This is a genomic window from Inhella gelatinilytica (assembly GCF_016093295.1).
Taxonomy (GTDB): Bacteria; Pseudomonadota; Gammaproteobacteria; order Burkholderiales; family Burkholderiaceae_C; genus Inhella; species Inhella gelatinilytica.
Genome location: NZ_JAEDAL010000001.1, coordinates 56,278 through 112,072, shown reverse-complemented (window position 1 = coordinate 112,072; position 55,795 = coordinate 56,278). Strand labels below are relative to the sequence as shown.

Here is a 55,795-nt window from a genome sequence, read left to right as displayed (position 1 = left end):
TGCCGGGGATGGCGCGACGATGCGGGCGGCCCTGCGGGCCTGTCGTGACCACGGAGTGGCCGCGGGCGCACACCCCAGCTTCCCGGATCGGGCGAACTTCGGACGCCTGCCGTGGGTCCGCGAGGCACTGGCGGTCGAGGCCGACCTCATCGCGCAGATTGGCGGGCTGCAGGCCTTGGCGGCCCGCGAGGGGGTGGCGCTGCGCCATGTCAAACCGCATGGGGCGCTGTACAACCAGGCCGCGTTCGATCCCCACTTGGCGCAAGCACTGATCCAGGCCGTCCAGGTGTGCGACCCGCACCTGACACTGCTGGCGTTGGCCGGCAGTCCCCTGCTGGACTGGGCGCGTGCCGCGGGGCTGCGGGTGCGCGCCGAGGCGTTCGTTGACCGGGCCTACCAAGCGGATGGCCGGTTGGTGCCCCGCAGTGAACCCGGTGCGGTGCTGCACGACCCGGCCGTCGCCATCGCGCAAGGGCTCCGACTGGCTCAAAGCCAAACCGTCATGAGCCAAGTCGGGACGCCGATTGACGTGCGTGCCGAAAGCCTGTGCTTGCACGGCGACGGGGCGACCGCCTTGACTTTGGCTCAAACCCTGAGCGGGGCCCTGCGGGATGCGGGCATCGAGGTCCGTGCGGGATAAGGGGTGGCCTCACCCAATTCGTCCGGAATGACAGGCTGTCAGGCGCGCCGAGCGGTTGGTCGCAAACCGCTGGGCCCGGGGGAGGCGTCAGTCTTAGGCTGAAGGCCTCTTGAGCTTGGAGGCACACCATGCAGCATTCGAAATGGCCCCTGGCCGCACTGGCCCCGCTGGCGCTCGCAGGCCTGATGGTTGCCCCTGGCGCTGGGGCCCAAGGGACGGGCGCCGGCCTGCAAATCGAGGAAGCCGCCAGCGAGGCCCAGTTGGGTTTGCCCCGCTATCCCAAGGCCCAACCGATGCGGGACGGCAAGGACTCGGCTGGGGCCGGGGCCGGGGCCTTCAATCTGTCGCTCTGGGGCGGCAGTTTTGGTTTTCGGGTCGCGGTGGCGCAATTCCGCAGTGGAGACAGCGTCGGGGCGATTGCCGACTTCTACCGCAAGGCCATGTCGAGCTTCGGGCCGGTGGTGGCGTGCACCCCGGGGATGCCTCGCCCGGCTTCAGCGCCGCCGGAAGGGGCGCTGCAGTGCAAGGCGTCAGACGTTCCCGCGGGCGGCGTGGTGTTGAAAGTCGGCCGCGCCAAAAACCTGCGCGTGGTGGTCATTCAGCCCGAAGGCAAGGAGACTCAGTTTCAGTTGATGCGCATCGAGGCCCAGTGAAGCCCGCCCAGCGGCCGCAGCCGAAGGGCTCAGGCCGCGGCGCGTACCGGGGCGTCGCGCAATTGACAGAACAGTGCTTGCAGCACGCGGGCTTCGTTGTCGGGCAAGCGGGCGCTGCGCAGCACGGCCTCGCGCTCTAACTCCCGCAGTCGCCAGGCAAACTCGTCCAAAAGGGCCACCAGGTCGTGGTGCAAATCCGCCTCGCTGGCCCCCAGCACCGTGCTCAACACCATCTCGGGGGGCAGTGAGTCCAAACCGCTGCTGCTGAATCCGGCGAGCAGGCGACGCATGCGGCACAAGTTCAGATCAATCAGTGTTCGCAGGGTCGTGCTGGCCCGCTGCTGCTGCAAGGTGGCCTGTGGCAACATGGTCCGCGCTTGTTGCAAACATCGCGCAACGTGCTCAAAGCGCTCCAGAGAAACCGCACCGTCGATATGGCCAACAGTAGGCGCCGGACCACACTGAGCGGCTTGATGCACCCATCCCAGCAGCGCCGGGTGGAACTCTCCGGGGACCAAACGGGCGGCCGCACTGGCCCTTAGCAGCGCCCTGGGGCCCGCCTCCATCAGCGTCGCCAGCCATTCGGCGGCAGCCAAAATTTGCGAGGACAGCGCGAACGCCGTTTCGGCAATGCCGCGGGGGTACCCAAATCCGTCCAGACGCTCGTGGTGTTCCAACACCCGCGCGGCCACCTCGGGCCCCGTGCCTTCGAGGTGCAGCAAAACCTGGTGCCCCACCAAAGGATGGGTGGCGATGGGTCGCCAATGCCACGCATCCAGCTCCTGATCGGGGGCGTCGACCACCTCGGGGTCGAGGTAGAGCTCGCCCACGTCATGCAACAGACCTGCCAGCGTCAACGTGCGGTGCTCCTCCACCTGGCCCGGCAGCAGGCGCCGCGCTTGTGCCAGGCTCAACAGGGCCACCCGCACCGCATGGTCCAGTCGCTGCTGGTCGTCCAACAAGGTGATCAAGGCTTGGACGGGGCCGCTCAGCGGCAGTTTGCCCAGAGAGACGGCGAGGGGTTGACCGGCCCCCGCCGGGCACAAGTGCGCCAGGACCGGATCGTCGGCGAGCAGCCGTTCCGCCCGCGCACGGAGGGCGTCTGCGTCCACACAAGCCCCCATCGAGAGGCAGGTTTCCAACGGCTTGGCCAAGCGGTGTTGCAGCAAGCGAGCTTGGGTACTGGCGTCGATGCGCGCGCCTTTGGCCAGCAGCTTGACGCCGTTGCCGCACAGGATGTCTTCGCTGGCCTGCACATCGCGCTGGCTGGCGCTGTGCATCAGGTGTTGCAAATAATGAGGATTCACCTCGGCTGCGATTGGCTGCGTGTCCATCCCGCCTCCCTTGGCGTTTCTGGCCGATCCGGGAGGCGGATCTTGATCCTGGCAGGCGTCAGCGCCAACCCTCCTTATGGGGGCCTCCTTTGGAAGGAGAGGGGCTGCCTTCAGCGGGCATCCAGCTCCCGATGCCGCTTCAGCACCCGCCCATGGGCGGCAAAGTGCTGGGCCAGCGCCTCAACCAGGTAAACCGAGCGATGCTGCCCGCCCGTGCAGCCAATGGCAACCGTCAGGTAGCTGCGATGGTCGGCGACGAAAGCAGGCAACCATTGCTGCAAAAAAGCCTGCAGCTGATGTTTCATCGCCAAGACTTCGGGCTGGGCCTCGAGGTAGCGCTGCACGCCTTCGTCGCGCCCGGTTTGGGCGCGCAGCTCGGGGACGTAATAAGGGTTGGGCAGGACGCGAACGTCAAAAACATAATCGGCGTCGCGAGGAACGCCGGCTTTGAAAGCAAAGCTTTCGAACACCAGGGTCAGGTGGTCGCCCGGTGTTTGGACCCAATCGCGCACCCAGGTACGGAGCTGCGCGGGGCGCAGCAGGCTCGTGTCCAGAATGCTGCTTTCGACGCGCAATGCGCCCAAGCACTCCCGCTCCAAGCTCACGGCTTCCAGCAAGGCCAGCGCGCCGTCAGGTGCTGCGGCGTGAGCCGCCAGTGCACTGCGATCTTGCAGCGGATGCGGGCGTCGGGTCTCGCTGAAGCGCCGCAGCAGGGCGTCATCGCTCGCGTCCAGGAACAAGGAGCGAATGGCCTGACCTTCGGTGCGCAGCTGCTTGACGAGCGGGAGCAGGTGCGGCAAGGAGCCCTTGGAGCGAACGTCCACCGCGATGGCGACACGGCGCGGCTCCCGCTGCGCCTCAAGGTCCAAGAGCGGCGGCAGCAATTCGGGCGGCAGGTTGTCGATGCAAAAGAACCCCGCGTCCTCCAGCGCGTGCAAGGCGATGGATTTGCCCGCGCCACTCATGCCCGTCACCAGCACCAGTTCGCTTTTTAGGGCTGCGGCGTTCATGGGCGCGCGGCTTCCAAGAGCTCTTGGGCGTGTGCACGCCCTGCGTCGCTGTGCGCACTGCCGCCCAGCATGCGGGCAATCTCGGTGATGCGGGACTCTCCGTTGACCGTGACCACTTGGGAGTGCACGGCGTCCGGTTGGGCCGCTTTGCTCACCACCCAGTGCTGATGGGCGCAAGCCGCGACCTGGGGCAAGTGGGTGACGGCCAGCACCTGACGGGATTGCCCCAGTTGCTGCATCAACCGCCCCACGGTTTGCGCCACCGCGCCCCCCACACCGGCATCGATCTCGTCAAAGATCAGCGTGGGCGCCCCGTGCTGGTCCGCTTGGGCGGTGCACACCGCGATGGCCAAGGCGATGCGCGAAAGCTCGCCCCCCGATGCCACCTTGGCCAGGGGCCGGGCACTGGCGCCGGCGTGCCCCGCCACCCACAGTTCGGTGGACTCCAGCCCGTAGCTTTGGGGTCCGTCCTGTGCAATCAGGGCGATTTCAAGGCGCCCGCCGGCCATGCCCAAGGACTGAAGCGCCGCGGTGACTGTGTTGGCCAGCTCGGGCGCTTTGTGCTGTCGTTGGCGCTGGGCTTGCAGCGCAAGACGGTCGAAGGCTTGGCGGGCCTGATTTCGCACCGTCTCCAGCGCGGCCAAGTCGGCCTGCGCATCGAGTGCGGCCAGCTCCGACTGCCACTGCGTCTGCAGAGCGGGCAATTCCGCGGGAGGGCGGCGGTAGCGACGGGCCAGCTGCATCCAACTGGCCAGCCGGTCGTCCAACTCGGCCAGCCGCTGGGGATCTGGTTCCGCCGCATGCAGGTAGGCGCGCAGCGAATGGCCGGCATCCGCGATCAGTGACTGGGCTTGGGCCAGGGTGTCCAGCGCCGCTTGCAGTTGCGCGTCATGGTTCACGACGTTTTGCAGTGCGTTGTGGGCGTGCGCCAACTGGGACTCCGCACTGTCGTCAGCTTCGGCGGCGCGCTCCAACGCGAGCCGGCTGGCGTCAATCAGTGCTTGGGCGTGGCTGAGTCGTTCGTGCTCGGCATTGAGCTCCATCCACTCGTTCGCCCCCGGGTTCAACCGAGACACTTCGTCGAGTTGCCATTGCAGGCGCTCGCGCTCGCGCTGCAAGCCCTCCTGCTGACTTTGTGCGGTGTCCAGCGCCGCCTGGGCGGCACTCCAACGGGCATGGGCCTGCGCCAATTGAGCGCTGTCCACGCCGGCGTAATCGTCGAGCAGGGCTCGAACGCTGGCGGGGCGAGTGAGCTTCTGCCACGCATGTTGACCATGGATGTCGATCAGACCTTCGCCCAGCTCGCCGAGCTGGCTGACGGTGGCGGGGCTGCCGTTGATCCACGCGCGGCTCTTGCCTTGGGCATCGATGACCCGGCGCAGCAAAAGCTCTTCGGTGTCATAACCCGCGGCCTCCAGCCAAGAGCGTGCACCGGGCGGGACGTCAAAGGCCGCGCTCAGTTCAGCCTTGGCGCTGCCCTCGCGAACCACGCCCGCATCGCCCCGGGCCCCCAACAGCAGTTGCAGCGCGTCCAACAGGATGGATTTGCCGGCCCCGGTTTCCCCCGTTAATGCGGAAAACCCGCCGGAAAACTCCAGCTCCAAATGGGGGACGATGACGAAATCGCGCAGTGTGAGTCGGCGAAGCATCGCTTAGCCCTCGTACCAGCCGAGCTTGCGCCGCAGCGTGGCGTAGTACGACCAGCCCTTCGGGTGTAAGAACAGACTGCGATGTTGGCTGCGGGTGACGGTGACCCGGTCGCCATGGTGCAAATGGGTGAGCGACTGCATATCAAAGTTCACGCTGGCATCCCGTCCGGCCACGATCTCCAAACTCACAACGCCGGTGTCGGGCAACACGATGGGGCGGTTGGACAGCCCATGCGAGGCGATGGGAACCATCACCCACCCGCCGATGGAGGGGTGCAGCAGGGGGCCGCCCGCACTCATTGAATACGCGGTGGAGCCGGTGGGCGAGGCCACGATCACGCCGTCGGCCCGGATGTTGGCGACGAATTCCTCGCCCACGTGAATGCGTAACTCCACCATGCCGGCCGCGGCGCCCCGGCTGACCACGACATCGTTGAGGGCCAACCCAGAAAAAATGCAGGCCCGGTCTCGCCAGACCGCACCTTCCAGCATGGTGCGCTGTTCGGTTTCAAAGTCGCCCGCCAAGATGGGTTCCAGGGCCTCACGGAATTGGTCGGCCGGAATGTCCGTGATGAACCCCAGCCGGCCTTGGTTGATGCCCACCAGCGGCACACCAAACGGTGCAATCTCGCGGGCCAAGCCCAGCATCGTGCCGTCGCCCCCGGCCACGACCACGAGATCGCATAGCCGGCCAATTTCTTGGGTGTCCAGCACCGGGTAGCCCGCCAGCTGCGCCGATTCGGCACTTTGGCGTTCCAGGCTCACTTGCAAGCCTTGGCTTCGCAAGAACTGGCGAATCTGCTCGACCAAGGGGCCGCTGGTGGGGGCCTGATGCTTGGCCACGATGGCCACGTGGTTGAATCGGGTGCCGGGCATGGGTAAGGGCCAAGTCGATCGATGCGGTCGTGAAGGGAAATCCCGCTGCGGCGGAATTACAGCATGGGCACTCGGGGTTTCTAGAATGACCGCCATGCTCGATGAACGCGCCCGATCCCTGCTCAAGACCCTGGTGGAGCGATACATCGCCGACGGCCAACCGGTGGGCTCGCGCACGCTCTCGAAAGCCTCGGGCTTGGAGCTCAGCCCGGCCACCATCCGCAACGTGATGGCCGACCTCGAGGAGCTGGGCCTGATTGCGAGCCCGCACACCAGTGCCGGACGCATCCCCACGGCTCTGGGGTACCGGCTTTTCGTGGACACCATGATCACCGCGCGGCCCCATCTGCTGGCCCAAGAGGTCGATGCGCTGGAGGGGCAACTGCGGCCCGATCAACCGCAGCGCGTGATCGCCCATGCGGCCCATTTGCTGTCCAACCTGTCGAGTTTTGTTGGCGTCGTGACGGCGCCGCGCAAGCCCTCGGTGTTTCGGCACATTGAATTCCTGCGTCTCGGTGAACGGCGGGTCCTGGTGATTTTGGTGAGCCCCGACGGCGATGTGCAAAACCGCGTCGTCATGACGGCGCAGGACCACGACCAGTCCGAGTTGGCGGAAGCGGCGAACCGATTGAATGCGCAGTACACCGGCTTGACGCTGGAGGTCGTGCGGGAGCGCCTGCGCGCCGAAGTGGAGCAGTTGCGCGGCGAGATCGCCAGCCTGATGACCGCCGCGGTGCAGGTCAGCGGCGGCGAGGAATCGGCCGAGCAGGTGGTCATCAGTGGCGAGCGCAATCTGTTGGCGGTGCAGGACTTCGGACAAGACCTGAGCAGCTTGCGACGGCTCTTTGGCCTCTTTGAAGAAAAGGCCCAGTTGATGCGATTGTTGGACGGCAGCAGCCGGGCCGAAGGCGTGCGCATCTTCATTGGCGGCGAAAGCCATGTGGTGCCCTATGAGGAGCTGTCGGTGGTCAGCGCCCCCTACGAAGTCGACGGTCAAGTCGTGGGCACGCTGGGGGTCATTGGCCCCACGCGCATGGCCTATGACCGCATGATCCAAATCGTTGATGTGACGGCCCGGATGGTGAGTCAGGCTCTGTCGGTTCGCTGACGGGGGGTGGGGCGCTTGCCCCAGATCAAGCCGGTTTGGCGGGGCTCAGGTAGGCTGGCGCCATGGAGCACGACACGCAACCCGGTGACCTGGGTCCCCCAGTCCACTCACCCACCCTGACGCCGACGCTGTCACCCGTCCCCTGGCAGGGCAATCCGCAGCAACTGTGGGAGCGCCTGTTGGCGACGCCGGAGCCCCACGCCCACCTGGGCACCGCGCTGGTGCAAGCCGGGGTTCTCAGCAACAGCCAGGTGCGCCATGCGCTGAAGGTCCAAGGCGCGATGGCGCAGCACGTGCCCTTGGGGGAAGTGATGGTGCAGTTGGGGCTGCTCACGGCGCCCCAGCTCCGGGGCTTGCTGGCCTCTTGGATGGGGGTTCCTACCGTGGATTTGGGGGCCTTTGAGCCCGAGCCCGAGGCGCTGGCCACGGTGCCCTATGCCTTGGCCTTGCGCGAAACCCTCTTGCCGCTGCTGGTGCGGGACGACACCCTGGTTGTCGCCTTGGCGGACCCCTGGGACCAGCGCTTGTTGGAGATCTTGCGTTTCACGACCGAATTGCGCGTTCGCCCCGTGCTCGCGCAAGCCGGCACGCTGGCGCCGGCGGTGGCGCGCGCCTATCGGCAAACGCAAGCCCCGGCCAGTGGCCCCAAGCCCATCAATTTGCAGGATCTGGCACAGGAGTTGGCGCAAGGGGCCGATCTGCCCGCCGATACCGCAGCTGCCTTGGTGTCCGAGTCGGATAACACCCTGGTGCGGGTGGTCAATCGGCTGATCCAGGATGCGATCGACCTGCGCGCCTCGGACATCCACATTGAAACCTACGACCCCCCACGCCCGGTGCGGGTGCGTCTTCGCATTGATGGGGAACTCAAGCAGCACCTGGAGCTGCCCCCGCGCGTGCGCTACGCCATCGTTGCCCGGCTGAAGATCATGGCCGACCTGGATATTTCGGAGCACCGCCGGCCGCAAGACGGCAAACTGGACTTCGCCCGGTTTGGCGGCGCGCGCATGGAGTTGCGCATGGTGACCGTGCCCACCAGCGCGGGTTTGGAGGATGTGGTGTTGCGCTTGCTTGGCGGTATGAAGCCCATGCCGCTGGACGACATCGGCCTGGCGCCTGCCAATCTCCAGGCGCTGCGTCAGGTCATGGCCAAACCGTATGGTCTGCTGTTGATCTGTGGGCCCACCGGCTGCGGCAAGACCACCACCTTGCATTCGGTCATGCGCGAGCTCAACCAAGAAAGTCGCAAGATCTGGACGGCCGAGGATCCCATTGAAATCACCCAAGAAGGGCTGCGCCAGGTGCAGGTGAATGCCCGCATCGGCTGGACCTTTGCCGGGGCCATGCGCACCTTCTTGCGGGCCGATCCCGACATCATCATGATCGGCGAAATGCGGGACGAAGAGACTGCGCGGATCGCCATTGAAGCGTCCCTCACGGGCCACTTGGTGATGTCCACGTTGCACACCAATTCGGCCCCTGAGTCCGTCACGCGCCTGCTGGAAATCGGGCTCGATCCCTTCATGTTCTCGGACTCACTGCTGGCCGTGCTGGCGCAGCGCCTGGTGCGTCGGTTGTGCAAAAAATGTCGCCAGCTCGAAGCACTGGACGAGCGCACCGAGCGGTCATTGGCGCGGCTGTATTTGGGGGATCGTGCGGGCGCGGGTGATGAAGCGGCCTTGATCGAGCGCTGGCGCCAACGCTGGGGGCAAGCGGGGCGCTTGCACCAATACCGTCGTCAGGGCTGCGAAGCCTGTGGGCAAAGCGGCTACAAGGGCCGGCTGGGGATTCACGAGCTGCTGGTGGCCGACGACGCGCTGCGCGACCTGATCCGTCACCGGGCGCCCGCTTCGGAAATGTTTGCAGCCGCCAAACGCGCGGGCATGACCACGCTGCGCCAGGACGGTATCGAAAAGGTGTTGGAGGGCTTGACCGATCTGCCCGAAGTGCTGGCGGCGACCGGCGTGTGAGCCGCAGGGCGGGGCAACCGCCGGTCTGAGCGAGAATCCCGCCCCCAGCGGGCCGTTAGCTCAGTCGGTTAGAGCAGAGGACTCATAATCCTTTGGTCGCAGGTTCGAGCCCTGCACGGCCTACCACCGCTGGAAAAAACGCTGCCCTCGAGCAGCGTTTTTTTATGGGTGCCGATCCGGGAGGTCAGAAGGTTTCCCACTCGTCATCGCCGCCACCGCTCGTGGGGGCTGGGGCCGGACGCGGCGCGGGTTTGGGGGCCGCTGGTTTGGCGCTGGCTATGGGCGCCGGGGTGGCAGGCTTGGCCGGGCTGGGCGCGGGCTTGGCGACCGTGCCTGATTTGACCGAATGGGCGGTACTTGCGGCGGTGGCGGTCGTGGTCTTGGGGACCATCGGCTTGGCGGTCGATTTGCTACTCGGTGAGTAGAACGAGCTGCTGCTGCCCGAATAACTCGATCCCCCTTCGCGAAGCTTGAACACGGAGACCACTTCGGCCAGCTTGCCCGCCTGGTGCTTCAGGCTTTCCGCGGCAGCGGCCGATTCTTCGACCAGCGCGGCGTTCTGCTGGGTGACTTGATCGAGTTGGTTCACGGCTTCCGACACCTGGCTGATGCCCTTGGCCTGCTCGCCGCTGGCCGCATCGATCTCGCCAATCATGTCCGCGACCCGGCGCACTTGGGCCACGATTTCGCCCATGGTGCTGCCGGCCTCAGCCACCAGTTGGGTGCCACTGTCGACCTTTTCCACGCTTTGGCTGATGAGGTTCTTGATCTCCTTGGCCGCCTCGGCGCTGCGCTGGGCCAGCACACGCACCTCGCCGGCCACCACGGCAAAGCCCCGCCCCTGCTCACCCGCTCGTGCGGCTTCCACGGCAGCGTTCAGCGCCAGGATGTTGGTCTGGAAGGCGATGCCGTCGATGGTGCCAATGATGTCGACGATCTTGCGCGAGCTGGTCTGGATGTCCGTCATGGTCTCGACCACGCGCCCCACCACCTCGCCGCCCTTGGCCGCGACACCGCTGGCGGAGTGGGCGAGCTGGGTGGCGGTGCGCGCGATGTCGGCGTTCTGGTTCACCGTGGCGCTCATCTCTTCCATCGACGCGGCGGTTTCCTGAAGGTTCGAGGCCTGTTGCTCTGTGCGTTGCGATAAGTCTGCGTTGCCAGTGGCGATTTCTGACGAGCCGGTGGCAATCGAGTCCGAACTCTGTCGCACCTGGGACACGATGGACGCCAGGTTGTCGTTCATCTGCCCCAGGGCACGCAGGACCGCGGCGGCCTCGTCGTGTCCACGCACGTCCACAGCTTCGCGCAGATCGCCCGCCGCCACTTGCTCGGCCACCCGCATCGCGCGAGACAGGGGTTTGGCGATGGATTGGCCGATCCAATTGGCCAGGAACAGGCCGAGCCCCAAGGCCAGGACCGCCCCACCGATGACCCAATTCCGAATGCGGAAACGGGTGGCCGTGGCCTCGTCGTAGTGCGTTTTGGCCCCAGCAAGCTGCTGCTCCACCATCGTTCGAATGCTCTTGTCGACGGCAGGCGCCAACTTGGAAATACTGCCATAAGCGCTCTTGATGGCGGCTTCATCGCCGGAATCAATCGCCTGACGGGCAGGAATCAGCCCCTCCTGAACATAAGCCTTGCGGGCCGGCAGGAACTCATCCAACAACTTTTTCTCGGTGGCGTCCAGTGGGCGCGCCGCATACGCCTTGATCAGCCCATCGACCTTGCCGATGTTTTCTTCCAGCTCCTTTTTCCGCTTTTCAAGGTTGCTGGGTTCGTTATTCAGCATCATGTCCATCACCAGCACCCGATTGCGTTGCGTCAGGCGGGTGATCTCGGCCAGGTCGGCAAGTGGTTCCGTGTTCTCTCGGAATACCTCTTCCAGACCCTCATGGATGCGAGCTTGACCCAGCAAGCCAGCCCCTGCAGTCAGCAGCAACAACACCAACATCAAACCAAAAGCCCAGGCCAGGCGGGCGCGAATGCGAAGGTTCAGAAAAAAATCCATGGATCCCTCGGGGACAGTTGGCGTCAAACGGCCAACTGTAGGGAGGGAGCCGTCTTGCAAGCAAGCAAATGCTCAGCGGGGTTTCCCGGGGGTGGGGTCCGTCTGGGCCAGCCAGCCGGCCAGCTCGGCCGCGGAGCGCACCCCGAGTTTGCTGAATACCCGGGCGCGATGCACCTCAATGGTGCGGATGGAGACGTGCAGGCCATCGGCCATTTGCTTGTTGAGCTGGCCGCTGGCCACGCGCCGCATCACCTCATGCTCCCGGTCGGTCAGGCTGGCCAAGCGGGCCTGCCGCTCCTGAGATTGCGAATCCTGAACCTGCATGGCTTCAGCGACGCGCAGCGCCTGCTCGATGCGGTCGACCAGGGCGTTGTCGCTGTAGGGCTTTTCGAGGAAGTCAAACGCGCCGCGCTTGAGGGCCGCCACCACCATGGGAATGTCGCCGTGGCCGCTCAAGAAAATGACCGGGTTGCGTAGACCGCGGGCGAGCAGGGCCTCGTGAAGGCGCGGACCGGGCATGGGCTCCATGCGCACATCCAACACGAACACCCCGCTGGGTGGGGCGGGCAGGGTTTGAAGGTGGTCAAGCAGGGCGGGGCCACTCTCAAATGGGGCCACGTGCAGCCCGCGAGAGGCCAGCAAAAAGCCCAGCGCGTCGCGCACGGCGGCTTCGTCATCCACCAAAAAGACTTGAGTCGGGGCCATCGTCGGCACGGGGCAAGCTGAAGGAAAACCGCAGCCCACCCCAAGGCGAGGGCTCGGCGCTGAGAACACCATGATGCGCTTCGACGATGGAGCGGCAAATCGCCAAGCCCATCCCCATGCCTTCGGGCTTGGTGCTGTAGAACGGGGCGAACAGGGTGTCGGGGGTCCGCCCGGCCAAACCGGGCCCGTTGTCGTCCACCTCCACGCGCACAAAACGCCCCGCACTGTGGGCCTGCAGGCGGATGCACCGGGGTTCAGGCTGGGACGCCAGGGCATCGGCGGCATTGCGCACGAGGTTGATGACCACCTGCTCGATCAATACCGCATCGGCGCGGACGGTGGGCAGGTTCGAGTCAAACGCGGTCTCCAATTGAACCTGCTTCTTCTGCAAGTCCTTGTCCATCAGGTGCAGGGCTGACGCGAGCACGGGCGCCAGCAGGCAGGGCTCGATTTGCGGTTCGTGGCGGGTCAGAAATTGGCGGATCCGGTGCACCACGCGGCCGGCTTGGGCCGCTTGATCGGCTTGACGCTGGAGTGCGCCCCGCACCACGGCATCGGTGACCCCCAGGCGCTCCAGCGAGTTGACCAGACCGGCGTTGTAGCTGGCGATGGCGGTGAGCGGCTGGTTCAACTCGTGAGCGAGTGTGGAGGCCACTTCGCCCAGCATGGTCAGGCGTGCCGCATGGGCTTCACGCTCGGCGCGTCGGGCCTCGTTTTCGGCCAGACGTTTGCGTTCGGTGATGTCCAGGATGGTGCCCAGCCACCCCACCTGCTGGCCCTGTGCATCCACCAGCGGGGACTCGAACACGAGCACGTCGATATCGCGCCCGCTGCGGTGACGCCAGCAGGCTTCGTAGCCCTCACGCGGGGCCTTGCCGGCGAGGTTGCGATCGCTGCGCGACTGCACCTCGGGCAGGGCGTCCGGCGGCCAATAGGGCATGGGCGGGGCGCGGCCCACCAGGTCTTCGGCGGGCCAGCCCACCAGCTCGCAAAAGGTGCGGTTGACCGACAGCAGCTTGCCTTGAGCATCGCGGGCCCGCAGACCCACCAAGGTGCTGTCTTCAACGGCAGCCCGCCAGCCCGCTTCCGCTCGCCAGCGCGCCTCGGCCTCCAGGGCCCGGCGCACCTGCCGGCGGAGTAGCCCGCTGGCGACGGCGCTGAGGGGCACGAATCCCGCAATCAGCACGCCCACCAAGGGCTTGAGACCGCTGGCCGTGGGCTCGCGCAGCACCAATTCCAATTGGGTGCCAGGCGCCGCTTCGTCCAGCGGTACGCGGTAGTGCGGGCGAAGGTCGTTGCGCTCCGGCCGTGGGGTGTGGGTCAAGGCGGCGAGAACCTGCTCGTCGCCATCGATCAATTGCACGTCGTAACGCCGGGCCAGCCACCAGGGCGTGGCCTGCTTGAGTAAAAGGGTGGGGCTGTAACGAAGAACCAGGCGACCGCCCGGTGGATCGTGGGGCAGGGCTTGCTCCAGGTGCAGCGCAAACCCTTCCGCACGTCGACTCGGCGCAAACACTTCTTGGCGCACGCGATGTTCGGTATCCAGCCACACCAAGCCGGTCCAAATCCCTTGCAGCCCGGCTTCGACGTCGGCGCGGTCCGCCAGGTGGGCCGGGGCCTCAAGGGGGGCGGTGCGCCCCGACGCCTGAGTGGGCGGCTGAGTCGGCGGTTGAGCCAACTGCTGCGCCACACTTTGCAAGGCGCTGCGCTCTCGTGCCAATTGGCTGCGCAGGGCATCTGCGGCGCTCAGCGCGTCGGCAATCATCACCTGACGCTGCGCTTCTTGCTCCCGCGCTTCGTCGAACACGGCCCAACTCAGCACGGCGCCCACAAACAGCAAAGACAGCAAGAAGGGCAGGGCCCACAGCCACCGGCGGCTGTGCTTGAGTCCGGCCCGAAGCAACATGTGCATGGCGCCACTCTAGCCAGCGCGGGGGGTTTGGGGCTGGCGATGGCGCAGAAATGTGGGAACCCACAATATCGGCCCGGGCCTTGGTTTTTTCAGAATGGCGCATCCCCCAACTTTTCTGGAGATGCCCATGTTCGCTTGGACCCGTCGCCTCACGGTCATTGCCGCCACTGCCTTGCTCGCCTCCGGGGCCGCGCTGGCGCAGGCTCCCATCGTGATCAAGTTCAGCCATGTGGTGGCCAATGACACACCCAAGGGCAAGGCTGCCGACTTTTTCGCCAAACGCGCCGGCGAGCTCACCGGGGGCAAGGTCAAGGTGGAGGTGTACGCCAACTCCACGCTGTACAAGGACAAAGAAGAGATGGAGGCCTTGCAACTGGGCGCCGTCCAGATGCTGGCGCCCTCGTTGGCCAAATTTGGCCCGCTGGGCGTCAAGGAGTTTGAGGTTTTCGACCTGCCTTTCATCTTTGACAACTACGACGAGTTGCACAAGGTGACGCAGGGGGCGGTGGGCAAGCAACTGCTGGGCAAGCTGGAGGGGCGGGGCCTCAAGGGTCTCGCGTTCTGGGACAACGGGTTCAAGTCGTTCAGCGCCAACAAGCCGCTCAAGACGCTGGATGATTTCAAGGGACAAAAGCTCCGCATTCAGTCGAGCAAGGTGCTGGAGGCGCAAATGCGTGCCCTCGGGGCTTTGCCCCAAGTGATGGCGTTTTCAGAGGTTTATCAAGCGCTGCAAACGGGCGTGGTGGATGGCACCGAGAACCCCCACAGCAACCTCTTCACGCAAAAGATGCATGAAGTGCAAAAGCACGTGACGCTCAGCGACCACGGCTACTTGGGCTATGCCGTGATCACCAACAAGAAGTTCTGGGACGGCTTGCCCGCTGATGTGCGGGCGCAGGTGGAGCAGGCCATGGCGGAGAGCACGGCCTACGCCAACCGGATTGCGAAAGAGGAAAACCAGCAGGCGCTGGAGAAGGTCAAGGCCAGCGGCAAGTCGCAAATCAACGCGCTCAGCGTGGCAGAGCGGCAGGCCATGAAGCGGGCCATGGTCAAGGTCCACCAGGACATGGCGTCGCGCATCGGACAAGACGTCATCAACGCGGTTTACAAGGAAACCGGCTTCGATCCGGCCAATCCGTAAACGCCCACGGGCCGCGCCACGCGCGGCCCCGTGACCGCCCTGTGTGGGTTTGCCTGGAGGCCGTATGCGCGTCTTGGACCATTTGGAAGAAGGCCTGATCGCCTTTCTGATCGGCGCCGCCACGCTGATCATCTTTGCGGCGGTGCTGCACCGCTACCTGTCGGGGCTGGCCATTCCGGGGGTGCAAACCTGGCTGCTGAGTCTGAATTTCGGCTGGTCGCAAGAGCTGTGCATCATCATGTTTGTGTGGATGGCCAAGTTCGGCGCCGCCTATGGCGTGCGCACCGGCATCCATGTGGGCGTGGACGTGCTCATCAACCGCCTCAGCAGCGCGGTGCGCAACAAGTTCATCGTGCTGGGCTTGCTCTCCGGCGCCCTGTTCACGGGCGTCATCGCCACGTTGGGCGGTGCCTTTGTGTGGGAGAACGGAGCCCACTACGCGATCTACAAGGCCGTGGGCTTGTCGATTGACGGGATGTTTGAGGGGCCCACGACGCCCGACTTGGAGTGGCCCACCTGGATCGTGTATTCGGCCATTCCGTTGGGTTCGTCGCTGATGTGCTTTCGCTTCCTGCAGGTGACGGTCAGCTTCCTGCGCACCGGCGACCTGCCGCACCACGACCACGGACATGTGGATGGCCTGGATGCCGAAGACCCGGCCGTGCCGGGGCAACTGGATCAGGTCTTCCGCATGGACGATGACCTGCACCCCAAGGTCGATGACACCGCCCCCGGCCGCAAGGAGACGCGCTGATGAACACCTTGATCATCTTCGGCCTGTTGGTCGTCTTGATGCTGACGGGCATGCCCATCAGCATTTCACTCGGTCTGACGGTGTTGGGCTTTCTGTTCGCCTTCACCCAGGTGCCCATCGAGTCGGTGGCGCTCAAGCTGTTCACGGGCATCGAGAAGTTCGAGATCATGGCGATCCCCTTCTTCATCCTGGCCGGTAACTTTTTGACCCACGGCGGGGTGGCCAAACGCATGATTCGTTTTGCCACCTCCATGGTCGGCCATTGGCATGGGGGCTTGGGGCTGGCAGGGGTGTTGGCGTGCGCGCTCTTTGCCGCGGTTTCGGGCTCCAGCCCGGCCACGGTGGTGGCCATTGGCTCCATCTTGCTGCCCGCGATGGTGAAGGCGGGCTTCCCGAACCGCTTTGGCGCGGGCGTCATCACCACCTCGGGGGCGCTGGGCATCTTGATTCCGCCCTCCATCGTGATGGTGATGTACTCGGTGTCCACCAACACCTCGGTGGGGGCGCTCTTCATGGCGGGCGTGGTGCCGGGTCTGCTGCTGGCCTTCATGTTGGGTTTCACCACCTGGTGGCGGGCGCGCAAGTTCAACTACCCGCGCCAACCCAAAGCCACCTGGGCCGAGCGGGGCAAGGCGCTGCGTGAGTCGTTCTGGGGCCTGCTCTTGATCGTCATCGTCATGGGCGGCATTTACAGCGGCGTGTTCACGCCCACGGAAGCCGCTGCGATGAGCGCGGTGTGGGCGTTCATTACGGCGGTGTTCATCTACAAGGACATGGGCCTCAAGGATGTGCCGAAGGTGTTGCTGTCCAGCGCCAACATGAGTGCCATGCTGCTGTACATCATCACGAATGCGGTGCTGTTCAGCTTCCTGATGACCCACGAAAACATTCCGCAGGCCATGGCCGACGCCATGATTGGCACCGGCGTGGGCGTCATCGGCTTCTTGCTGATCGCCAACGTGCTGCTGCTGGCCGCAGGAAACTTCATGGAGCCCAGCTCCATCGTCTTGATCCTGGCCCCCATCCTGTTCCCCATCGCCATGAAGCTGGGCATCGACCCGGTGCACTTCGGCATCATCATGGTGGTGAACATGGAGGTGGGCATGTGCCACCCCCCCGTGGGCTTAAACCTCTACGTGGCCTCCGGCATCACCAAGATGGGCATCACCGAACTGACCATCGCCACCTGGCCCTGGTTGCTCACCATGCTGGTGTTCTTGGTCGGGGTGACGTACTGGCCGGCCCTGTCGCTGGCGCTGCCCCGGGCTTTGGGCATGGTGATGTAAAACCGTTCAGAACGTTTCCCACTCATCGTCGGCTGCGGCGGGTGCTGGAGCGGGGGGACGGGGGGCGACTTTGGGGGCGGGAGCGGGATTGGGCTTGGGCGACCGGGCGGGCGCCGGCCCGGTGGCTTGGACCGAGGTGGGTTTGAGCGCGGCAGCCCCGGGCTTTGTCGCCGGTGGGGCCACGGCGGCGATAGCCGGCTTGGTGGGGGTGCGGGCGGACGTGGGCTGCGCGGGTTTGGTGCTCCGAGCCGGGGCGCTCCCTCCGCTGCTCGGGGCCACGCGATATTTGCTGACCAAGGTGGCGAGCTTGACGGATTGGTCCTTCAAGCTTTCGGCAGCTGCGGCCCCTTCTTCCACAAGGGCGGCATTGGACTGGGACATTTGATCCAGTTCGTTCATGGACGAGGCGATGCCGCTCAAATGCTGACTCTGCTCGGCGCTCGAGGCGGAGATTTCGCCAATCACATCGCTGACGCGGCTGACGCTGGCGACGATTTCTTGCATGGTGCTGCCGGCCTCTTGGACGAGGCGGCCGCCATGTTCCACACTCTCCACGCTGGCGCTGATCAGGGACTTGATCTCCTTGGCCGCCTCCGCGGATCGCCCCGCCAGGGAGCGCACTTCCGAGGCCACGACGGCAAAGCCGCGGCCTTGTTCGCCTGCGCGGGCGGCCTCCACGGCGGCATTGAGCGCCAAGATGTTGGTCTGAAAGGCAATTCCATCGATGACGCCGATGATGTCGGCGATCTTGCGGCTGCTTCCGCTGATCTTGTCCATGGTCTCAACCACTTGCCCGACCACGGCGCCACCTTGATGGGCCACGCCGGCAGCGCTGCGCGCCAACTGGTTGGCGGTGGCGGCCCCTTCGGCCGTGTGGCGAACCGCGCCGCCCAGTTCGTTGATGGCGTGGCTGGTTTGCTGCACATGGGCCGCTGCCCGCTCGGTGCGTTGGCTCAGATCCATGTTGCCGTTGGCGATTTCCGTTGATGCCGTGCGGACGCTGTCGGCTCCCTCCCGGGCTTGGGTGACCATCTCGGCCAGCTCGCCCCGCATGTCCTCGATGGCCTGCTGCAGCTTGCCGAGCTCATCACCGCGGTTGACCGTCACCGATTGACTCAGGTCGCCTTCGGCAATGTGCTCGGCCAGGCGGATCAGGGCGCGGACAGGATCGATGATCTTGCGCATCAGGTACAGCGTTGAAACGATCAGTCCCAGGGCAATCAGCGGGACCAGCGCCACCACCGCCCAGACCGTTTTCATGCGCGCTTCGCTGATCTGGTCCTGCAGTTGGCGGGCTTCACTCTTTTGGCTGGCAACAAAGCGGTCCAGCCCTTGCAGGAGGGTGGCGCTGGCCGCACCCGCCTGGCCGCTCCAGGCGGCGGCATCCCCCCCTTTGATGGCCGCGTCGGCGGCACTCACGTAGGCCTGAAGCGGGCCCCCCAAGGCTTGCACCTGAGACTTGTCGGCGTCGGACTTCAGGGCGGCCGCCAAGGACTTGGGCATGTCCTGCAGGCGCTGGCTGGTTTCACTGTGGGCAGACTGCTGTCCTTGCGCGCCCTGCAAAACCAGCTGGCTGAGCGCGGCATGGCGGGCGGCCAACTCGCGCCACAGCAGCGCCCCCTCCAGCCGTTCGATCTGCGCGGCTTGCTGAATCTTGGATTCATCGATCAAACGGACCGTGCGGCTGACCGTGGCAATGGCCATGACCGTCAGTAGGGCCACGATGACGAGAACGGGCAACCACATGCGCTGGACCAAGGAAAGTTCGGTGCGTTGGGACATGGTGACAACAACTCCAACTTGGGGGGTTGTCAGATATTAGGGTGGGCGCAGGGGCTGCTAGGCTTGGGGCTGTCCCGACCTCACTCGTCCGCATGACTTTTTTGGCCATTGACATCGGCAACACGCGCCTGAAGTGGGCGTTGTTTGAACGGGCCCAGCCGGGTGCGGCGCTGCTGCAGCAAGGGGCTGTGTTTTTGGAACACATCGACAACTTGGCGGAGTTGGAATGGGCCCGATTGGCACCGCCGACCCAGCTGCTGGGGACCAACGTCGCGGGGGATGCCGTTCGCCGTCGGGTGGAGGCCCAGTTGGAATGCTGGGACTTGCCGCCGCGCTGGGTCGTGCCTGGCTTGCAGGTGGCCGGGGTGCGCAATGGCTATGACCATCCCACTCGCTTGGGCGCCGATCGCTGGGTGGCGCTGGTCGGGGCGCGTAGCCACGTCGTGCGTCGCGGGGCGCCGCGCCCGGCCTTGGTCGTGATGGTGGGCACGGCGGTGACGGTGGATGCCCTGGATGCCGAAGGGCAGTTTCTGGGCGGCTTGATCTTGCCCGGCCACGGCATCATGCTGCGCGCTTTGGAGGCCGGCACAGCGGGCTTGCGCGTGCCCACAGGCGAGGTGCGGGAGTTCCCCACCAACACTTCCGACGCCTTGACCAGCGGCGGCAATTTCGCCATTACCGGCGCCATCGAACGCATGCACCGCCACCTGGAGCGGCACTGCGGTCAACCGCCCTTGACGCTGATGACGGGCGGGGCGGGCTGGAAGGTGTCCCCGGCTCTGGATATCGAGCATGAGCTCATTGACAGCCTGATCTTCGATGGCCTGCTGGCGCTACAGCAGGCATCGGACGCGGGCCGGCCAACGGTTTGACAGCGGGCGAGCGCTCAGGGTTTTCGATCGGCGCGCAGCTGCTCGATCTCGGCCCTTAGGGCTTTCACCTCGCGGTGCAACTCGTTCAGGATGTCACGTTCCACCTGACGCTCGGTGGTTTCCACCCACATGGCGGCGATGGCGGCGGTGACCAGGGACAACGCCGCATAGCCCAACAGCACGACGAACACTGAAAAGATCTTGGATGCGGTGGTGGTGGGCACGATGTCGCCATAGCCCACCGTGGCTGCGGTCGTGAAGGCGAGCCACAGACCATCCGCCAGTGAGACTGCCTTGGGCTCCAGCAACCAAAAGCCGATGCCACAGGCCCCCAGCACCACAACCGCCAGCGCCAACAAGTGCCGCAAGCTGCCTCGCGTGATCCAGGGGCGAATGAGACCCACCATGCGCACCAAACTCAGGCCAGCGACGGTGAAGCGAAGCGCCAACGGCCAACCCAGTTCGGAGGCGGCCGGCAGAACGGCGCTGGCGAACAGGCCGGCGATGAGGAGGGCGTCGTGCGACTGGCGTCGCAGGTAGGCCAAGGGCAGGGCGTGCAGTCGAGCCAGTTGGATCTGCCCGACCGCCAGAGTCACAGCGGCCAGAAGGTAAACCGTGCGGCCCACCCAATGCGGGGACGCCTCCAGGATCTCAATGTAGAACGCCGGGATGGTGGCCACCAATGCCCCTAGCACCGCCCAGCGCCATCGAACCTGCAGCGTGAGGGCGGAGTGGGGCGAGGTGACCATGCCGCGCACGTTAGGCGGTTTTGCTTTGGGGGAGTTTGAGCCGGGTCAGAGAATGAAACGGCTCAGGTCTTCATTCTGAGCCAATTCGCCCAGGCGGTTGTTCACCAGGGCGGCATCCAGCGCCAGGGTTTGACCACCTCGATTGGGGGCGTCGAAGCTGGCCTCCTCCAGTAGGCGCTCCATGACTGTCGCCAGGCGACGGGCACCAATGTTTTCGGTGCGTTCGTTCACTTCGTGGGCAATCTGGGCGATGCGACGGATGGCTTCGGGGGCGAAGTCCAGGGTGAGGCCTTCGGTGGCCATCAGGGCTTGGTACTGCTTGATCAAGCTGGCATGGGTGCTGGTGAGAATCGCCTCGAAATCTGCCACGCTGAGCGACTGCAATTCGACACGAATCGGGAAGCGGCCCTGCAACTCGGGAATCAAGTCACTGGGTTTGGCCAGATGAAAGGCCCCGCTGGCGATGAACAGGATGTGGTCGGTCTTGACCATGCCGTACTTGGTGCTGACCGTGGTCCCTTCGACCAAGGGCAGCAAATCCCGCTGCACGCCCTGCCGACTGACGTCGGCGCCCCCATGCTCCGCGCGGGATGCGACCTTGTCGATTTCGTCGATGAAAACAATGCCGTTTTGCTCCGTCTTGGTGAGGGCGGCGTGTTTGATCTCGTCCTCGTTGACGAGCTTGGCCGCCTCCTCCTCAATCAAAGCGGCCAAAGCCTCTTTGATCTTGAGCTTGCGCGAGGTCTTGCGGCCCGCGGCCATCTGCCCGAACAGGCCCTTGAGCTGCTCGGCCACCTCTTCCATTCCCTGTGGCCCGACGATTTCCATGCTGGGTGGGCGCTCGTTCAGGTCCAACTCGATTTCTTTGTCGTCCAGCGCGCCTTCACGCAATCGCTTGCGCATCACCTGTCGGGCCGTGTTGTCGGCCTTGGCGGGCTCTTCGCCGAAACCCAGGCTGCTGGAGCGCGGCGGGGGAACCAGAACGTCCAAGATGCGGTCTTCCGCCGCATCCTCGGCTTGCATGCGGTGGCGCTTGATCTGGGCCTCGCGCTCCTGCTTGACGGCCAAGTCCATCAGGTCGCGAATGATGCTGTCGACGTCTTTGCCCACATAGCCCACCTCGGTGAACTTGGTGGCCTCGACCTTGATGAAGGGGGCATCTGCCAACTTGGCCAGGCGGCGGGCGATTTCGGTCTTGCCCACACCCGTGGGGCCGATCATCAAGATGTTTTTCGGGGCAATTTCATTGCGCAGGGCGCCGTCGACTTGCTGGCGCCGCCAGCGGTTGCGCAGGGCAATGGCCACGGCACGCTTGGCTTGGGATTGACCGACCACGTGGCGGTCCAATTCGGAAACAATTTCCTGCGGCGTCATGCTGCTCACGAGAGCACCTCAATCGTGTGGCTTTGGTTGGTGTAGATGCACAGATCACCGGCGATGGTGAGTGCGCTCTTGACGATGTCTTGCGCCCCAAGTTCGGAGTGCCGCAACAGGGCCAAGGCCGCGCTTTGCGCATAGGCCCCGCCCGAGCCAATGGCGACGACCCCCTCTTCAGGCTCCAAGACATCCCCATTGCCGGTGATGATGAGGCTGTGCTCGCGGTCGGCGACGGCGAGCATGGCTTCCAAGCGGCGCAGCACGCGGTCGGTGCGCCAGTCCTTGGTCAGCTCCACGGCAGCGCGGATCAGGTGCCCCTGGTGCTTTTCTAGTTTGGACTCAAAACGCTCAAAGAGCGTGAAGGCATCGGCCGTGGCGCCCGCAAAACCGGCCAACACTTGATCGCGGTACAGCTTGCGCACCTTGCGCGCGCTGCCTTTGACCACGATGTTGCCCAGCGTCACCTGGCCATCGCCGCCCAGCGCGACCACACCCTGGCGGCGCACCGAAAGAATCGTCGTTCCGTGGAAGACAGGGGAATCGCTCATGGGATTGGAGGGGTAGAGAGTGTCAGACAGAGCTTAGCGCGGGGCGACCGCCCGTAGGGCCGCCCTAAGGGGGCGCGGGTCCTTTGAGAGGTGGAGGAGGCTGCGGGCGGTCCAGGCCTCGCAGCGGGAGACTGGGGGCTTTTAGACCGCCCGAATCTTGATGCGCGAGTGCTCGTTGATGCCCATGGCGCCGAAGAACAAGGCCACCAGGCGGTGGGCATCGACAAACACCACGGTCCGATTTTCACTGCGCTGGTTCAGCACCCAGTTGAGCAAATCACCCGCGGCGATGAAGTCCAGTCGCAGCAGCTTGGGGCAGGCCACTTGCACTTGAACGGCGCCGCCGATTTGGGCCGTCATGCTGCGCAGCATCTCGGTGATGTCGCCCACCAGTTGCCCGGACATTTCCAGGTGGGCAACCTGGCCGCCGTCCCCCTCATCCATCGTCGTGGAATCCAGGAACGCCAGACCGCCATCGCCCGAGGCCTGACTGGGTGGGCCCAACGTGGAATGGCCGCCGCTGCCCCCGCGCACCTTGCAGCGCGCCATGTCCCAAGACGGCGGCGAGACTTCGTAGGTGACGCAATAGTCAATCGCCGCTTCATCGAATTGATCCGGGCGATTCAGGACACGCAGGGTTTCGAGCCGCAGCATCCACCAGCCCGTGTCCACATCACGCTCGCCCACCGGTGTGGCCTCATTCAGGAGACTGAGCAACCGGTCGGCCTGTAGCCAGCGCATCTCAATCGGCTGCTTGGCCCACGCACGCATCAAGTCGGTGAGCGGTTCACGGGCCTCGGCCTCAATGCGCTCAACCGCACTCCAGTCAAACACCCAGGGCAGCGGGGCGGAGTCGCAGCGTTTCTTCAGCAGGGCCTGGGCGTCGAGGTCGAATACGGCCGGTGAGGTCCAGGTCGTGCTGGCGGTGGCCGATGCGGCGGGCGCCGGGCGCTCCTGCAGGCGCCGGCTGTCCGCAATCATCTTCGGAATGGAGAACCACTGCGGCGCGGACAAGCCAAAGAGGTGGACGTAGTCGAGCGCCAGGGCCTCAAAAGGCTGATGCTGTCCCGTGGCGCGGTAGAAGTCGAACCGCACCATCCAGGTGTCGGCATGGCCGTGGCGCGCACCGCCTTGCTGCGTCAACACCGTCAGGCTGTGCTCGCACGTCTCGTTGTCGCCATTGGCGAAGGCAATGACGGCTTCGTCCAATTCGGGGTCATGTTCGAGTTCTTGTTGCTCAGAGGGTGGTGAGGCATCCAGCACCAACTCGAAATCGGGCTCCACCGCGGTGGGCTGAGCCTGGGAGAGTTCGGGCAAGTTGAGGCCCAACTCCAGCGGCGGCAGCGTGAGCAAATTGCTGGGATCCGCATCGGCAGCTGGACTGGTGGGGGCCCCGCCCTCCAGATTGGCGGCCGGCTGGGTTGGGGCGAAATGCGCGGCGTTCGTGGTCGTCGCACCGAAGTCCGGAACATCGCTCGCCTGCTTGGGGCGCGGGGCCGACGAGGGGCGGAAGCCCTCTTTGGCCATCTCCTGCTCGATCAGGTTGATCTTGTCGCGAACGGCCCCCTGTTCGTCCTTGCTCATTTCGCTGCTGGGCCGCTCGCCCTCGCCCATGACCGAGTTGGCTTGGGCACCGGCGGCCGCCAACTGCTCGGGGGTGAGGCCTTCGCGCCGCAAGCGACGCAGCATGTCGAACTCGCGCTTGCGGACGAAGTCGTTGCGCCGCTTGCGCTCAATCATGGCCTTGAGTTCAGCCCGCGCCAGTTCGCTTTCCGGGTCATCCTGGCGAGAGTTGATTTCCTTCCAATCCGTGGTGGGATTGGCGACAAAGCGCGCAACCTTTCGCAGGAAGCTTTCCGATTGTTTCGGGTCGTCGGACATGCGCGCCTTTGGTCAATGGAGCGAAATCAATCGCCAAACATTTTTTGCTTCATCTCACGCCGTTGCTGGGCTTCCAGCGACAGTGTGGCCGTTGGACGGGCGATCAGTCGGCCCAGTCCGATCGGCTCCCCGGTTTCGTCGCAATAGCCGTAATCGCCCGAGTCAATGCGGGCGATGGACTGCATGATCTTCTTCAAAAGCTTGCGCTCGCGGTCGCGGGTTCGCAACTCCAGCGCGTGCTCTTCTTCAATCGTGGCGCGGTCGGCGGGGTCCGGAACGATGGTCGTGTCTTCGCGCAGATGCTCGGTCGTCTCGCCCGCGTTGGACAGGATGCTTTCACGCAGTGCCTCCAGCTTGGCGCGGAAGAACACCATCTGCTGGTCGCTCATGTACTCGCTCTCGGGCATGCCGAGCACTTCGGCGTCGGTCAGCTCTTGCCCGGGCTTGTTGCGCCAAGCCTCGTTGCCGCCCGCCTTGGCCGCCTTGGCCGGAGCCTTGGCGGCTGGGCTCGCTGCGGGTTTGGGGGTCAGGGTCTTGCTCACCGTGTGGTCTCCTTGGGCGGTCGTGCACGAATGGGGTTATACGACGTCTGAGGTCGATTCGGGGGCGGGATTGTAGTCAGCACCCACCCCCATGATTACCCTCAAACCAGGCAGCCGTCTAGGCCTTGTTCGAGGACTTCGCGCGGCAGTTCGATGCCGATGAACACCATTTTGCTGCCGCGTTTTTCACCGGGGGCCCACTTGGGGCCGAGATCGGAACCCATCAGCTGATGGACGCCTTGGAAGATGACCTTGCGATCCGTGCCTTTCATGTTCAACACGCCTTTGTACCGCAACATCTTGGGCCCGTAGACCTGCACGATGGCACCCAAGAAATCCTCCAGTTTGGCGGGGTTGAAGGCGCGATCCGAGCGGTAGACAAAACTCTTGACGTCGTCGTCGTGGTGATGGTGGTGCGGGTGGTTGCAGGAGTCACCGTGGGCATGGTGGTGGTGTCCGTGGTCATGCCCATGGGCGCAGTGCTCGCCATGGACGTGATCGTGCCCGCAGTCCGGGCCGTGAGCGGGGCTGGAGTCCTCGGCTTTCAAAAAGTCTGGGTCAATGTCAAGCTTGGCATTCAGATTGAAGCCCCGCAAGTCCAGCACATCGCCGAGCGGCACGTCGCCAAAGTGCACCTTGCGCTGTGGCGCCCGCGGGTTCATGTGCTTGATGCGGTGTGCCAGGGCGTCGACGTCGGCGGCGTCGCACAACTCACTCTTGCTGATGAAGATCTGGTCGGCAAAGCCCACCTGACGGCGGGCCTCTTGGCGGGTGTCAAGCTGGGATTGCGCGTGCTTGGCATCGACCAAGGTCAGGATGGCGTCCAGGACATAGCTTTCGGCAATTTCATCGTCAATGAAGAAGGTCTGGGCGACGGGACCGGGATCGGCCACCCCGGTGGTTTCGATGATGACGCGATCAAACGCGATGTCCCCCCGGCGCCGCTTGGCCGCCAAGTCGGAAAGGGTCGAGCGCAAATCTTCGCGAATGGTGCAGCAGATGCAGCCGTTGCTCATCTGAATGATTTGCTCTTCGGTGTCGGCGACCAAAATGTCGTTGTCGATGTTTTCCTCGCCAAACTCGTTCTCGATCACGGCAATCCTTTGCCCGTGGGCTTCGGACAACACGCGTTTCAGCAAGGTGGTTTTGCCGGCCCCCAAAAAACCCGTAAGGATGGTGGCGGGGATGAGGGGCGTGGTGGCTTCGGACATGGTGAGCAGGTTGGGGTGCGGGAAAACGGTCTATTTTGGGGCGTAAGCAGCAAACACAAGGGTTGGGATGCCGTTCCGCTATCCTTACCGCCCTTTTTGGCTGATGCGGGGCCCTGCCGTCCCGTGCGCTATGTCTGAACCCGCTTCGGGTCGAACCTCACGACCAGGCTCCCCGAAAGAGCCTCGAACCCTGCTGGAACGTCTGTTGGAGTTCTTGCACCCAGGGCCGGACTCCAAGTCCGAGCTGATGGAAACCTTGGCGGAAGCCGAAAACCGCGAATTGATCGAACCGGAGTCGCGGCAGATGCTGGAAGGCGTCCTGCGCATGGCCGAGTTGTCGGCGGGCGACGTGATGGTCGCGGCCCCGCGCATCGATTGGCTGGACATCGAGGCGTCGTACGAATCGTTGCTCGCGACGGTCATTGACACCGGGCACTCGCGGTTTCCCGTGTTTGAAGGCAGTCGAGACCAGATCTTGGGCATCTTGTTGGCCAAGGATCTACTCAAAGTTCAACGCGCACCGGAATTGAATTTGCGGGCGCTGTTGCGGCCCGCGGTGTTTGTGCCGGAAAGCAAGGGCCTGAATGAATTGCTGCGGGATTTCCGCACCAACCGAAACCACTTGGCGCTGGTGATCGACGAGTTCGGCAACACGGCCGGTTTGCTGACCATCGAAGATGTGCTTGAAGAAATCGTTGGCGAAATCGAAGACGAGTTTGACGAGCGCGATGCCGACGGTGGCGTCTATACCCTGGCCGACGGCAGCCAGCGGGTGGCGGGCGATGCGCAGGTTGATGCTGTGAACGAAGCCTTTGGTCTGACCCTCCCGGTCGAAGACTTCGACACCATTGGGGGCTTGATCGCCCACGAGCATGGCCGCGTGCCGCGTCGCGGGGAGACCGTGGTGTTTCAGGGGCTGCGCTTCACCGTGATGCTGACCCGCGGTGGCGCGGTTCGCTGGTTCAAGGTCACCCGCGACGCCGCAGAGCCCACGCCGTGAGGCCCGGGTGGTGGCGTCCCCTTGTGGCTTTGATCGCCGGGGGGGGACAAGTCCTGGCGTTTGCGCCGTGGGGTTGGTGGTTTGTCCAGCCGGCGGCCCTGCTGGCCTTGTTGTTGAGCCTGCCGCCAAAGGCGAGCGCCGACGGGCGACCGATTCGAACGGCGGCTTGGCAGGGGTTCTGGTTTGGCCTGGGCTGGTTTGGTTCGGGCCTGTGGTGGCTGTACATCTCGCTGCATGACTTTGGTGGGCTGCCGCCGCCGTTGGCCGGCCTGGCTCTCTTGGGGCTGTTTGCCTTTTTGGCGCTGTACCCGGCCGGGGCGCTGGCCCTTTGGGTGGGGCTGCGCCCGCGGCTGAAGCCGAGATGGGCGGCCATCAGTTTTGCGTCGTGCTGGCTGTTGGGCGAATTGGCCCGTGCAACGTGGTGGACTGGATTCCCCTGGATCGCGACGGGGTATGCGCACACGGCGGGACTCTGGTCGGTATGGGCGCCGTGGATTGGGGTGTACGGGATTGGTTTCCTCGCCGCGTGGATGGCCGCTGCGGGGTTGGACGTTCGCGACCGAAGGTGGGGCCTTGCGCTGTGGCCGCTCGCTGTTGCGGTGGGGGGCTGGGGCTTGCCTCAGGAGTTCACAGAGAGCCAGGGCACGGTGTCGTTGACCTTGCTGCAGCCCAACGTGGCGCAGGCGCAAAAGTTCGATCCCGTCTGGATGGACCGGCAGTTCGATGCCCTCCTCTTGCAAATAGAGGCGGCCCCTACCGGTGTGGTGATCACGCCCGAATCGGTGCTGCCCGTTCCCTTGTCGTTGATGACGCCGGAGCAGCAAGACCGGGTGGCGCGAGCCAGTCAGGGGCGCGCCTTGCTGCTGGGGAGTTTCCGAGGTTCCTACGCTGAGGGGTGGGTCAACTCGCTGCTGGGGTTTCAGGAGGGGCAGGCGGTCTACGCCTATGGCAAGCGCCACTTGCTCCCCTTTGGTGAATTCATTCCACCGGGCTTTGGCTGGTTTGTGCGGGCGCTCAATATCCCCATGGACGACCAAGAAACGGGGCGGCATCAGCAGCCCTGGGTTGTCGGCGGGCAACGGCTGCGCCCGCTGATTTGCTACGAAGATTTGTTTGGAGAAGACGTCGTGGCCAGCGCGCTGGACGGGCCAGATGCCGCCACCATCTGGGTGAATGCCAGCAACCTGGCGTGGTTCGGCCCCCGAGTTATTCAAGATCAGCATCTGCAGTTCAGCCAAATGCGGGCGCTTGAGTTCCAGCGCCCCATTGTTCGCAGCACCAACACGGGGGCCACGGCGTGGGTGGATCACCGCGGTGTGATTCGGGCTCGCCTGCCGGCGGAGGTCTCGGGGCAGTTGTCGGTCACGCCCGAAGGCCGCCTAGGGGTGACCCCCTATGCGCGCTGGCTGGCGACCCTGGGCCTGGCGCCGCTCTGGGCTGTGGCTTTGTTGCCGCTGGGCGGCGTATGGCGCCGACGTGCGAAGAACCCACCCGGGCGGCCCGTTGCGCGGCCTTAGATCCCTAGAATTCGCCCCTCTCGGCTGTGCGCTCGTGTGCGGCCCCTCGACGGATTGGTTCCACCATGCTGAGCTTCCAGCAACTCATTCTTCGCCTACAGGATTACTGGGCCCGCCAGGGCTGCGCGCTCTTACAGCCCTATGACATGGAGGTGGGGGCCGGCACCAGCCACACCGCGACCTTCCTGCGCGCGCTCGGCCCCGAACCCTGGAACGCCGCGTACGTGCAGCCCAGCCGCCGCCCCAAGGACGGTCGCTACGGCGAGAACCCCAACCGCTTGCAGCATTACTACCAGTTCCAGGTGGTCTTGAAGCCGGCGCCGGCCAACATCCTGGAGCTGTACCTGGGCTCGCTCGAAGCCCTGGGCTTCGACCTGAAGAAGAACGACGTCCGCTTTGTCGAGGACGACTGGGAGAACCCCACGCTGGGCTGCTGGGGCCTGGGCTGGGAGGTCTGGCTCAATGGCATGGAGGTGACCCAGTTCACTTACTTCCAGCAGGTCGGCGGCATCGACTGCCGGCCCATTACGGGTGAGATCACCTACGGCCTGGAGCGCTTGGCCATGTACCTGCAAGGCGTGGAATCGGTCTACGACCTGGTCTATGTGGAAGCGCAGAACGGGCGCCCGGCGATCAAATACGGCGATGTGTTCCACCAGAACGAGGTCGAGCAGTCGACCTACAACTTCGAGCACAGCGACGTGGACTTCCTGCTGCAGGCCTTTGCCGCGCATGAAAAGCAGAGCAAGCACCTGATGGAGCAGCAGTTGGCCCTGCCGGCCTACGAGCAGCTGCTCAAGTGCGGTCACACCTTCAACCTGCTGGACGCGCGCGGCGCCATCAGCGTGACGGAGCGCGCGGCCTACATTGGCCGCATCCGAAACCTGGCGCGGGCGGTGGCCCAAAGCTACGTCGACAGCCGCGCCCGCCTCGGGTTCCCGATGGCGCCCAAAGCCTGGGCCGATGAAGTGGTCGCCCAGATCGAAGCCAAGAAACAAAAAGAACAGAAGGCGGCCTGATCGTGAGCACGACGCAAAACCTCCTCGTCGAACTGTTTGTCGAAGAGCTGCCGCCCAAGGCGCTGAAGAAATTGGGCGAGAGCTTCGCTCAGTTGATCGAAACGGCGCTGCGCGCTCAAGGCTTGGTGGCCGAAGGCGCGGTGGCGACTTCATTCGCCTCGCCGCGCCGCCTCGGCCTGCACCTGACCCAGGTGCTGGAGCAGGCACCTGAAAAGGCCTTGCGCATCAAGCTGATGCCTGTCGCCGTGGGCCTCGCGGCCGACGGTCAGCCCAGCCCGGCCCTGCTGAAAAAGCTGGCTGCCTCAGGTCTCGCCGCCGACACGCCGCTGGAGCGCGCGCTGGACGGCAAGGCCGAGGCTCTGTTCGCCAACACCGTGCAGCCCGGCGCCAGCTTGGCCCAAGGCTTGCAGCAGGCGCTGGACGAGATGCTCAAGGCACTGCCCATCCCCAAGGTGATGAGCTACCAGCTGGCGGATGGCTGGAGCAATGTGCACTTCGTGCGCCCGGCGCACAGCCTGATCGCCCTGCATGGCGACACGGTCGTTCCGGTCAGCCTGCTGGGCCTGCAATCCGGCCGCCACACGCAAGGCCACCGTTTCGAGGCCGCCGAGCCGCGCCTGGAAATCGAACACGCCGACCACTACGCCGAAGCGCTGAGGACCCGCGGCGCCGTGATCGCCAGCTTCGTCGAGCGCCGCGCCGAGTTGCAGCGTCAACTGCAGGCCGCGGGGGCCAAGCTGGGTCTCAAACCCATCGACGACGAGGCCCTGCTGGACGAGGTCACTGCCCTGGTTGAGCGCCCAAATGTGCTGCATTGCCAGTTCGAGAAGGAGTTCCTGGAGGTGCCGCAGGAATGCCTCATCCTGACGATGAAGGCCAACCAGAAGTACTTCCCGCTGTTGGACGTGTCCAAGGGCAATGAGGGCAAGCTGACCCAGCACTTCCTGGTGGTCAGCAACATCGCCCCCGCGGACGCCAGTGCGGTGATCCAGGGCAACGAGCGTGTGGTGCGCCCGCGCCTGGCCGATGCCAAGTTCTTCTACGACCAAGACCGCAAGAAGAAGCTGGCCGACCGCGTGCCCGGTCTGGCCAAGGTGGTCTACCACGGCAAGCTGGGCAGCCAGGGCGAACGTGCCGAGCGGGTGCGCGCCATTGCCCACGCCATCGTCAACCAGCTGCGCATGGCCACCGTGCCCTACACCGTCGAGGCGCGCGACGAATTCGAGGTGCTGGATAGCAAGGTGCAGCAGGCCGCCCAGCTGGCCAAGGCCGATCTGCTGACCGACATGGTGGGCGAGTTCCCCGAGCTTCAGGGCATCATGGGCGGCTACTACGCCCGTCACGAGGGCTTGCGCGACGGCGTGGCCATTGCGATCGAGGACCACTACAAGCCGCGCTTTGCCGGCGATGCGCTGCCGCGCAACCACACCGGCACCGTGCTGGCTCTGGCCGACAAGCTGGAGACCCTGGTGGGCCTCTTCGGCATCGGCCAGTTGCCCAGCGGCGACAAGGACCCGTTTGCGCTGCGCCGCCATGCGCTCGGCGTGATCCGCATCCTGATGGAAAAGAACCTACCGCTCAGCCTGCCCGCCCTGGTGCAAGCCGGGGTGGCCGCCTTCCCCGACGGCATGCTGACGCACGCCACGGTGCAGGACGATCTGCTGCACTTTGCCTACGAGCGCTTGACCGGTGCCCTGCGCGATCAGGGCTACTCGGCCCAAGAGGTGGATGCGGTGATCGCGTTGCGCCCGACGCAGTGGGGCGACATCCCCAAGCGCCTGGCCGCGGTGCGCGCTTTTGCGGCCCTGCCCGAGGCCCCGGCCCTGGCCGCGGCCAACAAGCGCGTGGGCAACATCCTGAAGAAGAGCGAAGAAGCCCCGGTGGCGCTGAATGCGGCGCTGCTGCAGGAGGCGGCGGAGCAGCAACTCGCCGCCGCGCTGCAGGCCGCGACGGCCCAGGCCGATCCGCTGTTTGAGCAGGGTGACTTCACCGGCTCGTTGCGCGCCTTGGCGGCCCTCAAGGCGCCCGTGGATGCGTTCTTTGATGCGGTCATGGTGAATGCGGAAGATCTGGCGGTCCGAGCAAATCGCTTGGCCCTGTTGCGGTCGTTGCAACAAGCCATGAACCGAGTGGCCGAGTTGGCCCGGTTGGCGCAGTAAGACCATGCACAGCCACCATCCTGCCCACCACCCGATGAAGCTGGTGATCCTCGGGCGGGATGGCACGCTCAATCGCTACCGCGATGACCACGTCAAGTCGCCCGCGGAATTGGAGCCCCTGCCCGGTGCGTTGGAGGCGGTGGCTCGGTTGAACCACGCGGGCTGGCACGTGGTGCTGGCCACCAACCAGCCAGGGATCGGCCGCGGACTGCTTGACATGAGCGCGCTCAATGCGGTGCATCTGCGGTTGAATGAGCTCCTGAAGGCCGAAGGGGGACGTTTGGATGCGGCGTTCTTTTGCCCCCACACGCCTGAAGAGGGCTGCGCCTGCCGCAAGCCCTTGCCGGGGTTGATTGAGCAAATTGGAGAGCGGTTCGGCGCCGATTTGGCCACCGTTCACATGGTCGGTGCCTCGTTAAGGGACCTGCAGACGGCGGCTGCGGCCGGCTGTGTGCCGCACCTGGTGCAAGGTGATCGGCTGGCGGGTATTGATGACGAACGGCTCCACGCCATGGTCAGCGAGGTGGTGGGCGCGCGACTGCACGCGGACTTGGCGGCCTTTGCGGAGTGGCTGCTGCACACGGATCGAAGTGGCAGTCTGGCGGCGGAGGAAGACGCGCAGAACCCGGGGTATGAAGGGGGCTGAGGCGTGTCCATGCTGATGCGCGCTGCACGATCGGCGCTCTTCGTCTTGTGGGGCCTCGTGACCCTGGCGCCTTGGGCCACTGCGGCGGTGTTGATCTCGCCGTGGGTGAGCTCGACGCGGTTGTACTGGTTCTGTTCGGCATGGGGCCGGGTATTGCTCTGGGGCTTGCACCGCATCGTCGGCGTGCGGGTCCAGCTTCGAGGCTGGGATCGTCTGCCTCAGGGGCGACGTGAGGCGGTCATCGTGTTGGCCAAGCACCAGAGCGCGCTGGAAACCTTGGCGCTGTTTGCTTACATGCCGCACCCGCTGGCCTTTGTGTTCAAGAAGGAATTGCTTTACATCCCCTTTTTCGGCTGGGCCTTGGGGCGCATGGACATGGTGCACATCGACCGCAGTCGCCGCACAGAAGCCTTTCAAAAGGTGGTGGTGCAAGGGCGACGACTGGCGGCGCAGGGAACCTGGGTCATCATGTTCCCGGAAGGCACGCGGGTGCCCCGCGGGGCCGTGGGAGCTTACAAGACGGGGGGGACGCGGTTGGCCTGTGAAACGGGCCTGCCCGTGCAGCCTGTGGCCTGTGCTACGGCCAGGGTATGGCCCCGGCGCAGTTTGCTGCTCCAACCGGGCGAGTACGTGCTCTCTGTGGGGCCGGCTTTGGCGCCCCAAGGGCATTCGCCAGACAGCCTGATGGCCGAAGTTCAGCGCTGGATTGAGTCGGAGATGCAGCGTTTGGACCCAGAGGCCTACACCTCCCGGAATGGGGTGGGACAGGCCCCCGCACCGCAGCCCAGCCATTGATGCAGGACCCCATGCCCAACTCCGAGGCGGCGCTCGGCGGGGTGCCCTGGGTCGTGCACCGCAGTCGGCGGCGGTCGATTGGCTTGCGGGTGGATGCCCAAGGCTTGCAAGTGCGAGCGCCCCATGCGGTGTCCCAGGCCTACTTGGAGTCCGTCCTGCGCGCTCGCTGGGCTTGGGTCGAGCACAAATGGCAGGAGGCCCGCCAGCGGGCCCATGCTTTGGAGTCGCTGCGGCTGAAAGGGGTTCCGGGGGAAACCCTGCTGTATCGCGGTGAGCCCGTCCTCCTGGTGCAGGGGGCTGGAAAAGTGCCGAGGTGGGTCGAGGGCGCTCCGTCGCAACTGCACCTGCCCGGCCCGCCAGGCGAGTCGTGGACGCGGATGGCGCGCAAGTGGTTGCAAGATCAAGCCCGGGCGGCCCTGCAGGCCTGCGTGCAAGATCACACCCAGCGCTTGGGATTGCCCGCGCCGGCCATTCGACTCAGCAATGCCAAAGGACGCTGGGGCAGTGCCAGCAGCCGGGGAACGCTGAGCTTGCACTGGCGTTTGATTCAACTTCGCCCCCACCTGCTGCGGCATGTTGTGGCCCACGAGGTGGCGCATTTGCGAGAGATGAACCACAGCCCCCGATTCTGGTCGTGGGTGGCGGTGCTGGATCCCGACTACCGGGCCTCCCGGGCCGAACTCAAACAGGTCCAGTTGCCGCCCTGGTGAGCCTCCTTCTTAAGAAGGTTCCCCCTTTTGGGGGGATTGGCGGGCAAGGCGCGGGTCGAGACACTCCCGCCCAGCGCTGTCATCCAAGGCAAAAGGGAGAGACGCCAGGGAGAAACAAAGCCGCCGCGGCCCGTGAGGGTTCGCGGCGGTTTTGTTTGGTGGGGGCTGGGGTCAACGGGCTTCGAAGCGAATGTGGCCGTGCGGGTCGACGAGTCGATGCGCTTGGCCTTGGTGCCACAGATGGTTGAGGTGGGCGATGGCCTCGCCCATGGCGAACGTGGTTTGGTGAAGGTCCAGCGGACGATTGAACAGTACCGGCAGCACCCCGGCCGCGTCCTGGGGGCCTTGACGCAAGGCCGTTCGCAAAACGTCCAACCGCTCGGCGTGATGGTCTTGCAGTTGGCGGATCCTGCGCTGCAGTCCGCGGAAGGGACGACCGTGGGCGGGCAGGACCAGACTGTCGTCCGGAAGGTCCGCCATCCGGCTCAAGGAGGCCAAATACAGGCGCAAGGGGTCGGCTTCGGGCTCGACATCCACCACGCTCACATTGGTGGAAATGCGCGGTAGCACCATGTCGCCGGCGATCAGCGTCTGCGTTTCAGCCTGCCAAAAACTCAAATGCTCGGGAGAGTGCCCCTGGCCGGCGCGGGCCGCCCACGATCGCGGGCCCACCTGCAGCGTTTCGGCATCCAGGATGCGGCGGTAGGTCAAAGGCACCTGGGGCACCATTCGCGGGTAATAGTCGGCGCGCGCGCGGATCTTGGCCTGTGCCTCGGGGTCCGTCAGTCCGTGTGCGGCAAAAAACAGGGCGGCTGCGTTGCCGCCCATGCCCACCGTCGACTGGCTGGCCAAGCGGGCAATTTGGTAGTCCGTGGCGCTCATCCACAGACGGCACCCCCAGTGCTCGCACAGCCAGGCAGCATTGCCCATGTGGTCGGGGTGGAAGTGCGTCACGAGCACGCGCACCACCGGCAGCCCCTCAAGGGCGGGGTGCGCAAACACACTTAACCATGCTGAACGGGTTGCTTCGTCCGCGATCCCGCAGTCCAGGATGGCCCAACCCGGCCCGTGCTCGGGGTGCGAGTCACGCAGCAAATAGAGGTTGATGTGGTCCAGCGCAAACGGCAGTTTCATTCGCACCCAGAGCAAGTCGGGCGACAGGGCCTGTACCTGGCCCGGTTCAGGAACCTGGTCCCCCAAGGGGTAGTCCAGGGCGGTTTCATGGGCGTTGGCCATGGCGTTTCAGGGGAATCCCGTAGGGTGTGGAAAGTAACAATCCGTAAACTCTGCCCCCCAAATGGGGGGCTATTCGGCGGGTGGATTGGAAGTCCGTCGAGTGTGCCCCAAGGCGCGCCCCGGCTGGCGTCGGATGCGCGAAGGACGGCGGCTTTTGCCCTGTGCGTCCTTCACGGCGGGCGCGTTTTTTTGCGCGGATTGACCTGGATCGCTTGCTCAATCCCGGGCCGCACCCTAATGTACTGGGTGCCGCGTTTTGGATGGCTGGATGGAAGGAATGGGCATGGGATTGAGTGTTTGGGGTCGGTTCACGGCGGTGGCTGCGGCCGCTTTGTTGGTGGTGGTGCCCGCGGTGGCGCAAGACTCGGGCAAGCTCAGTGACCAAGAGCGGGCCAAGCGGGACGCTGAAAAGGTGTTCCGCTTCATCAAATTCCAGACCGTTCGCAGCGCGAACAAGGATAAAGACGAAAAGAAGGACGAAAAGAAGGCCGCAGCCGCTGCGACTTCCTCACCTGCGGCAACTGCTCCCACTGCGTCGGCGGCCAAGCCCCAAGTGGTGGCCAAGACCGAGGAGGCGCCCCGGATGCGGGGTTTGGAGCCCCCGGCTGCGGGGCAACCGGCTGAGGCGAAGGCGGGTGCTGCGCCTGCCGTGGCCACCACCCTGCCACCGGTCGTCGAGCCTGTGACGCCCCCCGCGGCGACGGTGGCGGCCAATCCGACGCCGAGCAATCCGGCACCGGAACCCGAGCCTGATGAGCCGGATGAGGTGCCACTCAAGCTGATCAATTACGTGCCGCCAGAAATGAACCGCCATGTCATGGATGCCATGGGTGGGCGGGACCACTCGGTCCCTGTGCGGTTTACGGTGGAGCCCAATGGCACGGTGAGCCAAGCGGACCCGCGCCCCGGTGTGCAACGCAAACTGGGGCAGTCGGCTGCCGCCGCGATCAAGCAGTGGAAGTTCTCGCCGCTGCCCGAACGCCGGGTGGTGGATGTGGAGTTGATGTTCCGCGCCGCAGTGGACTGAGCACCTGGGGCGCCGTGCTCAGGCGCGGCGCAAGCGCAGGGCGTTGCCCAGCACAATCAAGCTGCTGGATGCCATCGCCGCGCTGGCCCACAGCGGGTTGAGCTGACCGGCCATGGCCAGTGGCAGCATCACGGCGTTGAAGCCAAACGCCCAAAACAAGTTTTGACGAATGGCGCGCAAGGTGCGCCGAGCGAGGGTGAGCCCCTCGGGGATGCGACGCAGGTCGTCGCTCAGCAGCGTGAGCGTGCTGGCCTGGGCGGCCACGTCCGTGCCCCGTCCTTGGGCCGTGATGGCGATGCCCACATCGGCTGCGGCCAGAGCCGGGGCATCGTTCAGTCCGTCGCCCACCATGGCCACGCGTTCTCCGCGTGCCCGCCAGGTGTGAATCGCCCCCAGCTTGTCTTGGGGCAGCAGTCCGCCATGCACTTCGTCCTGGGCACCAAATCCCAACTGCTGGGCCACGGCCCGCGCTGCTTCGGGGCGATCGCCTGACAGCAGGCTGCAGCGCAACCCCTGCTTGCGCAGGTCGGCCAGCGCGCGGGCGGCTTCTGCGCGGGGACGGTCGCCAAAGCTCAGTAAGCCCAGCAGTTGTGGCTCGGGCTGGCTGGCGGCCAACCAGCTCACGCTCAGGCCGCGAGCAGCTTGCTTTTGTGCGCTGGCCTCCCACGCTGCCGTCGACAGGCCCAATTCCAGCAGGTAACGGCTGGACCCCAGGTGCAAGCGCTGCTCGCCCACCTTGCCCATCAGCCCCAAGCCTGCCAGGGCACGGACCTCGGTGGCGGCTGCGGTGGGCAGGTCGCTTTGCGCTTCTCGGATGGCGCGCGCCAGGGGGTGCTCACTCCCTGCGGACAGCGCGGCCGCCAAGGCCTGCACTTGCAGGCGGTTGAGTTCGCCCAAGGGCTCGATGTGCAGCAATTCGGGCTCGCCCCGCGTCAGGGTGCCGGTTTTGTCGAACACGATTCGATCCAGACTGGCCATTTGCTCCAGCGCTGCGGCGTCGCGCACCAGCAGGCCGCGCCGGGCCGCGCGCCCGATGCCCACCACCACGGCCGTGGGCGTGGCCAGGCCCAGTGCGCAGGGGCAGGCGACCACGAGCACACTCACCGCGGCAATCAGGCCCTGACCCCATCGACCGGCCAAGGTCCAAGCGGCGAGGGTCGCCACCGCCAGGAGCAAAACCGCTGGCACAAAGCGGGCCGCCACACGGTCTGCCAGACGCTGAATGGGGGCCTTGCTGGCCTGAGCCGACTCCACCAGCCGCACCAACTGCGCCAGGCTGGAGGCGGCAGCGGTTTGACTGGCCCGCAGTTCGATGACCCCGTCCAGATTCAGGGCCCCGGCGCGGACGACATCGCCCACTTCCTTGGCCACCGGCAGGGGCTCCCCGCTGAGGTGGGCCTCGTCCACATGGGTGCGGCCTTCGGTGACACGACCGTCGCAGGGGATGCGACCCCCGGGTCGCACCCGCACCCGGTCGCTGGCTTTGAGCTCGCTGAGGGGCTCCAGGCGCCAGGCCTCATCCCGCCACAGTTCGGCCTGCGCCGGAGCCAGCTCTTGCAAGCCCCGCAATGCACTGCCCGTGGCGCGTTTGGCTCGACCTTCCAGGTAGCGGCCCAACAGCACGAAGCTCAGGATGGAGGCGCCTGACTCAAAAAACAGCTCCATGCTGCCCGCGCCTCGCCAAAGCAGCCACAGGCTCAGCCCCCAGGCTGAGGTGGAGCCCAGGGCTACCAGCACATCCATGCCGGGGCTGCGAGCGCGCAGCCCCGCCCAGGCGGCTTTGTAAAAGCGACGGCCGGGCCCGAGTTGCACCAGCGTGGCCAGGATGGCTTGCGCCGGGCCAGGGATCATCCAGTGAATGCCGCCGAGCATCAAGGCCATGGGGGCCAGCAGCGGCAAGGTCAGCGCCCAGGCTAGGAACAAGTCGCGGCGCAAGCGCGCTTGTTCTCGCTCCAATTGGGCGCCGGCATCGGTTTGTGTTTGCAGCGCAGCGCCAAAACCGGCCGCGCGGGCGGCCGCCAAGAGCGGTGCGCTCTGGGTGCTGGGCAGGGCCTGCAAGGCCACCGACGAAGCGCTGAGGTTGACTTGCACCAGGATCACCCCTGGCACTTTGGCCAAGGCTTCGTGCGCGCGCAGCGCATCGGCCTGGTCGTGCAAGCCGTCCAGGTGCAGGGTGGCTTGCGTGAGCGGCACGTCGTAGCCGGCCTTGCGCAGGGCGGCCATCAGGGTGATGGCGCTCCACCCGGGCTCGACCTTGAGCTGGGCGCGGTTTTCGGTCAGCAGCACGTCCGCTTGGACGACGCCGGGGGTGGCCGCCAGGGCTTTTTCGACACGGGCGACGCAGGCCGCACAGTGCATGCCGCTGATCGGTAACGAGAGTTCGGTGGATGCCATGACCCGAGTGTAGGAAGGGCAGCCGGCGCACAATCGCGCCATGAGCACCGAAACCACCTTTCAAGTTCCCAGTCTGAACTGCGGTCACTGTGTGGCCAGCGTCACCCGGGCGCTGTCTGCGCTGCATCCTCTGGTGGAGGTGCAGGCGGACCCGGCCAGCAAAACTGTGCGCGTTCAAGCACCGGCCAGCGTGGAGCGGGCGCGTTTGATTGCGGCCCTGACCGAAGCCGGTTACCCGCCCGCATGATTCGGGGCCGACCGCTCGGTCGGCAAGTCCTGTAACCGGGCGAAAATGGCGGATTCCCCAGCATTGACGGACTCTGCCGCCATGGCCCAACTTCGCAGCCAGCTCAATCCCCGTTCTGCCGACTTCCAGGCCTCCAGCGAGGCCATGCGCGCCTTGTTGGACGACTTGCGTGCCAAGTTGGCTCGCATCGCCGAAGGCGGCGGCGAGGCCGCACGGGCCAAGCACACGGCACGGGGCAAACTGCTGCCGCGCGATCGCGTGCAGATGCTGCTCGACCCGGACACCCCCTTTCTGGAAGTGGCGCCGCTCGCCGCGCTCAACGTCTACAAGGAAAAGGACGGCAGCGATTCCGCACCCTGCGCCGGCATCGTGGCCGGCATCGGCCGCGTGGGTGGGGTGGAGTGCATGATCGTCTGCAACGACGCCACGGTGAAGGGCGGCACCTACTACCCGCTCACCGTCAAGAAGCACCTGCGGGCGCAAGAGATTGCCGAGCAGAACTGCCTGCCTTGCATCTATCTCGTGGACAGCGGCGGGGCCAATCTGCCCAACCAGGATGAAGTCTTCCCGGACCGCGACCACTTCGGCCGCATCTTCTTCAACCAGGCCAACCTCTCGGCCGCGGGCATTCCGCAGATCGCGGTGGTGATGGGCTCGTGCACGGCCGGCGGCGCCTATGTGCCCGCCATGAGCGACGAGACCATCATCGTCAAGAACCAGGGCACCATCTTCCTGGGTGGCCCGCCGCTCGTGAAGGCGGCCACCGGCGAGGTGGTGACCGCCGAAGACCTGGGCGGTGGCGATGTGCACACGCGCCTCTCCGGCGTGGCGGACCACCTGGCCGAAAACGACACCCATGCGCTCGCCCTGGCGCGCCAAGTGGTGGGCAGCCTGAACTGGAGCAAGCGCCACGAATTGAAGCTGCAGACCCCTGAGGCCCCGGCCTACGACCCGTCGGAGTTGCACGGTGTCATCCCCACCGACACGCGCAAGCCTTTTGACGTGCGCGAGGTCATCGCCCGCGTGGTGGATGGCTCCAAGTTCGACGAGTTCAAGGCCCGTTACGGCACCACCTTGGTCTGTGGATTTGCCCACATCGAGGGCATGCCCGTGGGCATCGTGGCCAACAACGGCATCTTGTTTGCGGAGGCCGCCAACAAGGGGGCGCACTTCATTGAGCTGTGCTGCCAGCGCAAGGTGCCCTTGGTGTTCTTGCAGAACATCACCGGCTTCATGGTGGGCCGCAAATATGAAAACGAGGGCATTGCCCGCGCCGGCGCCAAGATGGTCACGGCCGTGGCCTGCGCCCAGGTGCCGAAGTTCACCGTGATCATCGGCGGCAGCTTCGGCGCTGGCAATTACGGCATGTGCGGCCGCGCCTATTCGCCGCGCTTCCTGTGGATGTGGCCCAACGCGCGCATCTCGGTGATGGGCGGCGAGCAGGCCGCCTCCGTGCTGGCCACCGTCAAGCGCGATGGCATCGAAGCCAAGGGCGGCGCCTGGAGCGCGGACGAGGAGGAAGCCTTCAAGGCCCCCATCCGCCAACAGTACGAAGAGCAAGGTCATCCCTATTACGCCAGCGCCCGCCTGTGGGACGACGGCGTGATCGACCCCGCCGACACGCGCCGCGTGCTGGCGCTGGGCTTGAGCGCTGCGCTGAATGCGCCCATTCCGGACACCAAGTTCGGCGTGTTCCGGATGTGATGACCACTCGGGCTTGCCATGAACTCCGTTGGATGCTGCTGACTTTTTGCGTCCTGCTGCTGGTCGGCAATGCTCAGGCCACCGACACGCAGCTGCTGCGGCCGGTCGATTGGCGCCCCGTTCTGATAAGGCTTCAGCGAGTGGCCGCGCCTTGGTGCGGTGAGCAGACGTTCCGTGATTCGGAGGGTCGGATGCGATGCCGGGTGCTGCTCGCCGTCCTCCCGCACTCAGTGCCGGCGGGCGCCATGGGGCCAGGCTTGCTGACCCTTGGTCAGGGTGCACTCGATTTGCTGCCGGAGGACGAATTGGCGCACGTTCTTGCCCATGAATTTGCCCATTTCGTCCTGGGTCACCCGCTCATCGCCTTGCGGCGGTTGCGGCCCGACCAATTGGCTCGAGCGGCCGAACGTGCGGGCAAGAACACGTCGGAGTTCTTGGACTGGATGGCGATGGGCATTCCACCTGTTCATGCCGAGACACCCACAGACCGGCATGAAATTGAGCGGGACGCGGATACGCTGGGGCTCTACCTCGCTGGTCTTGCGGGTTATCCAGTCGCCGCCCAAGCCTCCCTTTGGAAGCGCCTTGCCGAATACCCGGCTCTGAATGCTGCGGCCACTGCTACGCATCCCTCAATGCCCGATCGGAGTGCGCATCTGCATCGCGTGGCGCTGCGCTTTTGTGAGCAGTTGCTTGAGGGACATGCGTTGGTCCCTGATGCGGAACGCTTGCGCCCTTCTGTGGCGCCTGAGGAGGTCGCTAGCCTTCGCCTACTCAGGTCCGGTGTTTGCCCGCTATGAACTACGAGACAACTGTCTGCACTGTCGCGGAGACCTGGGCTCGCACGTTGCAGATGAACGCTGTTCCCTGAAATCTTTGGAGTATTGATGACTGCCACCCTCAAGATGGACGTGCAAGGCGCCGTTGCCCGCGTGACCCTGAACCGTCCCGACGTGCGCAACGCGTTCAACGACGCCGTCATCCACGAACTGACCCGGGCCTTCGAGGACCTGGGCAACCGCAGCGATTTGCGGGCCATCGTGCTGGCCGCCGAGGGCAAGGCCTTCTGCGCGGGGGCTGACCTGAATTGGATGCGCGCCATGGCGGATTACTCCTGGGAAGAAAACCACCAGGACGCCGGCCGCCTCGCGCAGATGCTGTGGACGATCTACCGCTGCCCCATCCCGGTGATCGCCCGCGTGCAGGGGGATGTCTACGCTGGCGGCGTGGGCCTGGTGGCGTGCGCCGACATCGTGGTCAGCACGGTCGCCGCGGGCTTTTGCCTGAGCGAGGCCAAGCTGGGCCTGCTGCCGGCCACCATCGGCCCCTATGTGGTCAAGGCTCTGGGGGAGCGCCAGGCGCGCCGCTACTTCACCACGGCCGAGCGCTTTGACGCCGCCACCGCCCACCGCCTGGGGCTGGTGCATGAGGTGGTGGCGGACGCGGAGGCCTTGGATGCCAAAGTGGCCGATTTGGCCGCGGCGCTCTGCGCCAACGGACCGGCGGCTGTGAAAGCCTGCAAGAAGCTGGCGCTGGACATGGGCGCGGCCCCTGAGCTCACCGAGGCGCTGCGCGACGACACGGCGTGCCGCATTGCCGACATCCGGGCCTCTGCGGAGGGCAAGTCTGGCGTGCAAAGCTTCCTGAATAAGCAACCCTTGCCGTGGCTGCTGAGCGAATGACCCCCCACGACCTGGCCGCCCGCAGCCGCGCCGCCATCTGGCACCCCTGCACCCAGATGGCGCGGCTGGATGCCGTGCCGCCCTTGCCCATCGCACGCGGTGAGGGGCCGTGGCTGTTTGACACCGAGGGCCGCCGTTACTTCGATGCCAACAGCTCCTGGTGGGTGAACCTCTTTGGCCATGCGGATGCCGGCCTGGCCGAGGCGATCGCTACCCAAGCCCGCACGCTGCCGCATGTGATGCTGGCCGGATGCACGCACGAGCCGGCCGTGGAACTGGCCGAGCGCCTGAGCGCCCGCACGGGCGGGGCCTTGGGCCATGCCTTCTATGGCAGCGACGGCGCCAGCGCCACCGAGATCGCGCTGAAGATGAGCGCTCACCACTGGCGCAATCTCGGTCAACCCGAGAAGTGCGAATTCATTGCCCTGGCCGGGGGCTACCACGGCGAGACCTTGGGTGCGCTCTCGGTCACTGACGTGGCGATCTTTCGTGACGCCTACGCGCCGCTCTTGCGTGCGACGCACCTGGCGCCGGCCCTGCACGAGTCGGGCGCGCTGGCCGCCATCGAGGCCAAGCTGGTCGAACTCCAAGGACGCTGCGCGGCGGTGATCGTCGAGCCCTTGATCCAAGGCGCCAGCGGCATGCGCATGCACGGCCCCGAGGTGCTGCGTGAGTTGCGCGCGTTGTGCACCCGCCAGGGCGCCCATTTGATTGCCGACGAGATCGCTGTGGGCTGCGGCCGCACCGGCAGCTTTTTTGCCTGGGAGCAGGTGAGGGCGCTCGGAGCGGAATGGCCGGACTTCATCCTGCTCAGCAAGGGCATCACCGGTGGCACGCTGCCGCTGTCCCTGGTGCTGACCACGGATGCGGTGTTCGAGGCCTTCTTGTCCGACGACGTGGCGCGCGGCTTCTTGCACTCCCACTCGTACACCGGCAACGCCATCGCCTGCGCCGCGGCCAACGAGGTGCTGCGCCGCATGGAGACGCTGCTGCCTACCTTGTCCGGTCAAGCCGCGGCCCTGCGCGAGGCGTTTGCGCCGCTGCTGCACGATGACGCCCGGATCGAGAACGGTCGTCAAACCGGGATGGTGCTGGCGTTCGACGTCAAGCCCGGTGTGGCGGGCGAGCGCTTTGCGGAACGCTTCCACCTGGCCGCGCGCCAGCATGAGTTGTTGATCCGCCCCATTGGCCGCACGGTCTACCTGATGCCCCCGTATGTGATCGACGCGTCAATTGCTCGCTGGTTGGTCGAGGTCGTTGCCCGCACGCTGAACGATGTCTGCTCTGTTTGATCGCTACGCCCAGCAGTTGGCCGAACGCGCCGCGCAGGACTTGATCCGTGTGCGCCGTGTGGCCGCCTCGCCCACCGCGCCCCGTCAAGTCATCGACGGCGTGGAGAAGCTGCTCTTTTGTTCGAACGACTACCTGGGCCTGGCGGACCATCCCGAGCTGATTGCGGCCTTGCAAGAGGGTGCGGCGCGCTGGGGCGTGGGCAGTGGGGCCTCGCACCTGATCAGCGGCCACAGCCAAGCGCACGAGGCGCTCGAGGCCCAGTTGGCCCGCTGGGCGCGCGACTGCATCCCCGATGCCCGCGCGCTGACCCTGTGCACCGGCTACATGGCCAACCTGGCCCTGCTGACGGGCCTGGGGGATAGGGAGGACGCGGAGCTGTTCTCGGAGCGGCTGAACCATGCCAGCCTGATCGATGGCGCCCGCCTGGCGCGGGCGCGCAAGAGCATCTACGCCGACCTGGACCAGTTGGAAGGCCAACTGCGCGCCTCCACCGCCCCCACCAAGCTCATCGTCACCGACGCCGTGTTCAGCATGGATGGCCATCTGGCGCCGCTGCGCGAACTGCTGGCCTTGGCGGAGCGCTTTGATGCCCTGCTGCTGGTGGACGACGCCCATGGCTTTGGCGTGCTGGGCCCGCACGGGCATGGCAGCCTGGCGCACAGCGGCCTGCGCAGCGAACGCCTGGTGTGGATGGGCACGTTGGGCAAGGCCGCCGGCGTGGCCGGCGCCTTCATCGCCGCCCACCCCACCTTGATCGAATGGCTGCTGCAGACCAGCCGCCCCACCATCTTCACCACCGCCAGCCCACCGGCACTGGCCCATGCGCTCGTGACCTCACTGGCCCTGATCGAGGGCGAGGAGGGCGAGCGCCGACGTGATCAGCTCGACCTGCTGCGCGCCCAGTTGGTCGATGGGCTCGCGCCCATCGCCGCGGCACGCGGCTGGCAGCTGCCGCGCAGCGACACCCCCATCCAGCCGCTGATCGTGGGCGAAAACGCCGCCGCGCTGGCGCTGTCAGCACGCTTGGATGCCCAGGGCCTCCGTGTGCCCGCCATCCGCCCGCCCACGGTGCCGGCAGGGACAGCGCGGCTGCGGATCACGTTGTGTGCGGATCATGAGGCGCAGGAGATCGATGATTTGTTGGCCGCCTTGGTGGCATCGACATAGCTACTTGGCGCGAGGACTTGAGCATGACGAATCTGTGGATGAAAACGGTTCTGATGCTGGCCCTGGCGGGCTGGAGCGGCGTGGGTTGGTGCGCATCCGAGGGGTGGCAGAGGTTTGCTGACCGTTCGACCAACGAGTGGCTGATCGGGGACAAACAATCCCAGCGCTTGATTCGGCGTCATGTACCCAAGGAACTGGTGTCGGACGTCTTGGCTGGGCTCTGGGGCCCGCCCAACCCTGTGGAGTGGAGGGAGGACCGTTACTTTTCGGTGTCGGCGTGCCAAGCGCACAACTGTGGGCACTTGGGGTTCTTTTGGCTGGATACCCAAAGCAGCCGGGGCTTGGGCGCCGAGCTGGATCATGGCTTTGACGGCCGGGCTGTGACCCTGCGATTGGGCTCACGCGATCTCGTGGGCCCGCAAATCCCGGAACCTGCCCTTGCCGCCATCCAGGCCTGGCTGGGCGAGGCCTTGCAACAACCGGAGGACGCGGGTCGGAGCCGGGCGGCCACCGTGGGGGCCGTCCGGTTTCTCAATCGAGAAGGACGTTGGTTGGACCTCCCGCCCGAGCGGTTTCAGCCCGAACCGGTTTTTGTGCCGCCGGCGGGTGGACCGAGCTTTGATTGTGCCCAATCGACGGGGTCCTTGGCCAAGCTCATCTGTGCAGACTCCGAGCTGGCGGCCTTGGATTTGAGGCTTTCGGCCGCGGCCCGCAGCATGCACTTGAGGGGGGCGGACAACGACTACCGCCGCCAGTTGAGCCGCCTGATCCTGAGCTTCGAGGAGGCCCGCCAATCGCGCTGTTCCTCTAGCGATGAACCCAAGGGCTGCCTGAGGCCGCTTTATTTGCAACACGAACTGCAGTTGCAGCACTGGACCCCATCCCGGCGATGAGCAGGCTGTTTTTCATCACCGGCACCGACACCGAAATCGGCAAAACGACCTGTACGGCGGCGCTCACGCACGCCGCCGCCCAGCGTGGCTGGCGCGCGGCGGGTTTGAAGCCCGTCGCTGCGGGGCAGGAACTGCGCGCGGGTCGTTGGATCAACGAGGACGTGGCGGTGCTGCACGCCGCACAAACCGTGGGGCTGACGGAGCAGGAGGTGGGGCCGATTCAACTGCGCACGCCCTGCGCGCCGCACTTGGCGGCCCGGTTGGAGGGGCGGCCCATTCGCCGTGCCGAGGTCATGGCGGCCCTACGGGCGCCGTTGCCCCGTTTGGATGTGGCCTTGGTCGAGGGGGTGGGCGGTTTCCGCGTGCCCCTGGACGAAGAGGCCGGCTGGGACAGTGCCGACTGGGCGCGCGATCTGGCGGCGCCGGTGATCTTGGTGGTGGGCCTGCGCTTGGGTTGCATCAACCATGCGTTGCTCACCGCCGAAGCCGTGCTGGGGCGGGGCCTGAAGCTCGCGGGATGGATCGCGAACACCGTGGATGGCCAGATGCTGCAACACAGCGAAAATGTCGCCACTTTGCGGGCCTTGCTGCCTGCGCCGTGTCTGGGCGCCGTGCCGCGCCTGGATGCACCCACCCCGGAGGCCGTGGCGGTCCACTTGGACGCCGCGGCTTTGGATTGCTTGTTGTTGAAGAAGGATCTCGCATGAACGCCCCCGTCCAAACCGTGCACTTGCACCGTCCCTTGAAGGCTCAGGAAGGGCAGTGGAGCGTGGCCGAGATCGAAGCCCTGTTTGCGCTGCCGTTTATGGAGCTGATCCATCGCGCGCAGTCGGTGCACCAAGCGCATCAACCCAAGAACCAGGTCCAACTCTCGACGCTGCTGTCCATCAAGACCGGTGGTTGCGAAGAGGACTGCGCGTATTGCCCGCAATCCAGCCACTACGACACCGGCCTCGAAGCCGAGAAGCTGTTGGACTTGAGCGAGGTGCGCTCCGCAGCCCAAGCCGCCAAGGCCAAGGGCGCCACGCGCTTTTGCATGGGCGCGGCCTGGCGCGCGCCCAAGGACCGTCACATGGAGCAGCTGATGGCCATGGTGCGTGAGGTCAAGGGCCTGGGGATGGAAACCTGCGTGACCGCCGGCATGTTGAAGGCCGAGCAGGCCCAACAGCTCAAAGAGGCCGGCCTGGACTACTACAACCACAATCTCGACACCTCGCCCGAGTTCTACGGCGAGATCATCACCACCCGCACCTACCAGGACCGTCTGGACACGCTGGAGGCCGTGCGCGCCACCGGCATGAAGGTGTGCAGCGGCGGCATCGTGGGCCTCGGCGAGAGCCGCACCCAGCGCGCCGGCCTGATCGCCCAGCTCGCCAACTTGAACCCGCCGCCCGAGTCCGTGCCCATCAACAACCTGGTCAAGGTCGAGGGCACGCCGCTGGCGAAGAACGAAGACCTGGACCCGTTCGAGTTCGTGCGCACCATCGCCGTGGCCCGCATCACCATGCCGGGCAGCATGGTGCGCCTCTCGGCCGGCCGCGAACAGATGGACGAAGCCCTGCAAGCCCTGTGCTTCCTGGCCGGCGCCAATTCCATCTTCTACGGCGAGAAGTTGCTGACCACCGGCAACCCACAAGCCGAAGCCGACCGCAAGCTCTTGGAGCGCCTGGACCTGAACGTGGCCGAGGTGCAGGAGACCGCCGCGGAAGACGCCGCGGGTTGTGGCTGCGGCTCCCCATCGCCTTGCGGTAGCTGAGCCGCGCCGCCCGATGCTGGAAGTCCTCTTCGAGCTGTTGGGGGAGTTCCTGCTGCAGGTGGTGGCGGAGCTCGGGTTTCGGGGGCTGGCCCAGCCCTTCGAGCGGCAGCCCTCGTTGTGGCTGGCTGCTCTCAGTTACGCCGTGCTGGGGGTCGTGCTGGGTGGATTGAGTTTGCTGGTGTTTCCGCACAGCTTGATCGCCCCGCAATGGCGGTTCGCGAACCTGATCGTGTCGCCTCTGCTGGCTGGATTGGCCATGCATGCGCTGGGCCGCTGGCGGGAGCGCCATGGCCGTGAGGTGTTGCGCATTGATCGCTTTGGCTGCGGCGTGGTGTTTGCGCTGGGCTTCGCGCTGGTCCGCTACCACTTCGCGAACTGAGGAGCGGCTGCATGGTGTGGTTGATCACGAAATACGCCCTCACGGCCGCCCTGGTGGTGGTCATTGGTGAGGCGGTGCGCCGCAGCGACAAGCTGGGTGGCCTGATCGGCGCACTGCCCTGGGTCACGGTGCTGGCCCTGATCTGGATGCACGTCGAAGGCCAGTCCACCGAGAAGCTCGCCCGCCACGCGGAGTACACGCTCTGGTACGTGCTGCCCACCTTGCCCATGTTTGTGGCCTTCCCTTGGTTGTTGCCGCGCTGGGGCTTTTGGCCCGCGCTCGCCGCCAGTGCCGCTGTGGGTCTGCTGGGATTTGTGCTGTTTGCGTTGGGTCTTCGGCGCTGGGGCATTGAGTTGTGGTGACGGGTTTGGCGAACTTCTTGTTGGGCGCCAAGCGCGCGACCTATGCCAGCGGCGATGGCTCTGCCCGCGTGACGGCGCTGCTGCCGGGCGCGCGCCAACTCGAGTGGCAGGATGGCGATTGGCTCTACCGGGATCACTATTTCGGCTTGCTGAACTTCGTGGGCCAGGAGGTGGTGTACCGCGCGGGGGTGCCCGTTTGGTCGATGGCTTATGCGGGCGGGCTGACCCTTGGCGTGGCGGGTGAGCAGGCCGAGCGCGTCTATCGAGCCCTGAGGGCGGCCCTGCAGGAGGCGCCCCAGGACTTGGCGTTGCGGGGGCCGGCTCAATTCGAGGCCGAAGGGCTGCACTATGGGCTTGCGGTCGAAGGTGACTTGGCGCGGTTTCACCTGCACGAGACGCTGAGCGAAGCAGGCCGGGTGCTTTACGAGCTGCGAGGCTCGGGGGGCGACCTGGTATGAAGCGGGGGTTCGGACGCAGAGCCCCGCAGAGCCACCCGATCGCCCCCTTGTGAAGGACAGCCGAGAGACGTCGAGATGAGCGCCACTGCTGAAGGCAACGATTTGGGTTTTGTCTACCGCACCCTAAAAAATGGTTCGGTCGAGGTGACTCACCACGGCCGGTGGGCGGCCACCTTGCGAGGACGGGATGCGAGCGAGTTTTTGGCCCGTGTTGATGGCGGATCGCCCGAGGCAGCGCAGCAGCTGATGGCACGACTCACCGGTAACTACCGCCGGGGCAACGAGCGCCAGGCGCGCCAGCACCCGCGCAACCGCTGAGCCGGAGGGGGAAACCATGCTCGAAGACGTACTCGCTTTTTGGTTCCAGGAGATTCCGCCAGCGGCTTGGTGGCGCGTCGATCCGGCCTTTGACGACCAGCTGCGCCAGCGCTTTGGTGGGCTGTTGGTTCAGGCGGCGCAGGCCGAACTGACCGGGTGGCGTTCCAGCGCGCATGGGCGCCTGGCCGAGGTGCTGGTGCTGGACCAGTTCTCACGCAACATCCACCGCGGTACCCCACAGGCTTTCGCCCAAGACGGGATCGCTCTCGTGCTGGCGCAGGAGGCGGTTCGGGCGAGTGCGCTGGAGGCCTTGACTGAGCCAAGTGAGCGTGCGTTCTTGCTGATGCCCTACATGCACTCGGAGTCGCCCGCGATTCATGCGCTGGCCGAGCCGCTGTTCCGGCTCCATGCCCCCGCAAACCTGGACTTTGAATTGCGGCACCGGGCCATCGTGGACCGCTTTGGGCGCTACCCCCATCGCAACGCCATCCTGGGGCGCGTTTCCACGCCCGAGGAGTTGGCCTTCTTGCAGCAGCCGGGCTCCAGTTTCTGAGCCTGAAGGAGAGCGGGGCATGCACCGTTTGTTTGGCTTTCAAGGGGCGGGTTCGGCAGCTGTCGAGGTCGCTCTGCACTGGGTGGGGGAGCCGTTCGAAAACGTCGCCGCAGCCTCCTGGGCCGCGGATTCCGCCCTTGAAGCTCTGCGGGAGGTGAACCCACTGATGCAGATCCCCACCCTGCAATGGGCAGATGGCACGGTGATGAGTGAGAGTGCGGCCATCCTGATTGAGTTGGGCTTGCGCTACCCGGCGTCCGGCCTGCTGCCGATGGCCGCCTCAGAGCGGGCACGGGTGCTGCGGGGCCTGGTGTTCATCGCCGCCAACTGCTATAGCGCCATCAGCGTCAGCGACTACCCGGAGCGCTGGTTGGCGCTGCCTGACGAGGCGGCCCAGGCCAATCTGCGTGCGGGCACGCGTGCGCGCCTGCACGCGCACTGGTTGGTGTTTGCCGACACCTTCTGGGATGGTGACAGCGCCTACCTGCAAGGGGCCCAACCCGGTGCGTTGGACCTGCTGGCGGGGGTGGTATCCAAGTGGTCCGGTACCCGATCTCACTTGGCGGTCGAACGTCCGGACTTTTGCGCCCTGCTGCAGCGTGTTGAGCAGCATCCCAAGGTGGCGCCGGTCTTTGCCCGTCACTGGGCGGCCTGAGTCCTCGATACTTCGGGGCTTGCGCCCATGCGGGGCGCCCCTCTCCCACAAGGAGCACCCATGTTCAAGAAGATCCTCATCGCCAACCGGGGTGAGATCGCCTGCCGTGTGGCGGCCACTGCGCGCCGCTTGGGCATTCAAACCGTTGCCGTCTATTCCGAAGCCGATGCGCGCGCCCAGCATGTGCTGGCCTGTGATGAAGCCACCCTGATTGGCGGCCCCGCACCGCGGGACTCTTACCTGCAGTGGGAGCGCATCTTGGCCGCCGCGAAGTCCACAGGTGCCGAGGCCATCCACCCGGGTTATGGGTTTCTGTCCGAAAACGAGGGCTTTGCCCAGGCCTGCGCTGAAGCCGGCGTGGTCTTTATTGGCCCGCCCGCATCGGCCATCTTGGCCATGGGCCTGAAGGCTGAAAGCAAGCGCCTGATGGAAGCCGCGGGCGTGCCCCTGGTGCCGGGTTATCACGGCGCGGACCAAGATCCGGCGCTTCTCAAGCGTGAGGCCGACCGCATCGGCTACCCCGTGCTGATCAAGGCCAGCGCCGGCGGGGGCGGCAAGGGCATGCGCGCGGTGATGGCGGCGGACGAATTCGACGTCGCGCTGGCCAGTTGCAAGCGCGAGGCCATCAACAGCTTCGGCGACGATGCGGTGCTGATCGAGCGCTATGTGCAGCGCCCCCGTCACATCGAGATCCAGGTGTTTGGCGACACGCAAGGCGATTGCGTCTACCTGTTCGAGCGCGATTGCTCGGTGCAGCGCCGCCACCAGAAGGTGCTGGAAGAAGCGCCGGCTCCGGGCATGACGGAGCAGCGCCGCCGCGAGATGGGCGAGGCTGCCGTGGCCGCCGCCAAGGCGGTGGGCTATGTGGGCGCCGGCACCGTGGAGTTCATCGCCGAACAGGATGGGCGCTTCTACTTCATGGAGATGAACACCCGGCTGCAGGTGGAGCACCCGGTTACCGAAGCCATCACCGGCCTGGACCTGGTGGAGTGGCAACTGCGCGTCGCGGCCGGCCAGCCGCTGCCGCTCAAGCAGCATGAACTGAAGATTCACGGCCACGCCATCGAGGCGCGTATCTGTGCCGAGAACCCCGAGGCCGGCTTCCTGCCCGCCACCGGTTCGCTGGACGTGCTGCGTTGGCCGGCGCACAGTGCCTTCTGCCGTTCCGACGTGCGCGTGGACACCGGTGTGGTGGAAGGTGATGCCATCAGTCCGTATTACGACTCGATGGTGGCCAAGCTCATCGTCTGGGGTGAGGACCGTGGCCAGGCGCTGGCGCGTTTGGATGCGGCGCTCACGCAGACCCACATCGTGGGCCTGCAGACCAATGTGGCCTTCCTGCGCCGCTGTGCGGCCACGGCCAGCTTCGCCGGCGCCGACCTGGACACTGGCCTGATCGAGCGCGAACGCGCCGCACTCTTTGGCCAACCCGGCCTGCCGCTCGATGTGGCTGCCGCCGCGGTGGTGGCACACACGCTGGCGCTGGAGGCGCGCACGCAAGACGCGGACCCCTGGAGCCGCCGTGATGGCTTCCGCCTGACCGGCGATGCCGTGCGCGGTTTTGACCTGGAGCTGGATGGTCAGCATCACGCGCTTCAGTTGCGCCGATTGCATGCGGGGGGTATGCAGTTGCTGGTTGGGGGCGAAGCGGTGGCGTTGGCGATCGATTCCGCCTCCCCCGAGCGTCACACGCTGCTACTGGGCGAAGGTCTGGCCGTGCGCCGCATTCCCGTCCACACCTATGCGCGCGGCGAACAGGTGACCGTGTTCGCGCCGCAAGGCAGCGCCACGTTGACCGAGGTCGATGTCATCGCCCATGCGGGTGAGGGCGCGGGTGGCGGCGGCCGCTTGACCGCCCCCATGCCGGGCAAGCTGGTGGCTTTGCATGTGAAGGCGGGCGATGCCGTCAAGGCCGGCCAGCCCCTGGCCGTCATGGAGGCGATGAAGATGGAGCACACCCTCAACAGCCCGCGCGATGGCACGGTAGCCGAGCTGCTCTACGCCGTGGGCGATCAGCTCACCGATGGTGCGGAATTGCTGCGCCTGGAGGGCTGAACGTGGCATCACTCCCCAGCAAAGTCACGCTCTGCGACGTCGGCCCGCGCGACGGCCTGCAGAACGAGAAGCAAACCGTGGCCACCGAGCACAAGGTGGCGCTGATCCATCGCTTGCAGGCGGCGGGCCTACGCCGCCTGGAAGCCACCAGCTTTGTCAGCCCCAAGTGGGTGCCCCAGATGGCCGACAACGCGGCGGTGATGTCGACCATCGAACGCCGTCCGGATGTGGCCTACGCCGTCTTGGTGCCCAATGCCAAGGGCTGGGAGGCCGCGCAGGCGACGCGGCCCGATGAGATCGTGGTGTTCACCGCCGCCAGCGAGGCGTTTGCGCAAAAGAACATCAATTGCTCAATTGCCGAGAGCATTGAGCGCTTCGCTCCGGTCGTGGCGGCGGCGAAGGCGGCGGGTGTCAAGGTGCGGGCGGCGCTTTCCTGCGCGGTGGGCTGCCCCTATGAGGGTGACATCCACCCGGACCAGGTGGACGCGGTGGCCGCACAGCTCGCTGCCATCGGCGTCGACCACCTGGGCGTCAGCGACACCATTGGTGTGGGCACGCCGCGGCGCATCCAGGCCGCGCTGGAGCGGGCGCTGAAGCACTTCCCGCTCGCCGAGGTCAGCGGCCACTACCACGACACCTATGGCCAGGCCCTGGCCAATGTGTACGCCAGTCTGGAACTGGGCGTCGCGACCTTTGACGCCAGTGTGGGCGGCCTGGGCGGTTGCCCCTATGCCAAAGGGGCGACGGGCAACGTGGCGACCGAGGACGTGGTGTTCATGCTCAACGGCTTGGGCATTGAAACCGGTGTGGATTTGGACGGTCTGGTGGACGCGGCTGCAGCCATCAGCGAGGTGCTCGGCCATCCGCCGGTAAGCCGCGTGGCCCGGGCCCTGCTCGCCAAACGCGCCGGGTGAAGGCCGGCCGCGCTGCTCAGGGATGGGCGGCGCGGTACTCGGTCAGCCAGTTTTCGAATTGGTCCGCCGGCATCGGACGGGCAAACAAATAGCCCTGGCCTTCGTGGCAACCCATCTGGATCAGGTGGGTGGCTTGGTCTTCAGTTTCGATGCCCTCGGCCAGGACCTGCATGCCCAGGCTGCGGCCCAGGTTGACGACCATGGCGGCGATGGTGGAGCCTGCCACCGAGCACTCGGCCTCTTGCACAAAGGCGCGGTCGATCTTGAGGCGCTCCACCTGCAGCTGACGCAGCTGCGACAGCGACGAGAAGCCAGTGCCGAAGTCGTCAATGGCCACAGTGGCCCCGGTGGCCCGGATGGCGGCCAAGATCTTGAGCACCATGTCCACGTCGTCCATGGCCATGGATTCGGTGATTTCGAGTTCCAGCGCGGCGCCCGGAATGTCGGCCTCGTGGATGGCGGCCCGCAGCGTGGGGATGAACTGCGGGTGGCGGAACTGGGCCATCGAAATGTTGATGGCCATGCGGACTTCGGTGTGCCCCAACTCGCGCATGCGCTTGACTTGGAAGCAGGCCGTGCGCAGCACGAACTCGCCGATGGAAATGATCAAGCCGCTTTGCTCGGCGAGTGGAATGAATTGATCGGGCGGAACGAAACGACCGTCCTCGGTGCGCCACCGCAGCAGGGCCTCGACCCCAACAACCCGACGGCTGTTAAGTTCCACCTGCGGTTGATAGACCACGAACAGTCGCCGCGCCTCAAAACTGGCTCGCAGCCCTTTGAGCAACTTGAAGCGCTCGCGCGCATCGACGCCCATCTCGGCCGAGAAGTACTGGCAAGCGCCGCGGTGCATCAACTTGGCTCGCTTGAGCGCGATGTGCGCATCCAGCAGCAGTTCGGAGCCCAGCGTGCTGCTGTCGCTCAGACTCACCAAACCGGAGGTGGCGGACAGCTGAAGTCGCTCGCCCGAGACATCGAAGGGCTCGGCAAACACGTGAGAAATGCTGGCCGCGTTGATGTGGGCACTGGGGCCCATCAGCCCAAAGGTGTCGGCCGAAATGCGAGCCATCTCCGTGCGCTCGCCCAACTGTTCACCGAGACGGGCCGCGACCGACTGCAGGACCTGGTCGCCAAAGCGGTGACCAAAGGCATCGTTGATGTCCGAAAAATCGTCGATGTCGATGAGCGCCAGCGCCAAGCCTTCCGGGGCCAACAGGTGTTTTTCCAACAACTCAATGAAGCGATTGCGGTTGGGCAATTGCAGCAACTGATCGTTGTAGGCGTGATCGAGCAGTTGGCCGTACATCACCACGTTGTCAAAGCTGATGGACAGCGTCGACAAATAAGTCTGCAACAGCGGCTCTTCGTTGTCTTCGGGCTTGCGGTCCAGCACGGCGTGCAGCACCACGTTGCGCTCATTGGGCAACTTGAAATGCAGCGTCAACAAGGCGCCGATGTGTGACTGGGCTTGTGTGAAGGCCAAGTCGATGGCCTCGTGAGACGCGTCATCCGTCAGGCGGCCGACGGTGGCGCCCAGCAACTCGGTAAAGCGCCCGCTGGCCGCCACGATGCGCGCCATGTCGGGCGTGTCCGAGCGATGTTGCACGGCGACCAAGCCGACGCTCGGACATTCAAACAGGGCGCAGAGTTGCTCCAGCGCGCAGGCAGCAAACTGCGGCAGGGTGCGCAGGCGTGAAAGCTCATTGGCGGCGTGCAGGATGCGAGACAGGCCGCGGCGCCCCACCTGCAATTCGCAAATTTGCTTGTAGGAGCGAATGGCTGCGGTCAACACGGTGTACAGCCGGGTTCGCGTCAGCTCAGACTTGGTCTTGTAGTCGTTGATGTCCAGCGAGCGGACGGTCTCGATCTCGGGGGCATAACCCGGTTGCCCTGTGCGCAACACGATGCGCATGGCGTCCAGACTGGAATCCGCGCGGATGTGGCGCACCAACTGCAGGCCCGCGTCCTCGCTTTCCATCACCACGTCGAGCAAGGCCACTGCGAGATTGGGCTCGCGCGCCAATACGTCGCGGGCTTCGCTGGCGGAATGCGCATGCAGGAACTGCAGCTTGCGGCCTTCAATCAACAGGCCTTGCATCGCCAGCTCGGTGGCCTTGTGCACGTCCGAGTCGTCGTCCACGATCAGGACGCGCCAAGGCTCGCCCACAGGATGAGCGGCCGCGGGCAGATCGTGCTCGTCGATCAGCTCGAGCAGGTCATCCTCTGCGTGAGGATCGTGAGAGGGCTGAAAGGTCTCCGACATCAAAACCAGGGTTCACTCCGTCGTTGGAAGTATGCGCTAGATCCCTGACTTGCCAAGCCCGCTGTCATCGGGGTTTAGCCGGGTTTCCTACGGGGCTTATTTCGGGCTCCCAGCGCACGAGGCGGTAACCCGGTGTGTTGGGTGAGGGCCGCCCCAGGCCTCGGCCGTGCCGGGGCCGGTGCCGAGGGCGTGCTGTTGCTGCGTCGCGCGCTGGTGTAACCACCGTCTGTTTGCGGTTGCCAACTGGGGATGAGGTGGTGCTTGCCATTGCCAATCAGGTCCGCACGTCCCATGTCCTGCAGCGCTTGGCGCAGCAGCGGCCAGTTGTTGGCGTCGTGGTAACGCAGAAACGCCTTGTGCAAGCGGCGGCGCTTGTCGCCCTTGACGATGTCCACCGTCTCGCTGTCGCGCGTGACCTTCTTGAGCGGGTTCTTGGTCGAGTGGTACATGGCCGTCGCCGTGGCCATGGGGCTGGGGTAGAAGGTCTGCACCTGGTCGGCCCGGAAGCCGTTCTTCTTCAGCCAGACGGCGAGGTTCATCATGTCTTCGTCGCTGGTGCCCGGGTGGGCGGCGATGAAGTAGGGA

Annotated in this window: 51 protein-coding genes and 1 tRNA gene (2 of these 52 running past the window's edge); 34 read left to right on the top strand and 18 right to left on the bottom strand. The window is 65.6% G+C overall.

The genetic code is table 11. The features are described from left to right. Positions 1 to 640, top strand: partial view of a LamB/YcsF family protein gene (locus I7X43_RS00515; protein WP_198098933.1) — the 3' portion only. 101 nt of this gene lie to the left of the window's left edge; only the last 640 of its 741 coding nucleotides appear in the window; its start codon lies beyond the left edge, outside the window; it ends in the stop codon at positions 638 to 640. A 128-nt stretch (positions 641 to 768) separates the two neighbouring features. Then, entirely contained in the window at positions 769 to 1,293 is a 525-nt protein-coding gene (locus tag I7X43_RS00510; protein WP_198098932.1) for a hypothetical protein, read from the top strand. 29 nt (positions 1,294 to 1,322) lie between these two features. Here the strand turns inward: I7X43_RS00510 and I7X43_RS00505 are convergent, their stop codons facing one another. The 4 genes from I7X43_RS00505 to I7X43_RS00490 form a co-directional block, all read right to left on the bottom strand. Continuing rightward, on the bottom strand, positions 1,323 to 2,627 hold the full coding sequence (locus I7X43_RS00505; protein WP_198098931.1) for an HD-GYP domain-containing protein: 1,305 nt from the start codon (positions 2,625 to 2,627) through the stop codon (positions 1,323 to 1,325). A gap of 110 nt (positions 2,628 to 2,737) precedes the next feature. Beyond that, positions 2,738 to 3,637: an RNase adapter RapZ gene (gene rapZ, locus I7X43_RS00500; RefSeq protein ID WP_198098930.1), complete on the bottom strand. Its 900-nt coding sequence runs from the start codon at positions 3,635 to 3,637 to the stop codon at positions 2,738 to 2,740. Further along, entirely contained in the window at positions 3,634 to 5,286 is a 1,653-nt protein-coding gene (gene recN / locus I7X43_RS00495) for a DNA repair protein RecN (RefSeq protein ID WP_198098929.1), read from the bottom strand. The genes rapZ and recN overlap by 4 nt, the downstream gene beginning before the upstream one ends. Before the next feature lie 3 nt (positions 5,287 to 5,289). Next, positions 5,290 to 6,162 carry an NAD kinase gene (locus I7X43_RS00490; protein WP_198098928.1) on the bottom strand — a complete coding sequence of 291 codons (873 nt, stop codon included), beginning with the start codon at positions 6,160 to 6,162 and terminating at the stop codon, positions 5,290 to 5,292. Positions 6,163 to 6,256: 94 nt separating this feature from the next. On the opposite strand from I7X43_RS00490, the gene hrcA reads away from it, so the two are divergent. The 3 genes from hrcA to I7X43_RS00475 all read left to right on the top strand — a co-directional run bounded on the left by hrcA (position 6,257) and on the right by I7X43_RS00475 (position 9,366). Further along, positions 6,257 to 7,270 (top strand): heat-inducible transcriptional repressor HrcA, encoded by a 1,014-nt coding sequence (hrcA, locus tag I7X43_RS00485; RefSeq protein ID WP_198098927.1) that lies wholly within the window; start codon positions 6,257 to 6,259, stop codon positions 7,268 to 7,270. A 62-nt stretch (positions 7,271 to 7,332) separates the two neighbouring features. Next, the gene (locus I7X43_RS00480) at positions 7,333 to 9,240 is read left to right on the top strand and encodes a GspE/PulE family protein (protein WP_198098926.1); all 1,908 of its coding nucleotides are present in this window, start codon (positions 7,333 to 7,335) and stop codon (positions 9,238 to 9,240) included. A gap of 49 nt (positions 9,241 to 9,289) precedes the next feature. Further along, positions 9,290 to 9,366, top strand: a tRNA-Ile gene (locus tag I7X43_RS00475). Between the two features lie 58 nt (positions 9,367 to 9,424). On the opposite strand, the gene I7X43_RS00470 is transcribed toward I7X43_RS00475, so the two are convergent. The 3 genes from I7X43_RS00470 to I7X43_RS00460 all read right to left on the bottom strand — a co-directional run bounded on the left by I7X43_RS00470 (position 9,425) and on the right by I7X43_RS00460 (position 13,865). Further along, entirely contained in the window at positions 9,425 to 11,248 is a 1,824-nt protein-coding gene (locus I7X43_RS00470; RefSeq protein ID WP_198098925.1) for a methyl-accepting chemotaxis protein, read from the bottom strand. Positions 11,249 to 11,320: 72 nt separating this feature from the next. Continuing rightward, complete coding sequence (locus I7X43_RS00465; protein WP_198098924.1) at positions 11,321 to 11,953, bottom strand: response regulator transcription factor; 633 nt, start codon at positions 11,951 to 11,953, stop codon at positions 11,321 to 11,323. After that, positions 11,922 to 13,865, bottom strand: a complete 1,944-nt coding sequence (locus tag I7X43_RS00460) for a sensor histidine kinase (protein WP_198098923.1) — start codon at positions 13,863 to 13,865, stop codon at positions 11,922 to 11,924. The genes I7X43_RS00465 and I7X43_RS00460 overlap by 32 nt, the downstream gene beginning before the upstream one ends. Positions 13,866 to 13,992: 127 nt before the next feature. On the opposite strand from I7X43_RS00460, the gene I7X43_RS00455 reads away from it, so the two are divergent. The 3 genes from I7X43_RS00455 (at position 13,993) to I7X43_RS00445 (ending at position 17,046) form a co-directional block, all read left to right on the top strand. Further along, positions 13,993 to 15,006: a TRAP transporter substrate-binding protein gene (locus I7X43_RS00455; protein ID WP_198098922.1), complete on the top strand. Its 1,014-nt coding sequence runs from the start codon at positions 13,993 to 13,995 to the stop codon at positions 15,004 to 15,006. 64 nt (positions 15,007 to 15,070) lie between these two features. Continuing rightward, positions 15,071 to 15,760, top strand: coding sequence for a TRAP transporter small permease (locus tag I7X43_RS00450; RefSeq protein WP_198098921.1), 690 nt, complete (start codon positions 15,071 to 15,073; stop codon positions 15,758 to 15,760). Further along, the gene (locus I7X43_RS00445) at positions 15,760 to 17,046 is read left to right on the top strand and encodes a TRAP transporter large permease (RefSeq protein WP_198098920.1); all 1,287 of its coding nucleotides are present in this window, start codon (positions 15,760 to 15,762) and stop codon (positions 17,044 to 17,046) included. The genes I7X43_RS00450 and I7X43_RS00445 overlap by 1 nt, the downstream gene beginning before the upstream one ends. Positions 17,047 to 17,052: 6 nt before the next feature. Here the strand turns inward: I7X43_RS00445 and I7X43_RS00440 are convergent, their stop codons facing one another. Then, positions 17,053 to 18,828, bottom strand: a complete 1,776-nt coding sequence (locus I7X43_RS00440; RefSeq protein ID WP_198098919.1) for a methyl-accepting chemotaxis protein — start codon at positions 18,826 to 18,828, stop codon at positions 17,053 to 17,055. Positions 18,829 to 18,920: 92 nt separating this feature from the next. On the opposite strand from I7X43_RS00440, the gene I7X43_RS00435 reads away from it, so the two are divergent. After that, positions 18,921 to 19,700 carry a type III pantothenate kinase gene (locus tag I7X43_RS00435; RefSeq protein ID WP_198098918.1) on the top strand — a complete coding sequence of 260 codons (780 nt, stop codon included), beginning with the start codon at positions 18,921 to 18,923 and terminating at the stop codon, positions 19,698 to 19,700. 14 nt (positions 19,701 to 19,714) lie between these two features. Here the strand turns inward: I7X43_RS00435 and I7X43_RS16280 are convergent, their stop codons facing one another. The 6 genes from I7X43_RS16280 to I7X43_RS00405 form a co-directional block, all read right to left on the bottom strand. After that, positions 19,715 to 20,449 carry a potassium channel family protein gene (locus tag I7X43_RS16280; protein ID WP_246480080.1) on the bottom strand — a complete coding sequence of 245 codons (735 nt, stop codon included), beginning with the start codon at positions 20,447 to 20,449 and terminating at the stop codon, positions 19,715 to 19,717. A 45-nt stretch (positions 20,450 to 20,494) separates the two neighbouring features. Beyond that, a complete protein-coding gene (hslU, locus tag I7X43_RS00425; protein ID WP_198098917.1) occupies positions 20,495 to 21,832 on the bottom strand; it encodes an ATP-dependent protease ATPase subunit HslU in 1,338 nt (445 codons plus the stop codon). After that, positions 21,829 to 22,374 carry an ATP-dependent protease subunit HslV gene (hslV, locus tag I7X43_RS00420; RefSeq protein ID WP_198098916.1) on the bottom strand — a complete coding sequence of 182 codons (546 nt, stop codon included), beginning with the start codon at positions 22,372 to 22,374 and terminating at the stop codon, positions 21,829 to 21,831. The genes hslU and hslV overlap by 4 nt, the downstream gene beginning before the upstream one ends. Positions 22,375 to 22,515: 141 nt before the next feature. Next, positions 22,516 to 24,255, bottom strand: a complete 1,740-nt coding sequence (locus tag I7X43_RS00415; protein ID WP_198098915.1) for a hypothetical protein — start codon at positions 24,253 to 24,255, stop codon at positions 22,516 to 22,518. Between the two features lie 26 nt (positions 24,256 to 24,281). Then, positions 24,282 to 24,797 carry an RNA polymerase-binding protein DksA gene (dksA, locus tag I7X43_RS00410; protein WP_310737498.1) on the bottom strand — a complete coding sequence of 172 codons (516 nt, stop codon included), beginning with the start codon at positions 24,795 to 24,797 and terminating at the stop codon, positions 24,282 to 24,284. 101 nt (positions 24,798 to 24,898) lie between these two features. Then, on the bottom strand, positions 24,899 to 26,008 hold the full coding sequence (locus I7X43_RS00405) for a CobW family GTP-binding protein (protein ID WP_198098914.1): 1,110 nt from the start codon (positions 26,006 to 26,008) through the stop codon (positions 24,899 to 24,901). 130 nt (positions 26,009 to 26,138) lie between these two features. On the opposite strand from I7X43_RS00405, the gene I7X43_RS00400 reads away from it, so the two are divergent. From I7X43_RS00400 to I7X43_RS00370, 7 genes are all read left to right on the top strand, one after another. Continuing rightward, complete coding sequence (locus tag I7X43_RS00400; RefSeq protein ID WP_198098913.1) at positions 26,139 to 27,008, top strand: CorC family transporter; 870 nt, start codon at positions 26,139 to 26,141, stop codon at positions 27,006 to 27,008. Positions 27,009 to 27,031: 23 nt separating this feature from the next. After that, complete coding sequence (gene lnt, locus I7X43_RS00395) at positions 27,032 to 28,525, top strand: apolipoprotein N-acyltransferase (protein ID WP_198098912.1); 1,494 nt, start codon at positions 27,032 to 27,034, stop codon at positions 28,523 to 28,525. Positions 28,526 to 28,590: 65 nt separating this feature from the next. Beyond that, the gene (gene glyQ / locus I7X43_RS00390) at positions 28,591 to 29,544 is read left to right on the top strand and encodes a glycine--tRNA ligase subunit alpha (RefSeq protein WP_198098911.1); all 954 of its coding nucleotides are present in this window, start codon (positions 28,591 to 28,593) and stop codon (positions 29,542 to 29,544) included. 2 nt (positions 29,545 to 29,546) lie between these two features. Next, a complete protein-coding gene (gene glyS / locus I7X43_RS00385) occupies positions 29,547 to 31,703 on the top strand; it encodes a glycine--tRNA ligase subunit beta (RefSeq protein WP_198098910.1) in 2,157 nt (718 codons plus the stop codon). Between the two features lie 34 nt (positions 31,704 to 31,737). Next, positions 31,738 to 32,349 (top strand): D-glycero-beta-D-manno-heptose 1,7-bisphosphate 7-phosphatase, encoded by a 612-nt coding sequence (gene gmhB, locus I7X43_RS00380; RefSeq protein WP_198099761.1) that lies wholly within the window; start codon positions 31,738 to 31,740, stop codon positions 32,347 to 32,349. 15 nt (positions 32,350 to 32,364) lie between these two features. Further along, the gene (locus I7X43_RS00375) at positions 32,365 to 33,144 is read left to right on the top strand and encodes a lysophospholipid acyltransferase family protein (protein ID WP_198098909.1); all 780 of its coding nucleotides are present in this window, start codon (positions 32,365 to 32,367) and stop codon (positions 33,142 to 33,144) included. An 11-nt stretch (positions 33,145 to 33,155) separates the two neighbouring features. Further along, positions 33,156 to 33,854, top strand: a complete 699-nt coding sequence (locus I7X43_RS00370) for a M48 family metallopeptidase (RefSeq protein ID WP_198098908.1) — start codon at positions 33,156 to 33,158, stop codon at positions 33,852 to 33,854. Positions 33,855 to 34,025: 171 nt separating this feature from the next. On the opposite strand, the gene I7X43_RS00365 is transcribed toward I7X43_RS00370, so the two are convergent. Next, a complete protein-coding gene (locus I7X43_RS00365) occupies positions 34,026 to 35,090 on the bottom strand; it encodes an MBL fold metallo-hydrolase (RefSeq protein ID WP_198098907.1) in 1,065 nt (354 codons plus the stop codon). 283 nt (positions 35,091 to 35,373) lie between these two features. On the opposite strand from I7X43_RS00365, the gene I7X43_RS00360 reads away from it, so the two are divergent. After that, the gene (locus I7X43_RS00360; RefSeq protein ID WP_198098906.1) at positions 35,374 to 36,117 is read left to right on the top strand and encodes an energy transducer TonB; all 744 of its coding nucleotides are present in this window, start codon (positions 35,374 to 35,376) and stop codon (positions 36,115 to 36,117) included. 18 nt (positions 36,118 to 36,135) lie between these two features. Here I7X43_RS00360 and I7X43_RS00355 read toward each other — a convergent pair whose 3' ends face one another. Next, complete coding sequence (locus I7X43_RS00355) at positions 36,136 to 38,511, bottom strand: heavy metal translocating P-type ATPase (RefSeq protein ID WP_198098905.1); 2,376 nt, start codon at positions 38,509 to 38,511, stop codon at positions 36,136 to 36,138. A 40-nt stretch (positions 38,512 to 38,551) separates the two neighbouring features. Between I7X43_RS00355 and I7X43_RS00350 the strand changes: the two genes are divergently transcribed. The 17 genes from I7X43_RS00350 (at position 38,552) to I7X43_RS00270 (ending at position 52,947) form a co-directional block, all read left to right on the top strand. Further along, complete coding sequence (locus I7X43_RS00350; protein ID WP_198098904.1) at positions 38,552 to 38,758, top strand: heavy-metal-associated domain-containing protein; 207 nt, start codon at positions 38,552 to 38,554, stop codon at positions 38,756 to 38,758. Positions 38,759 to 38,839: 81 nt separating this feature from the next. Then, positions 38,840 to 40,462: a carboxyl transferase domain-containing protein gene (locus I7X43_RS00345; protein WP_198098903.1), complete on the top strand. Its 1,623-nt coding sequence runs from the start codon at positions 38,840 to 38,842 to the stop codon at positions 40,460 to 40,462. Beyond that, on the top strand, positions 40,462 to 41,262 hold the full coding sequence (locus I7X43_RS00340; RefSeq protein ID WP_198098902.1) for a M48 family metalloprotease: 801 nt from the start codon (positions 40,462 to 40,464) through the stop codon (positions 41,260 to 41,262). The genes I7X43_RS00345 and I7X43_RS00340 overlap by 1 nt, the downstream gene beginning before the upstream one ends. Positions 41,263 to 41,349: 87 nt before the next feature. Continuing rightward, positions 41,350 to 42,144, top strand: a complete 795-nt coding sequence (locus tag I7X43_RS00335) for an enoyl-CoA hydratase/isomerase family protein (protein ID WP_198098901.1) — start codon at positions 41,350 to 41,352, stop codon at positions 42,142 to 42,144. Further along, positions 42,141 to 43,436, top strand: a complete 1,296-nt coding sequence (gene bioA, locus I7X43_RS00330) for an adenosylmethionine--8-amino-7-oxononanoate transaminase (protein ID WP_198098900.1) — start codon at positions 42,141 to 42,143, stop codon at positions 43,434 to 43,436. The genes I7X43_RS00335 and bioA overlap by 4 nt, the downstream gene beginning before the upstream one ends. Then, positions 43,420 to 44,604, top strand: a complete 1,185-nt coding sequence (locus tag I7X43_RS00325) for an aminotransferase class I/II-fold pyridoxal phosphate-dependent enzyme (protein WP_198098899.1) — start codon at positions 43,420 to 43,422, stop codon at positions 44,602 to 44,604. Before bioA ends, I7X43_RS00325 begins: the two co-directional genes overlap by 17 nt. A 23-nt stretch (positions 44,605 to 44,627) precedes the next feature. After that, entirely contained in the window at positions 44,628 to 45,497 is an 870-nt protein-coding gene (locus I7X43_RS00320) for a lysozyme inhibitor LprI family protein (RefSeq protein ID WP_198098898.1), read from the top strand. Beyond that, positions 45,494 to 46,204 carry a dethiobiotin synthase gene (gene bioD, locus I7X43_RS00315; protein WP_198098897.1) on the top strand — a complete coding sequence of 237 codons (711 nt, stop codon included), beginning with the start codon at positions 45,494 to 45,496 and terminating at the stop codon, positions 46,202 to 46,204. Before I7X43_RS00320 ends, bioD begins: the two co-directional genes overlap by 4 nt. Continuing rightward, a complete protein-coding gene (gene bioB / locus I7X43_RS00310; RefSeq protein ID WP_198098896.1) occupies positions 46,201 to 47,253 on the top strand; it encodes a biotin synthase BioB in 1,053 nt (350 codons plus the stop codon). The genes bioD and bioB overlap by 4 nt, the downstream gene beginning before the upstream one ends. Positions 47,254 to 47,266: 13 nt before the next feature. Continuing rightward, a complete protein-coding gene (locus I7X43_RS00305; RefSeq protein WP_198098895.1) occupies positions 47,267 to 47,632 on the top strand; it encodes a hypothetical protein in 366 nt (121 codons plus the stop codon). Between the two features lie 11 nt (positions 47,633 to 47,643). Continuing rightward, positions 47,644 to 47,994 carry a DUF3147 family protein gene (locus I7X43_RS00300; protein ID WP_198098894.1) on the top strand — a complete coding sequence of 117 codons (351 nt, stop codon included), beginning with the start codon at positions 47,644 to 47,646 and terminating at the stop codon, positions 47,992 to 47,994. After that, on the top strand, positions 47,991 to 48,452 hold the full coding sequence (locus tag I7X43_RS00295; protein WP_198098893.1) for a DUF5680 domain-containing protein: 462 nt from the start codon (positions 47,991 to 47,993) through the stop codon (positions 48,450 to 48,452). The genes I7X43_RS00300 and I7X43_RS00295 overlap by 4 nt, the downstream gene beginning before the upstream one ends. A 75-nt stretch (positions 48,453 to 48,527) precedes the next feature. Next, the gene (locus tag I7X43_RS00290; RefSeq protein WP_198098892.1) at positions 48,528 to 48,770 is read left to right on the top strand and encodes a hypothetical protein; all 243 of its coding nucleotides are present in this window, start codon (positions 48,528 to 48,530) and stop codon (positions 48,768 to 48,770) included. Between the two features lie 16 nt (positions 48,771 to 48,786). After that, positions 48,787 to 49,323, top strand: a complete 537-nt coding sequence (locus I7X43_RS00285) for a DUF924 family protein (protein WP_198098891.1) — start codon at positions 48,787 to 48,789, stop codon at positions 49,321 to 49,323. A gap of 19 nt (positions 49,324 to 49,342) precedes the next feature. After that, positions 49,343 to 49,978: a glutathione S-transferase family protein gene (locus I7X43_RS00280; RefSeq protein ID WP_198098890.1), complete on the top strand. Its 636-nt coding sequence runs from the start codon at positions 49,343 to 49,345 to the stop codon at positions 49,976 to 49,978. Positions 49,979 to 50,038: 60 nt separating this feature from the next. Continuing rightward, positions 50,039 to 52,033, top strand: a complete 1,995-nt coding sequence (locus tag I7X43_RS00275) for an acetyl/propionyl/methylcrotonyl-CoA carboxylase subunit alpha (RefSeq protein ID WP_198098889.1) — start codon at positions 50,039 to 50,041, stop codon at positions 52,031 to 52,033. 2 nt (positions 52,034 to 52,035) lie between these two features. Next, positions 52,036 to 52,947 (top strand): hydroxymethylglutaryl-CoA lyase, encoded by a 912-nt coding sequence (locus tag I7X43_RS00270; RefSeq protein ID WP_198098888.1) that lies wholly within the window; start codon positions 52,036 to 52,038, stop codon positions 52,945 to 52,947. A 16-nt stretch (positions 52,948 to 52,963) separates the two neighbouring features. On the opposite strand, the gene I7X43_RS00265 is transcribed toward I7X43_RS00270, so the two are convergent. Both I7X43_RS00265 and I7X43_RS00260 read right to left on the bottom strand, forming a co-directional pair. Then, positions 52,964 to 55,210 carry an EAL domain-containing response regulator gene (locus tag I7X43_RS00265; protein WP_198098887.1) on the bottom strand — a complete coding sequence of 749 codons (2,247 nt, stop codon included), beginning with the start codon at positions 55,208 to 55,210 and terminating at the stop codon, positions 52,964 to 52,966. Positions 55,211 to 55,284: 74 nt separating this feature from the next. Continuing rightward, positions 55,285 to 55,795, bottom strand: the end of a protein-coding gene (locus I7X43_RS00260) for a YgiQ family radical SAM protein (protein ID WP_198098886.1). It continues 1,808 nt past the right edge of the window; 511 of the gene's 2,319 nt are visible here — the last part of the coding sequence; its start codon lies beyond the right edge, outside the window — the gene reads right to left on this strand; its stop codon occupies positions 55,285 to 55,287.

Excerpts from the sequence above, each read along its gene's own strand:
- I7X43_RS00510 (WP_198098932.1), top strand. The coding sequence starts at position 769 with ATGCAGCATTCGAAATGGCCCCTGGCCGCACTGGCCCCGCTGGCGCTC.
- I7X43_RS00505 (WP_198098931.1), bottom strand. The coding sequence starts at position 2,627 with ATGGACACGCAGCCAATCGCAGCCGAGGTGAATCCTCATTATTTGCAA.
- rapZ (WP_198098930.1), bottom strand. The coding sequence starts at position 3,637 with ATGAACGCCGCAGCCCTAAAAAGCGAACTGGTGCTGGTGACGGGCATG.
- recN (WP_198098929.1), bottom strand. The coding sequence starts at position 5,286 with ATGCTTCGCCGACTCACACTGCGCGATTTCGTCATCGTCCCCCATTTG.
- I7X43_RS00490 (WP_198098928.1), bottom strand. The coding sequence starts at position 6,162 with ATGCCCGGCACCCGATTCAACCACGTGGCCATCGTGGCCAAGCATCAG.
- hrcA (WP_198098927.1), top strand. The coding sequence starts at position 6,257 with ATGCTCGATGAACGCGCCCGATCCCTGCTCAAGACCCTGGTGGAGCGA.
- I7X43_RS00480 (WP_198098926.1), top strand. The coding sequence starts at position 7,333 with ATGGAGCACGACACGCAACCCGGTGACCTGGGTCCCCCAGTCCACTCA.
- I7X43_RS00470 (WP_198098925.1), bottom strand. The coding sequence starts at position 11,248 with ATGGATTTTTTTCTGAACCTTCGCATTCGCGCCCGCCTGGCCTGGGCT.
- I7X43_RS00465 (WP_198098924.1), bottom strand. The coding sequence starts at position 11,953 with ATGGCCCCGACTCAAGTCTTTTTGGTGGATGACGAAGCCGCCGTGCGC.
- I7X43_RS00460 (WP_198098923.1), bottom strand. The coding sequence starts at position 13,865 with ATGCACATGTTGCTTCGGGCCGGACTCAAGCACAGCCGCCGGTGGCTG.
- I7X43_RS00455 (WP_198098922.1), top strand. The coding sequence starts at position 13,993 with ATGTTCGCTTGGACCCGTCGCCTCACGGTCATTGCCGCCACTGCCTTG.
- I7X43_RS00450 (WP_198098921.1), top strand. The coding sequence starts at position 15,071 with ATGCGCGTCTTGGACCATTTGGAAGAAGGCCTGATCGCCTTTCTGATC.
- I7X43_RS00445 (WP_198098920.1), top strand. The coding sequence starts at position 15,760 with ATGAACACCTTGATCATCTTCGGCCTGTTGGTCGTCTTGATGCTGACG.
- I7X43_RS00440 (WP_198098919.1), bottom strand. The coding sequence starts at position 18,828 with ATGTCCCAACGCACCGAACTTTCCTTGGTCCAGCGCATGTGGTTGCCC.
- I7X43_RS00435 (WP_198098918.1), top strand. The coding sequence starts at position 18,921 with ATGACTTTTTTGGCCATTGACATCGGCAACACGCGCCTGAAGTGGGCG.
- I7X43_RS16280 (WP_246480080.1), bottom strand. The coding sequence starts at position 20,449 with ATGGTCACCTCGCCCCACTCCGCCCTCACGCTGCAGGTTCGATGGCGC.
- hslV (WP_198098916.1), bottom strand. The coding sequence starts at position 22,374 with ATGAGCGATTCCCCTGTCTTCCACGGAACGACGATTCTTTCGGTGCGC.
- I7X43_RS00415 (WP_198098915.1), bottom strand. The coding sequence starts at position 24,255 with ATGTCCGACGACCCGAAACAATCGGAAAGCTTCCTGCGAAAGGTTGCG.
- I7X43_RS00405 (WP_198098914.1), bottom strand. The coding sequence starts at position 26,008 with ATGTCCGAAGCCACCACGCCCCTCATCCCCGCCACCATCCTTACGGGT.
- I7X43_RS00400 (WP_198098913.1), top strand. The coding sequence starts at position 26,139 with ATGTCTGAACCCGCTTCGGGTCGAACCTCACGACCAGGCTCCCCGAAA.
- glyQ (WP_198098911.1), top strand. The coding sequence starts at position 28,591 with ATGCTGAGCTTCCAGCAACTCATTCTTCGCCTACAGGATTACTGGGCC.
- gmhB (WP_198099761.1), top strand. The coding sequence starts at position 31,738 with ATGAAGCTGGTGATCCTCGGGCGGGATGGCACGCTCAATCGCTACCGC.
- I7X43_RS00375 (WP_198098909.1), top strand. The coding sequence starts at position 32,365 with ATGCGCGCTGCACGATCGGCGCTCTTCGTCTTGTGGGGCCTCGTGACC.
- I7X43_RS00370 (WP_198098908.1), top strand. The coding sequence starts at position 33,156 with ATGCCCAACTCCGAGGCGGCGCTCGGCGGGGTGCCCTGGGTCGTGCAC.
- I7X43_RS00365 (WP_198098907.1), bottom strand. The coding sequence starts at position 35,090 with ATGGCCAACGCCCATGAAACCGCCCTGGACTACCCCTTGGGGGACCAG.
- I7X43_RS00360 (WP_198098906.1), top strand. The coding sequence starts at position 35,374 with ATGGGATTGAGTGTTTGGGGTCGGTTCACGGCGGTGGCTGCGGCCGCT.
- I7X43_RS00355 (WP_198098905.1), bottom strand. The coding sequence starts at position 38,511 with ATGGCATCCACCGAACTCTCGTTACCGATCAGCGGCATGCACTGTGCG.
- I7X43_RS00350 (WP_198098904.1), top strand. The coding sequence starts at position 38,552 with ATGAGCACCGAAACCACCTTTCAAGTTCCCAGTCTGAACTGCGGTCAC.
- I7X43_RS00345 (WP_198098903.1), top strand. The coding sequence starts at position 38,840 with ATGGCCCAACTTCGCAGCCAGCTCAATCCCCGTTCTGCCGACTTCCAG.
- I7X43_RS00340 (WP_198098902.1), top strand. The coding sequence starts at position 40,462 with ATGACCACTCGGGCTTGCCATGAACTCCGTTGGATGCTGCTGACTTTT.
- I7X43_RS00335 (WP_198098901.1), top strand. The coding sequence starts at position 41,350 with ATGACTGCCACCCTCAAGATGGACGTGCAAGGCGCCGTTGCCCGCGTG.
- bioA (WP_198098900.1), top strand. The coding sequence starts at position 42,141 with ATGACCCCCCACGACCTGGCCGCCCGCAGCCGCGCCGCCATCTGGCAC.
- I7X43_RS00325 (WP_198098899.1), top strand. The coding sequence starts at position 43,420 with ATGTCTGCTCTGTTTGATCGCTACGCCCAGCAGTTGGCCGAACGCGCC.
- I7X43_RS00320 (WP_198098898.1), top strand. The coding sequence starts at position 44,628 with ATGACGAATCTGTGGATGAAAACGGTTCTGATGCTGGCCCTGGCGGGC.
- bioD (WP_198098897.1), top strand. The coding sequence starts at position 45,494 with ATGAGCAGGCTGTTTTTCATCACCGGCACCGACACCGAAATCGGCAAA.
- bioB (WP_198098896.1), top strand. The coding sequence starts at position 46,201 with ATGAACGCCCCCGTCCAAACCGTGCACTTGCACCGTCCCTTGAAGGCT.
- I7X43_RS00305 (WP_198098895.1), top strand. The coding sequence starts at position 47,267 with ATGCTGGAAGTCCTCTTCGAGCTGTTGGGGGAGTTCCTGCTGCAGGTG.
- I7X43_RS00300 (WP_198098894.1), top strand. The coding sequence starts at position 47,644 with ATGGTGTGGTTGATCACGAAATACGCCCTCACGGCCGCCCTGGTGGTG.
- I7X43_RS00290 (WP_198098892.1), top strand. The coding sequence starts at position 48,528 with ATGAGCGCCACTGCTGAAGGCAACGATTTGGGTTTTGTCTACCGCACC.
- I7X43_RS00285 (WP_198098891.1), top strand. The coding sequence starts at position 48,787 with ATGCTCGAAGACGTACTCGCTTTTTGGTTCCAGGAGATTCCGCCAGCG.
- I7X43_RS00280 (WP_198098890.1), top strand. The coding sequence starts at position 49,343 with ATGCACCGTTTGTTTGGCTTTCAAGGGGCGGGTTCGGCAGCTGTCGAG.
- I7X43_RS00275 (WP_198098889.1), top strand. The coding sequence starts at position 50,039 with ATGTTCAAGAAGATCCTCATCGCCAACCGGGGTGAGATCGCCTGCCGT.
- I7X43_RS00265 (WP_198098887.1), bottom strand. The coding sequence starts at position 55,210 with ATGTCGGAGACCTTTCAGCCCTCTCACGATCCTCACGCAGAGGATGAC.